Annotated in this window: 51 protein-coding genes, 1 pseudogene, 2 CRISPR repeat arrays and 1 other annotated feature (1 of these 55 running past the window's edge); of the genes and pseudogenes, 19 read left to right on the forward strand and 33 right to left on the reverse strand. The window is 64.6% G+C overall.

Annotation, left to right across the window (positions count from 1 at the left end; all coding sequences use genetic code 11):
* Positions 1–323 precede the first annotated feature (323 nt).
* Positions 324–1552, forward strand: a protein-coding gene (locus IP65_RS13010) for an IS3 family transposase (RefSeq protein ID WP_156306599.1) whose coding sequence is annotated in 2 segments (ribosomal slippage) — positions 324–612 and positions 612–1552 — 1230 coding nt in all. Because the reading frame shifts where the segments join, the coding sequence is not laid out codon by codon here.
* Positions 605–719 (forward strand) — a sequence feature (AL1L pseudoknot). Its footprint overlaps the gene before it by 115 nt.
* Positions 1553–2357: 805 nt before the next feature.
* On the opposite strand, the gene IP65_RS21360 is transcribed toward IP65_RS13010, so the two are convergent.
* Positions 2358–3053 carry a hypothetical protein gene (locus IP65_RS21360; RefSeq protein ID WP_156306601.1) on the reverse strand — a complete coding sequence of 232 codons (696 nt, stop codon included), beginning with the start codon at positions 3051–3053 and terminating at the stop codon, positions 2358–2360.
* A gap of 340 nt (positions 3054–3393) precedes the next feature.
* On the opposite strand from IP65_RS21360, the gene IP65_RS13015 reads away from it, so the two are divergent.
* The 3 genes from IP65_RS13015 to IP65_RS13025 all read left to right on the forward strand — a co-directional run bounded on the left by IP65_RS13015 (position 3394) and on the right by IP65_RS13025 (position 5921).
* Positions 3394–3837, forward strand: a complete 444-nt coding sequence (locus IP65_RS13015) for a transposase (protein ID WP_231627707.1) — start codon at positions 3394–3396, stop codon at positions 3835–3837.
* Positions 3834–4187: an IS66 family insertion sequence element accessory protein TnpB gene (gene tnpB / locus IP65_RS13020; RefSeq protein WP_054132008.1), complete on the forward strand. Its 354-nt coding sequence runs from the start codon at positions 3834–3836 to the stop codon at positions 4185–4187. The genes IP65_RS13015 and tnpB overlap by 4 nt, the downstream gene beginning before the upstream one ends.
* 66 nt (positions 4188–4253) lie before the next feature.
* Positions 4254–5921, forward strand: coding sequence for an IS66 family transposase (locus IP65_RS13025; RefSeq protein WP_082350135.1), 1668 nt, complete (start codon positions 4254–4256; stop codon positions 5919–5921).
* On the opposite strand, the gene IP65_RS13030 is transcribed toward IP65_RS13025, so the two are convergent.
* Entirely contained in the window at positions 5918–6325 is a 408-nt protein-coding gene (locus tag IP65_RS13030) for a hypothetical protein (RefSeq protein ID WP_054132009.1), read from the reverse strand. The genes IP65_RS13025 and IP65_RS13030 overlap by 4 nt on opposite strands.
* A 225-nt stretch (positions 6326–6550) precedes the next feature.
* On the opposite strand from IP65_RS13030, the gene IP65_RS13035 reads away from it, so the two are divergent.
* Positions 6551–6784 carry a hypothetical protein gene (locus IP65_RS13035; RefSeq protein WP_054132010.1) on the forward strand — a complete coding sequence of 78 codons (234 nt, stop codon included), beginning with the start codon at positions 6551–6553 and terminating at the stop codon, positions 6782–6784.
* A gap of 36 nt (positions 6785–6820) precedes the next feature.
* Here IP65_RS13035 and IP65_RS21365 read toward each other — a convergent pair.
* Positions 6821–6900, reverse strand: a pseudogene (locus IP65_RS21365).
* Positions 6901–7296: 396 nt separating this feature from the next.
* Between IP65_RS21365 and IP65_RS13040 the strand changes: the two are divergent.
* Positions 7297–8205, forward strand: coding sequence for a restriction endonuclease (locus IP65_RS13040; RefSeq protein WP_054132011.1), 909 nt, complete (start codon positions 7297–7299; stop codon positions 8203–8205).
* A gap of 184 nt (positions 8206–8389) precedes the next feature.
* On the opposite strand, the gene IP65_RS13045 is transcribed toward IP65_RS13040, so the two are convergent.
* The 4 genes from IP65_RS13045 to IP65_RS13060 form a co-directional block, all read right to left on the reverse strand.
* Positions 8390–10531: an AAA family ATPase gene (locus tag IP65_RS13045; RefSeq protein ID WP_054132012.1), complete on the reverse strand. Its 2142-nt coding sequence runs from the start codon at positions 10529–10531 to the stop codon at positions 8390–8392.
* Positions 10528–11085, reverse strand: coding sequence for a hypothetical protein (locus IP65_RS13050; RefSeq protein ID WP_054132013.1), 558 nt, complete (start codon positions 11083–11085; stop codon positions 10528–10530). Before IP65_RS13050 ends, IP65_RS13045 begins: the two co-directional genes overlap by 4 nt.
* Positions 11086–11110: 25 nt before the next feature.
* Positions 11111–12502, reverse strand: coding sequence for an SIR2 family protein (locus IP65_RS13055; protein ID WP_054132014.1), 1392 nt, complete (start codon positions 12500–12502; stop codon positions 11111–11113).
* Positions 12503–12601: 99 nt separating this feature from the next.
* A complete protein-coding gene (locus IP65_RS13060; RefSeq protein ID WP_054132015.1) occupies positions 12602–13429 on the reverse strand; it encodes a hypothetical protein in 828 nt (275 codons plus the stop codon).
* 802 nt (positions 13430–14231) lie between these two features.
* Here IP65_RS13060 and IP65_RS21370 point away from each other — a divergent pair.
* The gene (locus IP65_RS21370; protein WP_156306604.1) at positions 14232–14528 is read left to right on the forward strand and encodes an Arm DNA-binding domain-containing protein; all 297 of its coding nucleotides are present in this window, start codon (positions 14232–14234) and stop codon (positions 14526–14528) included.
* 33 nt (positions 14529–14561) lie between these two features.
* On the opposite strand, the gene IP65_RS13065 is transcribed toward IP65_RS21370, so the two are convergent.
* The 14 genes from IP65_RS13065 to IP65_RS13125 all read right to left on the reverse strand — a co-directional run bounded on the left by IP65_RS13065 (position 14562) and on the right by IP65_RS13125 (position 28120).
* The gene (locus IP65_RS13065) at positions 14562–14792 is read right to left on the reverse strand and encodes a nucleotidyltransferase family protein (RefSeq protein ID WP_156306606.1); all 231 of its coding nucleotides are present in this window, start codon (positions 14790–14792) and stop codon (positions 14562–14564) included.
* Positions 14793–14867: 75 nt separating this feature from the next.
* Entirely contained in the window at positions 14868–15302 is a 435-nt protein-coding gene (locus tag IP65_RS13070; RefSeq protein ID WP_054132016.1) for an HI0074 family nucleotidyltransferase substrate-binding subunit, read from the reverse strand.
* A gap of 88 nt (positions 15303–15390) precedes the next feature.
* Positions 15391–15658: a CRISPR direct-repeat array (repeat unit 22 nt; unit sequence TCCCCGCGTGTGCGGGGGAGAC).
* Positions 15659–15699: 41 nt separating this feature from the next.
* On the reverse strand, positions 15700–16017 hold the full coding sequence (gene cas2e / locus IP65_RS13075) for a type I-E CRISPR-associated endoribonuclease Cas2e (protein ID WP_054132017.1): 318 nt from the start codon (positions 16015–16017) through the stop codon (positions 15700–15702).
* Positions 16017–16886 carry a type I-E CRISPR-associated endonuclease Cas1e gene (gene cas1e / locus IP65_RS13080; protein ID WP_054132018.1) on the reverse strand — a complete coding sequence of 290 codons (870 nt, stop codon included), beginning with the start codon at positions 16884–16886 and terminating at the stop codon, positions 16017–16019. The genes cas2e and cas1e overlap by 1 nt, the downstream gene beginning before the upstream one ends.
* A gap of 5 nt (positions 16887–16891) precedes the next feature.
* Entirely contained in the window at positions 16892–17662 is a 771-nt protein-coding gene (locus tag IP65_RS13085) for a type I-E CRISPR-associated protein Cas6/Cse3/CasE (protein WP_054132019.1), read from the reverse strand.
* Positions 17659–18426, reverse strand: a complete 768-nt coding sequence (cas5e, locus tag IP65_RS13090; protein WP_054132116.1) for a type I-E CRISPR-associated protein Cas5/CasD — start codon at positions 18424–18426, stop codon at positions 17659–17661. Before cas5e ends, IP65_RS13085 begins: the two co-directional genes overlap by 4 nt.
* Complete coding sequence (gene cas7e / locus IP65_RS13095) at positions 18426–19613, reverse strand: type I-E CRISPR-associated protein Cas7/Cse4/CasC (RefSeq protein ID WP_054132020.1); 1188 nt, start codon at positions 19611–19613, stop codon at positions 18426–18428. Before cas7e ends, cas5e begins: the two co-directional genes overlap by 1 nt.
* A complete protein-coding gene (gene casB, locus IP65_RS13100) occupies positions 19610–20149 on the reverse strand; it encodes a type I-E CRISPR-associated protein Cse2/CasB (protein WP_054132021.1) in 540 nt (179 codons plus the stop codon). The genes cas7e and casB overlap by 4 nt, the downstream gene beginning before the upstream one ends.
* Positions 20139–21644 (reverse strand): hypothetical protein, encoded by a 1506-nt coding sequence (locus IP65_RS13105; protein ID WP_054132022.1) that lies wholly within the window; start codon positions 21642–21644, stop codon positions 20139–20141. The genes casB and IP65_RS13105 overlap by 11 nt, the downstream gene beginning before the upstream one ends.
* A gap of 133 nt (positions 21645–21777) precedes the next feature.
* A complete protein-coding gene (locus IP65_RS13110; RefSeq protein WP_082350137.1) occupies positions 21778–24369 on the reverse strand; it encodes a CRISPR-associated helicase/endonuclease Cas3 in 2592 nt (863 codons plus the stop codon).
* Positions 24370–24487: 118 nt separating this feature from the next.
* Positions 24488–24946: direct repeats of the CRISPR family, unit length 30 nt; unit sequence GGTTTCCCCCGCACGCGCGGGGATAGTCCC.
* Positions 24947–25042: 96 nt separating this feature from the next.
* Positions 25043–25171: a hypothetical protein gene (locus IP65_RS22130; protein WP_255352207.1), complete on the reverse strand. Its 129-nt coding sequence runs from the start codon at positions 25169–25171 to the stop codon at positions 25043–25045.
* Between the two features lie 189 nt (positions 25172–25360).
* A complete protein-coding gene (locus tag IP65_RS13115) occupies positions 25361–25699 on the reverse strand; it encodes a hypothetical protein (protein ID WP_054132024.1) in 339 nt (112 codons plus the stop codon).
* Between the two features lie 142 nt (positions 25700–25841).
* Positions 25842–26858 carry an RNA 3'-terminal phosphate cyclase gene (gene rtcA / locus IP65_RS13120; protein ID WP_054132025.1) on the reverse strand — a complete coding sequence of 339 codons (1017 nt, stop codon included), beginning with the start codon at positions 26856–26858 and terminating at the stop codon, positions 25842–25844.
* A gap of 35 nt (positions 26859–26893) precedes the next feature.
* Positions 26894–28120, reverse strand: a complete 1227-nt coding sequence (locus IP65_RS13125; RefSeq protein ID WP_054132117.1) for an RtcB family protein — start codon at positions 28118–28120, stop codon at positions 26894–26896.
* 330 nt (positions 28121–28450) lie between these two features.
* On the opposite strand from IP65_RS13125, the gene rtcR reads away from it, so the two are divergent.
* Positions 28451–30052 carry an RNA repair transcriptional activator RtcR gene (gene rtcR, locus IP65_RS13130; RefSeq protein WP_054132026.1) on the forward strand — a complete coding sequence of 534 codons (1602 nt, stop codon included), beginning with the start codon at positions 28451–28453 and terminating at the stop codon, positions 30050–30052.
* On the opposite strand, the gene IP65_RS13135 is transcribed toward rtcR, so the two are convergent.
* Genes IP65_RS13135 through IP65_RS22135 form a run of 5 tightly spaced genes read right to left on the reverse strand, consistent with a single transcriptional unit; the run spans position 30049 to position 33172 of the window.
* The gene (locus IP65_RS13135; RefSeq protein WP_369801291.1) at positions 30049–30735 is read right to left on the reverse strand and encodes a phytanoyl-CoA dioxygenase family protein; all 687 of its coding nucleotides are present in this window, start codon (positions 30733–30735) and stop codon (positions 30049–30051) included. The genes rtcR and IP65_RS13135 overlap by 4 nt on opposite strands.
* Positions 30723–31265 (reverse strand): HD domain-containing protein, encoded by a 543-nt coding sequence (locus IP65_RS13140; RefSeq protein WP_197279250.1) that lies wholly within the window; start codon positions 31263–31265, stop codon positions 30723–30725. The genes IP65_RS13135 and IP65_RS13140 overlap by 13 nt, the downstream gene beginning before the upstream one ends.
* A gap of 55 nt (positions 31266–31320) precedes the next feature.
* Positions 31321–31944, reverse strand: a complete 624-nt coding sequence (gene prfH / locus IP65_RS13145) for a peptide chain release factor H (RefSeq protein ID WP_054132027.1) — start codon at positions 31942–31944, stop codon at positions 31321–31323.
* Entirely contained in the window at positions 31941–33041 is a 1101-nt protein-coding gene (locus tag IP65_RS13150) for an RNA ligase RtcB family protein (protein ID WP_054132028.1), read from the reverse strand. Before IP65_RS13150 ends, prfH begins: the two co-directional genes overlap by 4 nt.
* Entirely contained in the window at positions 33038–33172 is a 135-nt protein-coding gene (locus IP65_RS22135) for a hypothetical protein (protein ID WP_255352208.1), read from the reverse strand. Before IP65_RS22135 ends, IP65_RS13150 begins: the two co-directional genes overlap by 4 nt.
* Before the next feature lie 185 nt (positions 33173–33357).
* On the opposite strand from IP65_RS22135, the gene IP65_RS13155 reads away from it, so the two are divergent.
* On the forward strand, positions 33358–33687 hold the full coding sequence (locus tag IP65_RS13155) for a low molecular weight protein tyrosine phosphatase family protein (protein ID WP_022676330.1): 330 nt from the start codon (positions 33358–33360) through the stop codon (positions 33685–33687).
* Between the two features lie 86 nt (positions 33688–33773).
* Here IP65_RS13155 and IP65_RS13160 read toward each other — a convergent pair whose 3' ends face one another.
* A complete protein-coding gene (locus IP65_RS13160) occupies positions 33774–35789 on the reverse strand; it encodes a DUF4153 domain-containing protein (RefSeq protein ID WP_082350140.1) in 2016 nt (671 codons plus the stop codon).
* 544 nt (positions 35790–36333) lie between these two features.
* Here IP65_RS13160 and IP65_RS13165 point away from each other — a divergent pair.
* Together IP65_RS13165 and IP65_RS13170 are read left to right on the forward strand one after the other, a co-directional pair.
* Positions 36334–36780, forward strand: a complete 447-nt coding sequence (locus IP65_RS13165; RefSeq protein ID WP_169041879.1) for a MarR family winged helix-turn-helix transcriptional regulator — start codon at positions 36334–36336, stop codon at positions 36778–36780.
* Complete coding sequence (locus IP65_RS13170; RefSeq protein WP_054132031.1) at positions 36777–38069, forward strand: MFS transporter; 1293 nt, start codon at positions 36777–36779, stop codon at positions 38067–38069. The genes IP65_RS13165 and IP65_RS13170 overlap by 4 nt, the downstream gene beginning before the upstream one ends.
* A gap of 39 nt (positions 38070–38108) precedes the next feature.
* Here the strand turns inward: IP65_RS13170 and IP65_RS13175 are convergent, their stop codons facing one another.
* Entirely contained in the window at positions 38109–39191 is a 1083-nt protein-coding gene (locus IP65_RS13175; RefSeq protein WP_054132032.1) for an NmrA family NAD(P)-binding protein, read from the reverse strand.
* A gap of 98 nt (positions 39192–39289) precedes the next feature.
* Here IP65_RS13175 and IP65_RS13180 point away from each other — a divergent pair, with 98 nt between their 5' ends.
* Positions 39290–39832: a helix-turn-helix domain-containing protein gene (locus tag IP65_RS13180; RefSeq protein ID WP_054132033.1), complete on the forward strand. Its 543-nt coding sequence runs from the start codon at positions 39290–39292 to the stop codon at positions 39830–39832.
* A 47-nt stretch (positions 39833–39879) separates the two neighbouring features.
* Here the strand turns inward: IP65_RS13180 and IP65_RS13185 are convergent, their stop codons facing one another.
* Positions 39880–40632 (reverse strand): FadR/GntR family transcriptional regulator, encoded by a 753-nt coding sequence (locus IP65_RS13185; protein ID WP_054132034.1) that lies wholly within the window; start codon positions 40630–40632, stop codon positions 39880–39882.
* A gap of 103 nt (positions 40633–40735) precedes the next feature.
* On the opposite strand from IP65_RS13185, the gene manD reads away from it, so the two are divergent.
* The 4 genes from manD to IP65_RS13205 all read left to right on the forward strand — a co-directional run bounded on the left by manD (position 40736) and on the right by IP65_RS13205 (position 46858).
* Positions 40736–41944 carry a mannonate dehydratase gene (manD, locus tag IP65_RS13190; RefSeq protein ID WP_022675658.1) on the forward strand — a complete coding sequence of 403 codons (1209 nt, stop codon included), beginning with the start codon at positions 40736–40738 and terminating at the stop codon, positions 41942–41944.
* A 91-nt stretch (positions 41945–42035) separates the two neighbouring features.
* Complete coding sequence (locus IP65_RS13195) at positions 42036–44675, forward strand: glycoside hydrolase family 2 TIM barrel-domain containing protein (RefSeq protein WP_231627721.1); 2640 nt, start codon at positions 42036–42038, stop codon at positions 44673–44675.
* A 3-nt stretch (positions 44676–44678) separates the two neighbouring features.
* On the forward strand, positions 44679–45611 hold the full coding sequence (locus IP65_RS13200; protein ID WP_054132035.1) for a sugar kinase: 933 nt from the start codon (positions 44679–44681) through the stop codon (positions 45609–45611).
* Between the two features lie 17 nt (positions 45612–45628).
* Positions 45629–46858: an MFS transporter gene (locus IP65_RS13205; protein WP_054132036.1), complete on the forward strand. Its 1230-nt coding sequence runs from the start codon at positions 45629–45631 to the stop codon at positions 46856–46858.
* A 64-nt stretch (positions 46859–46922) separates the two neighbouring features.
* Here IP65_RS13205 and IP65_RS13210 read toward each other — a convergent pair whose 3' ends face one another.
* Together IP65_RS13210 and glpD are read right to left on the reverse strand one after the other, a co-directional pair.
* Entirely contained in the window at positions 46923–47690 is a 768-nt protein-coding gene (locus tag IP65_RS13210) for a DeoR/GlpR family DNA-binding transcription regulator (protein ID WP_231627708.1), read from the reverse strand.
* A gap of 53 nt (positions 47691–47743) precedes the next feature.
* Positions 47744–49270: a glycerol-3-phosphate dehydrogenase gene (glpD, locus tag IP65_RS13215; protein ID WP_054132037.1), complete on the reverse strand. Its 1527-nt coding sequence runs from the start codon at positions 49268–49270 to the stop codon at positions 47744–47746.
* A gap of 376 nt (positions 49271–49646) precedes the next feature.
* Here glpD and IP65_RS13220 point away from each other — a divergent pair, with 376 nt between their 5' ends.
* The 3 genes from IP65_RS13220 to IP65_RS13230 all read left to right on the forward strand — a co-directional run bounded on the left by IP65_RS13220 (position 49647) and on the right by IP65_RS13230 (position 55501).
* Positions 49647–50435: an MIP/aquaporin family protein gene (locus IP65_RS13220; RefSeq protein WP_054132038.1), complete on the forward strand. Its 789-nt coding sequence runs from the start codon at positions 49647–49649 to the stop codon at positions 50433–50435.
* A 44-nt stretch (positions 50436–50479) separates the two neighbouring features.
* Positions 50480–51988 carry a glycerol kinase GlpK gene (gene glpK, locus IP65_RS13225; protein WP_054132039.1) on the forward strand — a complete coding sequence of 503 codons (1509 nt, stop codon included), beginning with the start codon at positions 50480–50482 and terminating at the stop codon, positions 51986–51988.
* A 111-nt stretch (positions 51989–52099) separates the two neighbouring features.
* Positions 52100–55501: a S41 family peptidase gene (locus tag IP65_RS13230; protein ID WP_054132040.1), complete on the forward strand. Its 3402-nt coding sequence runs from the start codon at positions 52100–52102 to the stop codon at positions 55499–55501.
* Positions 55502–55569: 68 nt separating this feature from the next.
* On the opposite strand, the gene IP65_RS13235 is transcribed toward IP65_RS13230, so the two are convergent.
* Positions 55570–56529, reverse strand: coding sequence for an NAD(P)/FAD-dependent oxidoreductase (locus IP65_RS13235; protein ID WP_054132041.1), 960 nt, complete (start codon positions 56527–56529; stop codon positions 55570–55572).
* A gap of 18 nt (positions 56530–56547) precedes the next feature.
* Positions 56548–56885 carry the end of a GTP cyclohydrolase I FolE gene (gene folE, locus IP65_RS13240; RefSeq protein ID WP_231627709.1) on the reverse strand. 349 nt of this gene lie beyond the right edge of the window, so the window shows 338 of its 687 coding nt (coding positions 350–687); the start codon falls outside the window, past its right edge; its stop codon occupies positions 56548–56550.

Below are 56885 nucleotides of genomic sequence, written 5' to 3' on the forward strand. Positions count from 1 at the left end.
CCATTCCTGGGACCCGCGACATAGATAAACAAACGGCCGCTTTCGGCGTACGAACTCAGGCGCCGGAACGTCGTCTTTGAGGGCGGCATCGCGCACCACATCGCGGCGCCGTGCCCAAATCGCCGGCTCGCGCCCACTTGCGGACATGCGGCTATGCCCTACAATCTAAGCATGAGCAGATCGCTGTGTATCGTTGGCTTAATGATCACGTGCTCTGCTTGTTCACCGACTTCGCCACCTTTGCCACCGCTTCTGCAAGATGCCACGACCTGAAGCGTCCCGGGTTTTCCGGAGGCTCCGAACTGTGAGAAGGAGCATCCGGTATGAGCAAGATGGGGAACAGATTTTCGCCTGAGGTCCGTGACCGAGCGGTGCGAATGGTTGGCGAGCACCGTGCGGATTACGGCTCGGAATGGGAGGCGATGAGTTCGATCGCCTCCAAGATCGGCTGCACGGCCGAGACGCTGCGCCGCTGGTGCCGCACGGAGGCGGGCCGACGGGCGGCACCAGCGGCGCAGGGCGTCGATGATAAGGCCCGGCTCAAGCTGCTGGAGCGCGAGGTCAAGGAGCTCCGTCGAGCCAACGAGATCCTTCGCAAGGCGTCGGCATATTTTGCGATGGCGGAGCTCGGCCGCCGCGAGAGATGATGATGTCGTTCATCGACGTCCATCGCGAGGACCTGGGTATCGAGCCGATCTGCCGCGAACTGGCGATCGCCCCGTCCTCCTATCACGAACACGCGACCCGCCTTGCCGATCCGGCGAAGCGTTCCGCCCGTGCGCGCCGGGATGACGACATGTGCAAGCAGATCCGGCGCGTTCACGAGGCCAGCTTCGGACTCTACGGCTCGCGCAAGGTCTGGCATCAGTTGCGGCGCGAGGGCCTTGATGTCGCCAAGTGCACGGTCGAGCGACTGATGCGTAGCATGCGGCTGGCCGGCATTCGCCGAGGGAAGAAGACGATCACGACCGTCAGCAATCCCAAGGCGCCATGCCCGCTCGACAAGGTGAACCGGGAATTCCGTGTGGATCGGCCGAACGCCCTGTGGGTGGTCGATTTCACCTACGTCCACACTTGGGCAGGGTTCGTCTACGTGGCCTTCGTGATCGATGCCTATGCCCGCCGGATCGTGGGCTGGAAGGTCAGCACTTCAGCCACGGCCGGGTTCGTTCTGGATGCCTTGGAGCAGGCGATCCATGCACGCAGACCCGGCCCGGATGACGGCTTGATCCACCACAGCGACAGGGGCGTTCAATACCTTGCCATGAACTACACCCAGCGCCTGGCGGAGGCCAACCTCGTGCCCTCGGTCGGCAGCGTCGGCGACAGTTACGACAATGCTTTGGCCGAGACGATCAATGGCCTTTACAAGGCCGAGGTCATCTGGCGCCAGCGGTCCTGGCCGAGCGCATCGGCGGTGGAAATGGCGACGCTGAACTGGGTAGACTGGTACAACAACCATCGCCTCTTCGGCCCGCTCGGCTACATCCCGCCCGCTGAGGCAGAAGCAAACTACTATGCGGCTATCGAAACCCTCGATATGGCTGCATGAGTCAAAGTGCATAGCCTCCAGAAAATCCGGGACGCTTCAACCACTGGCGGAACTACCGACCTTTGCGAGCCAATCACACTTGAACGAGGCAGTCAGGGGACGACCCCCGAGACCGTTTCACACTCTCCGGAAATTGTGGCGCGATTGAACAGGGACTTCCCGCGCGGCTCTCAAAGCAACCGCTTGAAAACCTCACTCCTTGAGATGGGTTTCAAAATGATCCCATGCCCTGGGAGCCTTGCCGCACGCTTCGATCAAAGCGGCGGGAATGGCATTACTTCAATGCAAGCTAGCGCCGTTATCATCTGGCGCGCCGACGGAGACGGGCGGATTGTCTGGACTACCGGTGACATCGCGTACACCGGGCTGTAGTGTCCGCTTCCCACCAAATCAGGCCATTCCTGGGGGCAGCGAAATCGATAAACAAACGACCACTTCCGGCGTACGAACTCAGTTGCTTGAACGGCCGTTGCTGGGGCGGAAACGCTCGTCATCCAACACCGGCAGAATTCGACCAAGTATCGCCATTCTCCTTTGGTGACGCGAAGGGACGGCTCCGACGGAACCCGCTGTTCGTGCGCCTTTGCTCTCCGAAAGGCAGCCGCTCCACATCGCCGTTAAGCGATCACCATGGGCTTTTTAGATCGGCTACTTCAGGATCGCAGACAACCCCGTTTCTCCATCCTAGATGGGCGATTTTGGGAAAGCCCAGCCGGTTATCATCGTGCCTTTGAGCTGTCACGGGGCGTCCTGCAGAAGGTTCGTTTCTGGGAAGAGCCCCTGCGACCGGCTTGTTGGTCAACGTTCAGTAACCAACCTCGAGGGTTACCACCGTCAAGCGATCCCCAACCCGGCCCACCAATGTGATATTCCCTCCGGGATAGTCTGGACCGTTCATGGCCATGATAGCGCTGGTGGACATCTGCGCGGTAAAAAGGGGCTGGAAAGTCTTGGCATGAGGTGCGGTGACGAGCGTGGTTCCACCCCGATCATCCGCCCAGGCGCCATAGCCCCAAGCGCTTCCAACAAACCTCAGAGGGCTGCCGGGCGGCGGCGAGGATGGAGCCTGCTCATCGGTTTGTCGATGATCGCAGCCGACCTTGCTCAATCTACCGTTTGAAAGCGTGCCGCCCCTATAATCAGCTTGAAGCGAGTAACACTGTCCGTCGTTGAACGAGAGTGTGACGGGCAGAAATCCCGAAGACCATGCGGCGGCGACATGTCGCTTCTGCGTTTCGACAATCTCGAAAGCGCCGACGACCTTGACGTGGCCCGTCGAGGCACCGCGCTTGTAGTCGGGATCGACATGGAACAGAGGTGATAAAGTGATATCGGGAATGCGGGTCATAATCGGTGCGGCTGGGTCAGTCGGTACGGTAACACCGGGCTGCGCTCCGTTGCCGCTGTGTCCTGCAGGAGGAACAAATTGAGCGTGCGCGGCAACGGCCGGAGGCGCCGACAGGACTGCCATGCTCATTCCAAGAACCGTGATCTTACTCATGATGCGTTTCCTTCCTCTTGGGAGGACATAGCCGGTTACGGTGAGGGCGGCGAGCCAACTGGTCAGGAGAGCGGTGTTCCCGTTTCACCATCCTCTTCGGGACGCTTGCGAATGGCGGTTTTCAGCTGAATCCTCCGTTCGGCGAGCTCGCTGCAGATGGCAGCAATTTCCCAAGCCAAGCCTTTCGACAGCATTGCAGCCGGCGTTAATGTATGGCCGGTTTCGTTGTCCTGACCCTATGCGCGTAAGCGTCCGGCCTCGGTCGTGTTGCCAGGTTGACGTGCCATCGTGATGAGCGCGCCTTATGCAGTGTCCATTCGCACTGCGTAAGGAGAGTGCGTTGAACAGGATTGAGATCATCACCGGGGTGGAGCGCCGGCGCCGATATTCGGATGAGGAGCGCGCGGCGGTTTTGGCGATGTGCGATGAGCCCAAGGCGACGATTGTGGGCGTGGCCAAGCGATTAGGGATGTCGCCGGGGTTGATCCATGGCTGGCGGCGGATGCGCCGGGAGGCGGAGAAGCTTTCCAGCGAACCGCTGCAATTCATTGCCTATGGCTCGGTGGCTGAACCGGCAGGCCAAGCGCTTGCTCCCACGCCGATGGCTCCACCGCCAGCGCCTGCCCAGCACACCGTCGCCGAGGAACTGACCCGCCCGCATCCTGGCGCTCGCCCCGGCGCGATTGACATCGATTTGCCCAGCGGCATCCGCCTATCGGTGGACAGCTACGTCAACGAGAAAGCACTGGCTCGGGTACTGCGCGCCTTGCGAGATGTGGCATGATCTCGCTGGCGCCGGGCACCAAGGTCTATCTGGCGAGCAAGCCGGTCAGCATGCGGCTTGGCTTTGATGGGCTTGCCGCGCTGGTGCGCCCCTTGTTCGCGGTCGAGCCCTATGGTGGCCATGTCTTCCTGTTTCGCAGCAAGAGTGGCAATTACCTGAAGGCATTGCACTGGGATGGCAGCGGGCTTTGCCTGTTCGCCAAGCGTCTGGAGCGTAGCCGTTTCGTATGGCCACCCTTGATCGAGGGCGGCGTTGTGCTGACCCCGGCCCAGTTCGCCTTGCTGATCGAGGCGATGGATTGGCGGCGCACGGTGGCACCCGAACCACCCCGCACACCTGCTCAACTATGACTTTGTAATTGCCACAATTCCGGGCTTTTTGCTTGGGTGAAGGGGCGGATTCTGCTAGCGGGAAGCGTGCCTTCCGACGAACTCGAACTGCCTGCTGACCCCGCAGAACTGCGCGCTTTTGCGGCCGCCATGCTGGCGCGCGCGATGGCGTCGGAGCAAGCACTGGCCGCCGAGCGGACCGCGCATAACGACACCCGTGAGAAGCTGGAGGTGGCGCAAAACTCGATTAAGCTGACAGCCCTGCAGATCGAGAAGTTCAAGGTGCAACTGGCTCGGCTTCGGCGCATGAAGTTCGGCCAGTCCTCCGAACGCCTTGCCGCCCAGGCCAATCAGCTTGAACTCACGCTGGAAGATCTTGAGGCCGAGCATGCCCATGCAGAGTGCGTGGTCGAAGGCCGCGTGCCCGATGACGCGCCGACCAAGGTTGGCCCTCGCAAGCCCCGCCGTGCACCGCTGCCCGACCATCTCCCCCGTGATGATGTCATGCACGCCGCGCCGGATGCCGACGACTGCTCGGCCTGCGGCGGCACCATGGGCAAGCTGGGTGAGGACGTGACCGAGGTGTTGGAATATGTGCCAGGTCGTTTCCGCGTCACCCGCCATATCCGGCCCAAGCTTTCCTGCAATCGCTGCGATGCTATCAGTCAGGCACCGGCCCCGGGTCTTCCCGTGCCGCGTGGCCGCGCTGGCCCCGGCTTGCTTGCGCATGCCATCGTCTCGAAGTTTGCCGATCACCTTCCGCTCTACCGCCAGTCACAGATTTACGCCCGCGAAGGCGTGGAGGTCAGCCGCTCGACGATGGCGGATTGGCTGGGACAGGCAAGCTGGCTGCTGCAACCGCTGGTCGACAAGATTGCCGATCACGTCATGGCTAGCGTCAAACTACACGCCGATGACACGCCCGTTCCGGTGCTCGCGCCGGGGACCGGGAATACCGCTACCGGCAGGTTGTGGGTCTATCTGCGCGACAACCGACGATGGGATGCATCGGACAAGCCCGCAGCATTGTTCCGCTACAGCCCCGACCGCAAGGGCGAGCGGCCACGCGAACACCTAAAGACATTCGCGGGCTTCCTGCAGGCCGATGCCTATGCCGGTTTTGAGCGTCTCTACGTGCCTGACCGCGAGCCGGGGCGGATCACGCCCGTCGCCTGCTGGGCACATGCACGGCGAAAGCTGCATGATGTGTTTAAGGCGGACGAGCATTCGGTGGCCAGCCAAGGGCTGGACATGATCCGCGACCTTTACGCCATCGAGCGCCAGATCGACGATGTGTCGGCGGAGGAACGGCGGCACACCCGCGCGGCATCCAAAGCCAAGGCGCTGGAGTTCTTCGCATGGGCTGGCGATGTGCTGTCCAAGGCATCGGCCCGTTCACCGCTGGCTGAGGCGCTGCGTTATGCCGTGAAGCTCAAGCCCCAACTGCTGACCTATACCGAGGACGGCAGGCTGGAGATCGACAACAACCCGGCGGAGAATGCGCTGAGGGGGATATGCCTCGGCCGCAAAAATTGGCTGTTTGCCGGTGCTGATTGCGGCGGTGAGCGCGCCGCCGCCATGTATTCGCTGTTGGAGACGGCCAAGCTCAATGGCGTCAATCCGCAGGAATGGCTGGCCAATGTGCTCGACCGCATCGGCAAGGGGCATCCCATCAACCGGATCGACGAACTGCTGCCGTGGCAGTGGGCTACGGCAGGTGAACACGGCTCCCCAAAAATGTGCAAGGCCGCTTAGGCGGGCATTCCTGCTACTACATCCTGCGCTCGGCGAAGATCCGGGCCTGAGACGAATACCCTCAGCAGCTTTTCATACGGGACGTCGTTGCGCTGATAAGGCACCTTTGCCGCTTGAAGCGCAGCTTCCAACACGCTCACTTTATCATCATCTTTGAAGGTTTTGAGATGATAAATCTCGGCTGAAACCGTTCGAAGGAAGCTCTGCACGGCATCGCTTTCATCAGCGGTGTCGATTACGGTCTGTGTAAGCTGGCCGCGCTCAAAAAATCCCACTCGCCAACCCGTTGCAGAGCGTTCGATAACCCAATCCAGCACGGCTACGCGATTGGCCTCATCATTCGTGAGGAATGACGAATAGCCATTACCCCTGAGATATTGCCTAAGCTGTTCGATATTTTCCATGCCCAACTCATACCGCGCCTGGCGCCAATGTCACAAGACACTGGCGGTGCTGACCGGACGCTTACCTATGCGCTGAATGTCCGGTGTGGCGGCGATCGCGGCGCGATGCGCAGATGGGCGGCTCGCCTCCATTTTCGCCGTTCTCGGCCCCTTCGCGATCGGATGACGGCTCCCGCCCCAATTTCGGTCGTTCACGAGGGACACTGTTTGCGATAAACAGACGCCATGCACCTGAACGACGCTGCCAATCTAATGACGCCAGCCTATTTGACGATACTGGCGAAAGGCTTCTCCGTGCGCAGCAGCGGAGACCTCCTGATTGCCGAGCGAGGCGACGACCAGTTTGCCGCAGAGGGCCCTGTCGCTCTCCTCGGCGTTATCTCACTTGCGGAGGCGCGAGGCGAAAGATGGCAGGCCACAGCTGAGGAGATTACCGACTTCGTAGAACAATTCGGTTAGCTACAGAACGGCAGCTTCCCGCCCACTTGCGGTCATTGCCAGCGGAAGGGATCGAACCCGCACCTCGTTGCCGAGGATCGCTGTAGCGACACGTCTACCAATTCCGTCACGCTGGCAGGAGCGACATAGCACGTCAGCTCGATTAAGTGGAACGCTGGCTTGCCACCAACCCAGGCTGTTCATGGGGCCAGCGACGTTGATGAACAAACGACGGCTTTCGGCGTACGGGCTCAGGCGCCTGAACGGCCGCTATCGCGGCGATCGTGGCGCAATGCCCAAATCGGCGGCTCGCGCGGCGGTGGCGGAGGACCGGGAGATGGCCAGATCGGCAGCTCGCGACCAAAAGTCCGCCGTGCGCCAACGGGATTTGAAAGGCGGCTTCCATGCTGGAACCTGCCCCAGCGTAACGGGAGGCCGTCCTGTCGCACGCGCCGTAATTGAGATTACGTGTCAAAATTCTTGAACCTTCCGGCGTGCGCTCACATGTTCCAAGCAAGAGGGAAAGGGCGAGCATGACCAGCGAGAGCTTCAGTGCAAGAGACTTGATGCGCGAGGCTCGGTCGAATACCCGGCGTTCGCTCAACCTCGACAACGAGGCCTTGAATCAGCTCGAAAACATTGCGCTGCGGCTAGGTGTCTCGAAAAGTGAAGCTATGCGCGCAGCCCTTAGGGCGCTTGGCGACGCCGAGCGCGGCAACGAATCCGACGGGCTCTTGCGTCAGCTTGACCTAAATCCCAAGGTCTCTGGTATCAGCGAGCACAACCGCTCCCCCCGGAATGAGCAATCGCACCAATTGCGAGAGGCGAGGAACGAAGCCACTCCGAAGACGTGGCTCTCGGACCGCGCAGAGGCTCTGGTTATTGCCGGCAAGCAGAAACTGATCACGCCGGACGAGCGCCGCCAGCTCGAGAATCTGTCGCTGCTCACTAAGGCGCTAGTCATTCCACAGCGCCACGTGAAGCAGGGGGCGCTGATCAAAGCGAATACGGTGATGTGGCACGCGATCGTCGATGTGCTGAAACGAGACTGGACAGAGGCGTACCGGATGCCGCCACATAAATTCGAGGAACTGATTGCCGGCGCCTTCGAGCGCGACGGCTATTCCAATGTCGTGCTGACCCCCCGCTCGGGCGATGATGGTCGCGACGTGATTGCGACCACGTCTGGCCCTGGCTGCGTAAAGGTTATCGCCTCGGTCAAACGCTATGCAGCGCACCATGACGTCAGGTATGACGACGTGCGCGCGTTGCTCGGTGTTATGATGGGTGAGCCTGACGCTTCAAAGGGGATGATCATCACAACATCGCGCTTCCCGAAGGATTTGCCGGAGAAAGAGCAGTTCAAGCCGTTCATTCCGACACGGCTCGAACTGATGGACGGTAAAGGCACGCTTGACTGGCTATCGCGCCTCAGCCGCTAGTCTGTCATTGACCAGAGCCGGTCGTTTGATGCCGTGTCTGTGAACGTCGGGTCCTTACGGAAACTGCTGAACGTATAGGAACTGGATCGGTGGAGGCTTAGCGCAGGACGGGCGCTGCGTGTCCTGCTTCCTTGAGCTGCATCGGCCTTGAGTGCCCGCATCCAGCGCCATTGGACAGCCACTATTATGCGGCGATGATCTGGCTCTCGGCCGGCCCGCCATCGACACCGACCAGTCGATAGGTCGGCCCGTCGCGCGACCAGCTTTCGAACGTGATCGTCACGAGGCGTTCGCCCTCCCCGACAGGACGCAGCTTGCGCTGAAGCAGGCCCAGCAAGCGCTCCTCGTGCGTCGACAATATAATTTGCCTGTGTGCGCCAAAACGCCGAAGCACATCGACGAGACCGAGTAGATTGATCGAATCCAGGCTCTGCAGCGGATCGTCGAGGATGGTAACGCCCAGCTTCAAGGTGGGGAGGGCTAGATTCATTGCAAGAAACAGCGACACGGCGAACGAATTGAGTTGCGAGCTGCTTAGGAGGGGGCTCGCATTGTGGGACTTCCGGTCACCGTCGGGATCCGAAACGCCGACGTCGAGCCGTCCCTTTCCGCGTTCCATGATTGCCACGATCTGGGTCAATCGAAATGTGGGGTGCGGATCGATGCGGTTGTAAATGCGCTGGAACAGCGGCGCGATCTGTCCGATTTGGCGCTCGGTGACGGAGAGCGAAGCGCCCCGCAGACCATCGATTATCCGTCCGGCCAGCGCGTGGGTCTGGTCTTCGCTTTCCGCACGTAGCTCAGCCCTTCGCAATTTCGAAATTAGCTGAGCACGCTCCGCCTCAAGTGCGCCGCGTTGCTGTTGCTCGCCGAGGCGTAGAACCGCCAGCGACAGCTGATCCGCGTCAGCAATAAGACGATCAAGAGCTGTCAGCGATGCCCGGGCGCGCTCATCGCGTTCCCGCAGCTGGTCGCGCAGATCGCCATCTGTGGCAAGGCCCAAGTCACCCAGACGAGCTTCGAAGAGCTTGCGCCGGGCGTCGCGGTCGCGCTGACGATCCTGCATAGTACGAAGGGCGGCGCGCGCCTGCTCAAGCTCACGTCGCAGTTCAGATCGAGTTTGGTTGAGCTTGCCGAGATCGTCGCTGGCCGGTTCTGCAGGCGGCGGTGATGACGCTGCCTTTATCAGTGCGTGGAGATGACGAATCGTGGCCTCGACGTCATGTTGCTGCCGGCACACCGGACATGTCGCTCCGAGATTTTGTAGAGCCAATCGGGCCAGCGTCGCTGCACGATCTGCTCCGTCGGCCTCGGCGACCGCGAGCGCTCGTTGGCGTGAGAGCCGTGCCATCTCCTCTTCGACCCTGGCATCAGCCGCTTCTACCTGACGCAGGAGACTGTCTTCCATCTCGGCCAATGTGCGCGCTTCATCGTCCAAGGGTGACGTTAGCTCAGCGATCTCTGTGATCTGCTCGAATAGCCCCATCGCCATGGTGGCTTCCCGTGAAAGCCGCTCACGCTCGGAACGCAGCGCCTTCAGAAAGCGATCGAGGCGGGCTGGGGTGAGCGGCGGTTCGTCAAGGCCCAGACGGGTTTGTCCAATGAGGGCGACCGACCGATTGAAAATCTCAACCGCTGCGCCCCGCGCATCGGCACTCTCCACTATTACCCCGTCGGACAGGCGCGACAAATGGTCCTGAAGTTGCGCGAGGCGAGCCCGGGCAGGCTCGATTTCATCCTTCCGGAAGCTATTCGTGCTCAGTGCCCAAGCGCGGCGACTTCTTTCCAGCGCTGCCTGGAGTTCGAGCACGGCGCCGGCGCCAATCACCTCGCTGACAAAGGCAAAGCGATCGACAGCGGAGTCTTCTTCGATGAACTGCCGCACGAGATCCTGCTGCAAGTATACACCGCGGGTCAGGATCTTGCCGAGGGCCTCGCGGGCTCCGGTACGATCCTTCAGATGGGGTAGCAGAATATGAGCCAAGGTCTGCTCAGCGCTCGCGCCATCTAGAACCTCCTGGCGGGTCGCGACGCGCAGGCCTGTCTCGTCGCCCAAGGCGGATCGCGTGATCGTCAGATCATGTCCGTTGTGCGAGAGCACCAGCTCACACCGAGCCTGACCCTCGCGCGCATAGAGGGAAATTGGGGAGCCGCGATCACCGAAGCGGGCAATCTCGCCTGCGAGCGTCCAGAGGATGGCGTCCAGCAGCGATGTCTTTCCGACGCCGTTTGGGCCGTGCAGGAGGATGACATCGGCGTCTAGATCGAAAGTAGCTTGCCGTCCGAACGCTCTGAAGCCCTCAATGGTGATGGACTTTAGTCTCATGGCACAGCCCGTCGCGCATGAAGCCGTTCGAGCGGCGGCTCCATCGTGCGAAACGCTTCTATGACGGTCCGAAGATCCGCAGGGTCGATCAATCCCCTCATATGATCGGGGAGTGTATCGAGTACGTCTTCTACCGCCAAAAGCGTATCTGGAAGCTTTAGCGGCAACAGCAAATCCAATACCTGCTCAACATCGCCGGCCGTCTGTAGCGTGCTACCAGTGGCGATAATCTTGCGAACGCGCGTGGTGTCTCGCTCGATCCTCATCGCCGCATGCGGATCGAGCGGATCACTGACGCTTAGCAGCACCAGATAGCCGTCCCAAGCCTTGGGCGCGGCACGGGCAAGGCGACGAGACAAGAGGTCCACCAGATCGGCCTGCGCTTCGAGCCACTCGGTCTCGAGTTGCTGCCAGGTCTCGAACGCTACCAGCGACACAACGCTGAAGGCGTCCTCGGCGACGAGGCTGCCTTCACCCAGGCGCGTCATCTCGGTGAGATCGCGCGCAACACGATATCCGCTGGCCGACAATATCTCGCTCGCAAGCGCCAGCATGGTCGATGTATCAAGGGCAGCTCTCTCAGGCGGCATGGAGAAGGCGTCCAATGCGAACTAGATAGTCGGGATCGTTAGCGGAGATGATCGGCGCGGCACTTGGTCCGCCTATGATATCAGCCGGATCCTCGTCGGCGACCAGATCGACATGCGCCAGAGGCGCCGCCTCGGGCGCGACCGCACCGATTAGGACGAAATCAGCCGGGATCACGGCATGTTCATTTATCCGCTCGCAGATTGCCCTAGCGCGGGGTTCGAGCGCAGACAGCCTCCTCACGCCGCCTCCTGTTGCGAGAAGAAGGTGCCCAACAAGGCGCCCATCGGATTTGAGTATCCAGGTGCCGCCAGGCGAAGGTAGGGCGGTCCACCCGAAATGCTCCGCGAGTTGGGCAAGCTTTAGCATGGGTTCGGCAAGGAGTTCATCCGAGCGTGGCGTATGCGGCCGGTAGAGAGCAACACCGTCCAACTCCCCATATGCGCGGAATTTGCCCATCGCGAGCAATACCTGGTTGCGCAAGCTTTCCGCGAGTGCTGCAAATCTGTCGCGGTCGGCAGCGTCGACGCCGTTCTCGGCGAGAAGCGCAACACCGTTCGATCGCAAAGCATCAACCTGAGCAGCGGCAATCCGCTCGGCCAGCTTCGAAACGACGCCCCCCCAAGTCCCACGGATATAGCGATCTGCGGAGATGTTCAGCTGTTGAGCGAACACGTTGGCGTTAAAGGGCGCGACATCGGCCTGATAGAGCTGTTTTCCGCCGGCGAGAGCGTTCTGGATCATGGCGATCGTCGTTGATAGAACCGGCGCAGCCGAGCCAAGCCCGGCAAAGAGGATCGATGGCGCTGCAAGAATTTGCTGGGCGACCAATTGATGCCACTGTCCGATCCAGCCCTCGTCGAGAACTTCCGTCCGCAGAACCAAGGCCTCAGGAGCGCTATCCGCATTGCCATGCAATTGGACCAGAGCCGCGCGGATAGGCACGCCGACTCCGGTCTCGGCGACGACAGCGATCTGGATACCCAGTTCCGCAGCCGCATTTTGAACGGCTTTGTCGAAGTTGAGCGAGAGGACGTGAGTGATGGCGCCCTCCGCCATCAGAGCGACAAGTAGCTTGTAGCCAAGGTTGGGCTTGGCGAGGCGCATCTGCTCGATTGGGAAGCATCGAACGAGGGCGGCCTGCTCGCCGGTGAGCTGGAAGACCAGGGTTGCCAACTCGGCGAGATCACGTGGGTTCTGGCACTGGTTCGGCTGCAATATACCGTCGAGAATAAGCGCACGTTCGCCCGCCTCGGCCAGATCACCTGCTAGTGGAATTGCGGTCGGCTGCTCGACAGAGCAACCTGCACCGATGACCAACGCCACCTGACCGCCTCCGTTCGCCGCGATCGCTTGCAGCAAGTCCGGTGGAATGATCGTCAAGCTCAGCCCCTAAAAATTCCTTGGATCATGGCATAGCGGACTGGCGTTCAAAGTTGAAGGGTTTCAAACGGTCCATGATGCGCGCCGGAACGGCCGGCCTCAAGTCTCAGACCCGACTGACTTATCCAGTGCTATGACTAATTGAATTCCCAGTGTCCAAAGCTCGATGCCGATTGCTGCCGCCAGGGCGTCGTCCGGCGATTTTGCGCGATCACTCAATCTTGCTAAACGTTCGTTGCGTTGAAAGCGGGCAAAATCGCCGGCCGCTCTTTCCCCTAGGCCATCCTCTTGGTTGACAAACTTCGGTTCATCACGAGCTTGGTCGCGCCGGCGAACCGATGCGCGATCCTCAAAACCTTTATAGATTCTCTTGAGAACGATGCTGACTGGCTGCCCCTTTTCCTTGATGCGGCCTGCCAGCTTCGCCATGGCTTCCTCGCCATCTACCTCTGGGATGCGTCGTGGTGTCGAGCACACGTGGACCGAGAAGCGGTCGTAGACAATGCGGTGGAAACCGTCCGTTGCGCCTTGATCATCTAGGCACTGACGAATGGCAGAGGGGCGCACGAGCACCGAGTTATCGAGAACTTGGCCCTGTTCGAAAAAGGAAGCATAGTGAGGCCAATCGGTGAAGCGTGGCGCCGCATAATAGACCTCCGCTCCATCCTGCTCAGCCTTCAACAGCGTTTCGAACTGTCCATCGGGCTCCGCCGTGTCGACGGCGAAGCGCCAGAATGGCCGCACGAGGTTCGGCGGCGGGACGCTCTTGTTTGGACGGTGGAAGCGGGTAAGGGATTGTCCGAGCTTGAACTGCAACATCAACGCGGTGCCAGAGCGATTGAACGCCACGTCGAAGCCGACGTTTTTTTCTTGGATAAGGCTGGGCATGAAGGGAACGGTTTGGATGCCGCATTGCGCCAGCAGCAATTCTGCCTCTCGTGTGACCCCGTATCCGTACGAAAACTCAGACAATCGTTCATGTAGTTCGATCACAGTTCATGCCCCCGCCTATTCCGCGACGATATCGTCAGCCTGATTATAAAAGAAAGTCCGGCCCTACACGCGACTGCGACGATCTGTATGGTGAAGCGATGTGGCACGAAGCGCTTTATGTAAACCGATAAGCTCCTCCCCGGTCCGCATGTCCGCTTCGGCATGGCTCCGATCTGAAAGCTGCCTAGCCGAGACAGGCCCAGTTTCGGTCGCGCTGCAATGCCGGCAGAGCCAAAACCGTATGTCAGCTCGCGACAAAATCTGACGTTCAATCCACAGTTCGGGAAGAGCAGCGAAATCCCAGATTGTGTCAAGGCGAACGAAATTTGGCGTAACTGGAGCCTTGGTGACTCTCTGGTTGGGCGGCACCAACTGGAGCGTTGCCCAACATTGCGCTTGTCGATGACGTGTACCTCATGTGGCAATCTTTTTAACTGCACTGTGGTCTGCGTGATGAAGCCTCGGCTGTGCAGCAAATTGCAGGGTGTTTAGGACGGGGGACTGGAAGGGGGACTAAACTTTCGATATTGAAAAATAATCATTTAAAATAAATGCTTTAAACACATCTTCGAGTCTTCTCGACCGCACCAGCACCCCTCCCAGGGCTGCTCAGGAAATCGCCAAATGGCTGAAAACAGCCATTTCTTGCCTCACCGCAACCCATCCTGTATCCTCCCAGCCCACGCAAGATGGGGGACTGAAGCCACCCCTTTTCTCCCCGCTGAGGAAAGGATCGGTGAAGCAACACATCCTCTCGCACATCGCCGCGCGCAATGCGCCACCCGGCCGCTATGGTGACGGTGCGGGCCTGTGGCTGCACAAGCGTGAACGAGCCCGGGGCAAGTGGGTGCTACGCTATTTCCTCAAGGGCCGGCGCCGCGAAATGGGCCTGGGGCCCTGGCCCGATGTTTCCATCGCCGATGCCAGGGCCGCCGCGCGGAAACACGCAACATACCCGGACAGTGGGTGCAATTGGGGGTGTATTTGTCAAATTGGCGCTATTTGCAGCGCGTTTGCCCGCCTGCGTGATTGATCGCGGCAACAACCGCCGCCGGCCGTCTGCTGCTTACCCCAGTGCCACCTTTTGCGCGTCCACAATGGCGGCAAAGGCGGGGGCCAGCCCGGTGCGGTCCACCAAGTCCACTTTCCAGGGCAGGTCGCTCTCGTCAAAGGCTTCGGCCAGGCGGGCGAGGGCGGGCAGGGGCAGGGGCGTGGGCCCTTCGATCACCAGGTCGAGATCGGACCAGGGCTTGGCTTTCCCGTCCGCGCGCGCGGCTGCCGAATGCGCTGGCGGCAAAGCCCGCCGGCAGATGCGCGGCCAGGATTGTGCGGACGGTTGCCCGTTCCGCTTCGGTCAGGGCCAGGGTGGCACTCATGCGGCGCGTGCGGCCTCTGGCCGGGCCAGCAGATCTTGCGCCTGGGCGAGGAACGCCGGGATTGCCTGTGCCAGCTGCCGTGCCTTGCCTTCGTCATAGGTGCGCGAGGTGATGTTGCGCATCTCACGCCAAGTGCGCCAATCGGTCCAGTCCGCCCCGGTTAGCCCCTGTTCGGCCGCGGTGCGGATCAGAGTGGGAAAGGTCATGCGGTCCACCTCTTCGGGATTGGCGGCCCCCGCCTCGATCACCCGGCGCAGCATCTTGTGCGAAAGGTCATAGGTGAATTCAAAGCGCTGGATCAGCCCGTCGCGGATCTGCGTATCGCCTTCATCGGTGGCAAAGCGCACCAGCCCCTCGCGCAAGCCGGTAACCGCGTGGGCCAACGGCGTGAAATCGAGCGCGGAAAAGATCTGCAGGCATGCCCGCCTCATGCCACCGCTGCGGGGCAGCGGGCAAGGGGGAGTGGGGCAACGCGCAGGGCGCGCCGTATGCTGGATACTGTACGATGCGCGAATGTTTTCCCCGCTGGTGCGGGGGAGACCCAACCACCACGGTGTCCCAATAGCCGTGGAGGGGACTATCTCCCCGCGTGTGCGGGGGAGACCCACTTCGCTGGCTGGCTGGCCGTCGTGGTCGGGGACTATCCCCGCGTGTGCGGGGGAGACGAACGACGCGAAAGCCTACCTAGGCACAAAGCGGGACTATCCCCGCGTGTGCGGGGGAGACATCAACCGCACCGGCACGCGGTGGCAGGCGCAGGGACTATCCCCGCGTGTGCGGGGGAGACCCTGCTATACAACATATTGTTTATAATGAGAAAGAGCAAATTCACCGGGATTCAGACGGTTCCGGTAATGGCCGGCGCACCAGCAACATCGCGTCGTGGGCCACCACGTCCTTGGGCGGCGTGCCGAACGTGCGCAGGCCAAGGCCACCGTTGGCTGCGGTTTCGGCCCAGCACATCACGATGCTGCCTCGGCCCAGATGGCCGTGCCAGTCTGCCAGCACATCGGCCAGGCGCTGGCGCACGCGGGCCGACATGCGAGGCTGGGCATAGACGCACGGTGCCAGTTCCAGCATCATCGAGCCGAGGTAGCCGCGATAGCGGTCTTCCACGTCGCGGGTGATTACCACGACCAGCGGCATCAGGGCCTGGCCTCGTCCGCCTGGGCCAGCAGGCTCTTGATCTGGTCGATCATCGTGGGAATGATTCCACGCTGGCGGAATAGGCGCGCGGCGCGCTGGCGCACCACCCGTTCGATCGGCTGCCCGCGCGCTTCGGCCACGGCGCCAAAGGCGATGTCGAGCAGGGCATCGTGGCGGTGCAGGTCGGCAATATCGAGCACGAAGGACTGGCCGCTGTCTTCGTGCACGAACCCCAACTGCGGAATGGCGCCCACGGCGGCCACGGCCACGCTGGCGGCAGCAGTCATCGCCGCGCCGGCATGGTTGATCGACTGGTTGGGTAGATCGCCACCTTCCGGATCAGCGCGATCGTAATGGCGCCCGGCCCAGCGCACGCCGAAGCGGTCGGCCGCCAGGGCATAGGCGCGCTTGATCCGCGCCCCTTCCTGGCCGCGCAGCGCCTCGATATCTCGCGTCCGCACGATTTCGCCAAAGCGCAGCGCATACATGGCGCGGGCCACGGCCATGCGCTGTGCCGGATCGGCCCAGGCACGGGCCTGGGCGCGGGCGAGGGCGGAACTGTCGGGCATGAGCGGCGGCGCGGTGTAGAACCGCACCGCGCCTTCGCCGATGGCCGCCAGCGCGCAACCGTGCCGCGCGAGCAGGCGCAAGGCATCGTGCGTCACGCTCGATCCTGGCCCGAGCAGCACGATCGAAACCGCCTGGTGCGGAATCTGGTAATCCCCTGCCGCCAGGGCGCCGCCGCCGGCGGTGATGAAGCGCAGGCATCCGGCCTCAACTTCCAGGCGCCCGCGATCGAGCCACACCAGACCATGCCGATCGACATGGGGAATATGCGCCTTTTCCAGTCCGAGCCGCCCGGCCAGCACCGCGCCTATCCCCCCTGCGGCGCCGGCCCCGGTGGGGCGAGCGTGAGCATGCCAAAGCCGAAGGCGGCGTGCCGGCCCACCCCGCCGGCCAGGAGCGCGGCAAACCGGGCCGGGTCTTGTACCACCAGCGTTCCGGCAAATACCGCCTCGGGCGTTTCGCTGGCATGAAGCCCGCGCCCGCCATGCCGCGCCCGCACGGTGTTGATCCGGCGCATCTGGCGCAATGCCACGTGCTCGAGTGCGCAGGCCCCATCAAGCCGCTGGACAAGCCATTGGGAATAGACCGCTTCCCGATCGAGCGGCGCTTCACCTTGGGCCTTTTCGCAGGCGGCCACGAAGGCGTCTATTTCCCCGGCGCGGGCCTGCCATGCCCGCCGGTCGGCCGCGCGCGCGGCGCGGCGGCGGGCGCCGAAACGCACCACGGGCCGCACCCGCACTTCAAAGCGATAGCGCGCGCCGCTGCGCCATTCCTCGGGCATGGCGCGCACTTGCGGATCTCCGGCAAAGACCGCCTCGACCATCGGGTCGGCGGGCGGCAGGGCCAGCGCCGCGTGCAGCGCGGCGGGATCGCGGGCATAGCCGATCAGGTGCGCGGCCTGCGCGGCGCCTGGCCCTTGCACCATGCGGAACGGCTGCGGCCCCGCCTCGCCAAAGCGGATGCGCAGCGCGACATGCAGGGCATAGCCATAGTCATCGTCGGATGCGCCCCGCGCAATGGCGAAGGCGGCAAGGGCCGCCTGGTCGATGCCCTGGCGCACCAGGTATAGCCCGCTCATGCGCCGATCCCCCCAGTATCCGGCCCCTTGCTCTGCGCCTCCGCTTGCACGGCAGGTAGCGGCGCCAGGCGCCCGAGCACGACGCGGCGCAAACCGGCGTGAACGCCGCCCGGCCAGTGGCGCTCGTCGGTCCATTCCGCCACGCGATCGTGGGCCACGCGCCCTTCGCCCAGCGGCCATTGCGCGCGCACCGGTGCGGCCTGCTGCGGGCAGACCAGCGCCAGGGCGGCACGCAGGGCATCGGGGACCGTGGCCGCCTCTATCCGCCCGGCCAAGAGCGGGCCGGCAGGCAGGAACGGCTTGCGCCCCAGGAACAAGGGCCGCGCCGGCCGTTCCAGCGCCTGCGCCACCTGATCCAGCGTGGGTTCCTGTTCGGCGGGATCGAGCCGCAGTGCCACCACGACCAGGGCATCGGCATCGGCATCGCGATAGCGGATATGCGGGCTGTCATAGGTGCTCGCACCGCCCGCGCGGCCTTCGGGCGCGCCGCGCGTGGTCCAGCCCTGGTCGGCTGCCTCCAGCTTGGCGGTCTGGAAATCGCGGATGCGCTGCCCCTCGCGCGCCCGCGCCGCGCCCATGATCAGCCGCGCCTGCAACGCCTGGTGCGCGTCGCCATCGGCGCGGTCCCAGCCGAGGGCATTGGCGACAAGGCCGGCAATCATCGACCGCGCCGGAAAATCGCGGACCACGCCATAGGCATCGACCATGTCGCCGCCAAAGCTCATCAACGGCGCATCGAGCGCCAGGACGAGATGCGCCGCCATCACGCTTGCGCGGCGCGCACCAGGCCGCCCGCCCATTGCGCCAGGGTGGCCAGCGGCAGGCGGTCCACCCCGGGCAGGGCGAGATCGGGCAAGGCCAGATGCCGGCGCACTTCGCCCGTGGCATAGGTTTCATCGAGCGCGGCGAGATGCGCGGCGAGGGCATCGGCGCTGCGCCGGCCCAGGCTTTCGTTGTGATGCGGGGCCAGCGATACGGGCTGGCGAAACGCATTGGCCAGCGAGCGGGGCTGGCGTTCGCCCGCCTCGACCAGCACCAGCTCGGCGCGGCTATAGGGCGCGGTGGAACCCTTCTTGGCGCCCGGCGAGATTTCCGCGATCAGCCACACCAGGTTTTCCACCACCTGCGCGGCGAGCGTGCGATCCTGGTCACCGGCCCAATTGGCCATGGCGCACCCGGTCAGGTTTTTCACGAGCAGCGGCACGTCCACCACCACGTAACCGTAATAAAGGCCTGACGTCAGTTCGGTATCGAACACCCCCGCCGCCCCGGAATCGCCATCGTCCTCGCGGTTGCGCAAGTCGTCCACCACGGTGAAGTAATCCAGTTCGGGCTGTTCGTCGTGGACGGTAAAGGCGTGGGCGACGTGGATCGCGGCATCGGTATTGGCCTTGACGTCGGACGTGACCATGCGCCCGAACAGCGCCGCTTCCAGCCCGGCGGCCAGAGCCACGCTTTTGCCAAAGGCGGCCAGATTAGCCTTTTCTTCCTTGAAAAACGCAGCGGCCCCCGCCTCGGCGCTTTTACTGTCGGGGGCGTCTTTCAGGATGGCTTCGGCATTGCCGCGCATCCAGGCGATTTCCGCCTCGCCAAACAGCAGGGCCTGGCGCTGCTTGGGGTCTTTGGCGTTCTTGCCATAGAACTTGGTCAGGAACGCTTCCTGCACCGCGTCCACCGCCTCTTGCGGATAGCGGGCGCGCAAGGGCTCGATCACCAGGCGCTCGATCGCCAGCTTGGTACGCAGGCTGGCCACGCCTTCCTGTGCGGCCAATTGGTGCAGTGCGCGTGGATCGTCGGCCATGCGCCAGTGCCGCTTGAGGCATTGCGAGGAAACCCGGGTGCGCACGGCGGGGCCGAACGGCAGCCGCTTGGCCAGGCCGGCATCGTCGCGGTTGAGCAGCACGCCGGGCCAGGCGCTCAGGAAGTGGATCTGGATGAAGCGCGGGGTCATTGGCTGTCCCTCCCTTGGGCATATTCGGCGGCAAAGTAATCGCGGGCGATGTCGATCCGGGCGCGTTCGGCGCGGTCGGGATCGTCGCCGATCAGGGCGCGAATGGGGCGCAGGTCCACCGGCGCCTGCCCCGCCTGCGCCAGATAGCGCGCGGCGCGCACCACCTGGTCGATCAGCGCTGGCCCGCGCGCCGTGGTCAGGCGCATCAGCCGGTTGACGGAATAGCCGGCGGCATGCAGCGCGCGGCCCAGGCGCTGGCCCGGCGCATGGGGGTTGATCGCCGCCGTGCCCGATAGCGTGGCCGCCACATGGGCGAGCAGGCGCCAGCGCTGCAAGGCCGCGGGCGAGCGCCAGGCCGCATCGGGCAGGGCTGCGCGGTGGAGCAGCCCGATCAGCACGCCTTGCGCCTGGGCCGAATTGGTCAGGAACGTGCGCCGCAGCGCGGCCCGCTCGCCGGTGGACAGCAGTGGCATCTGCCCGCCGATGGAGGCCACCGGGTCTTTCTCGGCAGGCGGCGTCGCTTCATCAGGTTGCATCGCGGGCTTCCTTTACATAGGCGGCCAGGGTGGCTTCCAGCATGTTGCGCGCCACGGCGAGTGCGCGCACGCGGCGGGTATCGGTGCGCGGGGCCTGCGCGGCGGCCAAGGCAAACACATCGCGGGCGATCGCGCGCAGCGTTTCGCGCCAGGCCAGGCGATGGTTTTCCGGCTTGCCGTCGAATTCGGCCCAGAACGGCGCGTCGAAAAACACCCGGTCCACGGCCAGGTCGAAATGGCCGATCCACGGATCGAGCTTGGCTTCTGCGGCCTTATCATCAAGCCGCACCTGGGCCGGCCCGCCCTGCACCAGGGCAAAGCAGGCCAGGCGCAGCCGCTGCCGCACGGCGCCAGCTTCCTGTGCGCGGCCTTGCGCCACTTGCCCCATGCGATCGAGGTATTCGGTCTCGAACACATCGTTTTCGCGCGTGCCCGACAGCGGCACTTCGCGGCGGTGCAGCCCCTCGGTCTTGCCCTGCCCGCGCACCAGCGCCTGGGCCACCAGCACCATCCCCTGCGGCCGATCGTCGGCGGCATGGCGGGCCAGCAACGGGCGCTGCACCTTGGCCGGGTCGAGCAGCTCGACAAATTTGCGATAGCCGAACGTGGCCGGCGAGGCGGTCAGGCTGGCATTGTCGCGCAGGCGGATCGGCGCCCAGGGGTCTTCGCTCTTGCCCGTTTCCACCCCGGCGACGCGCGCCGATTTCGATCCGGCGGCCAGGGCCGTGATTGCGCCGTTGGCATCGCGCTGCAACCGCACGCGGCGGCACACATCCACATAGAGCGTGTCGAGCCGGGTGAACGCCAGCGATGCGGCACCATCCCACGGGATGGTCCACAACAGCCCAGGCCCGTGCCGCCAGTGCGCGCCGGTGTGCGGATCGCCGCTGGCCTGCACCAGGCAGTGCACATCGCGGACAAAGGCGTGGGAAAGATTGCCCGACGGGCGCAGGCCCAGGCCCATCCTGCTGGCAAAGCCGCCGTTCATCCGGCTGATGCCGTAATTCCCCGCGCCCAGGAACCCCTCCATGGTTTGCAAGGTGACCAGCGCAAACAGCCAGTCATCCTGCGCCCCGCCCAGCATCCGCGCCGCTTTCACATCGTGGTTGCGCGAGGTTACCAGCATGTCGAGCTGATCAGGCGTGGCTAGCGCCTTTTTGTAGTCGGCGCGATGGGCAGGCGAAACCAGCGGTGGTTGCAACAGGGCGGGCTTTTGCCAGTCCTCCTCCACCAGCGCCCAGGCCTCGCCATCGGGCCATTCCGGCGTCAGGCCGAGCAGCAGCGCGCGCCAATCCGCTGCCGCCGTGGGCAAGTCTGCCCCGCCAGCGGCAATCAGCGCCATCGCCGCCACCTGCACCGCAAAGCAATGCCACGCCTGCTGCTGGTGCGGCCGCAGCGCGGGGAAAGACATGATCTCCCCCCGCGCCATCGCCGCCAAGATGCCGAACAGATCGTCGGCCTGAAGCGCGCCGTCTTCTCCCTGCCAGCGAATCATGATGCCCCCACCATACTCCAGCCAGAATGGCTCTTGCGTTCTGGCTTGAATGGCCCCGTACAGGTTCAAGAAAACAATATTTTACGAATAGTGTCGAGCGATGCACGGTATTTGTTCGCTCAGTTTCGCACCATTATGGCGCGATGCCGCGTGTGGCCTGCAACCCCCACCGATCATAGACAAACCGCCGCGCTCCCAGGGTGAACGCCAGCGCGGGTGTGTCTGCGACGATCACCGCCTCTTCCTCGGCCGCGACGCCCGGCGCCATCCACGCCGGCACGGTCAAGTGCCCCACGGCCTGGCCAAACGGGCCGGGCGGCGCCGGGTCGAGCCGCACCAGGCGGTCTTTGGTGCCAAGGCGCGTGGCCAGCGCTTCGTTGCCTTCGGGGAACAGCAAGTGCGTAAACGGCTGCGCCACATCGAAAGTCCAGTCCCGCGCAGTGCCGCGCTCGGCATAGGCGGTGCCCAGCAGGGTCGCTTCGTGGTTGGCCCAGGCGGTGCCCAGTTCGGCCACCAGCGCCTCCGTCTGCTGCGGGTGCAGCGCCTGCTCCACCAGGCGGCGGTTGTCGGCGGGAATGGTAATCTCGGCTTGCCGCTCGATCAGGCGCCAGGTGGCCTCCAGCACCAACAGGTCGGGATAGACCCCCTGCGCGTCCTTGATCGGGCCCAAGCCATGCCGCTCGCGCAGGCGGCGCGCCATGAACCGCGCCAGATCGCGCTCTGCCGGCACCAGGATGCGCGCCTGCGCCCGCGCAAACGCGCCGCGGTCGGCGCGGTCGTGCCGGTGCAGGCGGCCGATGCGCTGCAACAGCACGTCAATCGGGGCCAGGTCGGTCAGCAGCAGGTCGGCATCGATATCCAGGCTCTGTTCCAGCGTCTGGGTGCCGCACAGGATCTGCCCACGGCTCGCCCGGCCCTTGCCGAAGGCCGCCTCTACGGCGCGATCCAGCAGCCGGCGATCGTCGGGGGCAAACCGCCCGTGGTGCAGCGTGGCCACGCCATCGATGGCAAAGGCCAGATCGGGTGCGGCCGTCGCCACCGCCTGGGCCACGGCCACGGCGCCGGCCACGCTGTTGCGGATAACCAGCACACTGGCGCCTGCGCGCGCCGCAGCGATGGCCTGTGCGGCAATGGCGGCGGCATCGGTGATGATCGGCTGTGCGGTCCAGGCCACCACTTTGGCCCGCGCGTCTGCCTGGCGCACCGGGCGGGGTGCGGCCGCCATGCCCGACAGCGCGGGATAGGGCGCGGCTTGCGCCTCTGCCAGATCGGGCAGCGGCGGCGTGGGCGAAAACGGATCAAGCAGCCGCCCGCGCATTTCGGCCGAAAGCGTGGCAGACAGCAACAGGGCGTGCCCGCCCAGCGCCAGATGGTTGCGCAGCACCGCGCGCAAGGTTTCGCCCATGAAGTGGTCTGAGGCATGCACTTCGTCCACCACCAGCAGGCTGCGCGCCAGCATGGCCGCCCGAAAATGGGCGTGGCGCAGTTGCAACCCGGCCATCAACGCCTGGTCGATCGTGCCCACGGCCACGCGCGCGGCCAGATAGCGTTTGGGCTGTTCGGCCGCCCAGCGCGCCTCGCTGGCGCCGTCATCGGGCCAGGTCACGGCAAAGCCCGGCAGCAAGCCCGCTTCGTCGGCCCCGCGCCGCCCATCCTGCATTCCGGCGCGGATATAGCCGGGCACTGCCAGCACTGCTTCCACCGTGCCGCCGGTCAGCCGTTGCAGCATGGCATTGACGCGGCCATGCAATTGCACCGCCGCCGATCGGGTCGGCAGTGCGAAATAGAGCCCATCTACCGCCCCCGCCGCGCGCAGGGCCAGCCAGCGCCACAGTGCCGCCTCGGTCTTGCCCGAACCGGTTTCCGCCTCGATCAGGGCAATCGCACCCAGGTCTGCCGCATCGCTTTCGCTCTGTGCGCCGCGCGGGGGATAGCCGAACAGCGCCTCGAACGTGGCAGCGGGCATTGCGCAATCGCCCAACCCGCGCGTTTCAATGGCCCGCGGACCATGATCGCGGCGCAACGCTTCGCGCGCGGCATCATGCGGGCCGGCCACGGGAAACAGCGCGGTGTCTGATCCCAGCCAATCGGCCAGGGTTACCAATCCGCCCAGCAGCGCGACAAAGGCCGGTGCCGGCGGCAGCGGCGGTCCCGGCGCAAAGGCCAGCGGAAAGCGCGCCGCCACATCACCGAGCAACGCGGCCAGTTGCGCCAGCGGATCATAGCCGTCGTGCGCGGCCCATTCGCTCCGCATCCGGGCAATGATCGGCTGCTCTACCGCCAGGGCGCCTTCGCGTTTCGAATAGGCATTCAGGGGCGTGCCATGGTGCGCCATCACGGCGGCAAAGTGTTCGCCACAGCCCCAGTCGCGCAGCATGGCAACCAACGGCGCCACTTCGGGCCTTTGCCGCAAGTCGGTGCGCAGCAAGGGCGCTGTTTCGCGGGTGTGCCCAACCAGGCGCGCGCCGGGAAACTGCCGCAACCAGAAACCCCGGTTGGCCTTGCCCAGATCGTGCAGATAGGCCAGCACGCACAGCCGCGCCACATCTTGCGCGCCCAGTTCCCGCTCCGCCGCGCGGTTCAGCAAGCGTTGCCAATGCCCTTGCGCCACCAGTTGGGCAAACACTGCCGCCACATCGCCGCCGTGATCCGTCAGCGGCAGGGCTGACCGATGCGCCAGCTCATCAGCCAACTTGGCCCAGGCGCGTGGAATGGGGCTAGACATGCCCCCCACTTTGCCGCGAAACAACGCTACCCGCCACCCGCTTTTGCACAAGGGTCGACGGCACCGCTTGCACGACGCGTCGGCTCTTTCCCTTTGTGAACAGAATGTTGTATAGCAGGGTTTCCCCCGCACGCGCGGGGATAGTCCCAAGTCGGACGAGATTTGGGAGGCGCGCCATTGGTTTCCCCCGCACGCGCGGGGATAGTCCCAGTTCCTGGTAGGCGGCGTCCGGCGTGTTCAGGTTTCCCCCGCACGCGCGGGGATAGTCCCCCAAATCGCCGCCATCATAGCCCAGGTCATCGGTTTCCCCCGCACGCGCGGGGATAGTCCCTGGGGTAAGGGGCGAAAGAAACCGCTTGTCGAGTTTGCCCCGCACGCGCGGGGGATAGTCCCTGATGCTGGCGCCCTTGGAACAACGCCATGGGGTTTCCCCCGCACGCGCGGGGATAGTCCCCTTTTCGACCCACTGAAGGCCACCGATGGTGGGTTTCCCCCGCACGCGCGGGGATAGTCCCCCGCCGCAAGATCGAACTCGCCCGCATCACGGCGTTTCCCCCGCATGCGCGGGGATTTCCCTCAGACCTTGCTAAATAGAACGGCTCCGTTCAATTAAGATTGTTCGGCGTCGCGGCACCGCGCGGCTCGGGCAGATCGCGCGCGATTTCGAGGGCGGTTAGCAGCCGTTCAGCGCGCGGATGCGGACGATATAGGCGCGCCCATCGCACACCCTGCTACCCGTGGCATAGTGATAGCGCACGCTCCAGGTATCGTTGCCCAGCGGTGCCACCCCGCGCAAGTCCACCGGCTCGCGCAGCGAACCATAGAATGCGCTGGGCGCCGCACCCGGAAACCCCTGAGGCGGCCAGCCAGCAATGGCGTTCCGTCGCCGACCAGATGCGTCCGAGGCTCCCAAGACTGGCGACTTTGATGGACGATGCCGAACCCGATGTCCTGGCATACATGGCCACCTGTTTAGAGTTGGATATCCCTCTTACCGGCTGTCCAGTCGATCCAGCCAAGCTTGCGCCTGCTTGGGCTCGCCTACCGCATCCGACTTGACAGGCCCACGAGATGCCAGGAATTCCTGTTGAAGCGCGAAAGGCGGCATGCCGAGCTGCTCTCTCATTTGGTCGATCGCCTGACCGATTTCAGCCAAATTTTCGATGATCGGGGCTACAGCCTTGCGCGACCAGCGGTCTGCGTTGTGATCAAAAAGGCCCCATTTGCCTGAAGCCGTAACGCGCAAGGCATCAATCAGCGCTGCCATATATTCCGTTTCAAGTTCTGTACGACGAACGTCGAGGCGTTCCAACCTATCAGCCTTTGCCATCCTTTGATTGGTACATAGTCACGCAGCTGTCCGCAACGTTGGCGGCTGCCCCCATTCGTTGGCGCCGCGTTGAGGGATGAACCAACGACCGGTTCTGTTGCCGCGATCAGTGCTCATTAAATGGCGGGTAATAGGGCAATAGTCACTCAACTCCGACGCGATGACAGCCGCCTTCTTGCTGTTCGAGCCTGACGGTCCGGCCGGTGAAGCGCTGCGCAATGTCGATGGCGGTGACCAGATGCTGGCTGGGCTTGACCGTCGTGAACGTGCCGCCGCCTGCCAAGACGAATGGCAGGATGAGCTGATCGGCAAGATAGGGCCCGGCAAAGGCATCGCTTTCCAGATAGCCGCGCATCCGCGCCGCAGCGGTCTTGCCCAATCGCTCTGCCGTCACGCCCAATTGGCCAAAGCCGCTGACGATTTCGGTCACTTCTTGATAGCGGGCCTCCAGCATCAGGATCACGCCGGGGCCTTGATCGTCGGGCAGTTTGCGAATGGCAAAGTCCTCTGCATTCCAGCCGGGCAGATCCTTGCGGGCCCGATCGAGCATGCGCTGCGGGATTTCGCCGGCGAGACCGCAATAGGCCGCCTGCGCCCCCACGCAGAGCAAATCCCCGCGCCGGGTGCAGTCGACGGGCACCAGCGGCGCCGGCGCAATCTCCACCTCGATCCGCCCGCCGCCGCGCGGGTAAAAGCCATGGCGCATCAGGCGCGCGGAGACGCGCGGCCCCATGCGGTTGATGATGGGAAGAAAGCAGCGCTCGATAAAATCGAACGGCGGGGCCAACATGTTGTGCGTGCCCCCTTCAAGTACCAGCCGCGACGGGCCGTCGGCCAGAAGCAGCGGCATCAGCACCGTCTGCAGCACCAGCCCGGTGCTGCCCGCAGTTCCAACGGCAAAGCGATAGTCTCCGGCTCGCGCGGTGCCGGGACGGAACGTGAGGTCGGACGAGCCCACCGTCAGGCCGCTGCATTCGCTGCCAGAAATGGCCGCCGCAGCCTCTACCGCGGTCACATGCTGGCGCATCAGCCCCGGCTTGGAGCGCTTGGCGCGAATGTTGGTGATGCGGAAAGGCTGGCCAGTGACCAGCGACAGCGCGCACGAATTGCGCACCATCTGGCCACCGCCTTCGCCTTCGGATCCATCGATCGTAATCATCTGCTCTTCTCGATTGGGCGCTGTGCGAAGGGGAGTTACCCCTTCACGCAGACCACCTGCTTCAATGTGTGGACGATCTCGACCAGATCGGCCTGCGCCGCCATCACGGCCTCAATCGGCTTGTAGGCGCGGGGCGTTTCATCGATCACGCCGACATCCTTGCGGCATTCGACGCCCGCGGTATCGGCGATATGGTCGGCCAGGCTGACCAAGCGCTTGGCCGCTGTGCGGCTCATCACGCGGCCTGCGCCATGCGAACAACTGTCAAAGCTCTCCGCATTGCCGAGGCCGCGCACGATGAAGCTTTTCGCCCCCATCGAACCGGGGATGATGCCCAGCACACCCTTGGCCGCCCGCACCGCGCCCTTGCGGGTGACCAGCACGTTCTCGCCGAAGTGGTTTTCGCGCGTCACATAGTTGTGGTGACAGTTCACCGCTTCCAGCTCGGCGTCGAACGGCTTGGCGATTTGGCCCCGCAGAGCGGATATCACATTGGCCATCATCATCCGCCGGTTGAGCGCCGCGAAATCCTGTGCCCAGCCCACCGCTTCGACATAGTCGTCGAAATGGTCGGTCCCTTCCGGAAAATAGGCAAGATTCTCGTCGGGCAGGTTGATGTGCCACTTGCGCATGTCCTGCTTGGCCAGTTCGATGAAAAAGCTGCCAATCGCATTGCCCACCCCGCGTGAGCCGGAATGGAGCATCACCCACACCCGTGCGTCCTGGTCGAGGCACAGTTCGATGAAGTGATTGCCGGTGCCCAGCGTACCCAGGTGCGTGAGGTTGTTGGTGTTCTTCAGCCGGGGATACTTGTCGCAGATCCGCGCAAAGCGTACCGCCAGGCCGGCCCAGGCCTCGACAATCGCGGCCGGCGGGTTGCCCCATGAACCGTGATCGCGCTGGCCACGCCCCACGCTGCGCCCATGCGGCACGGCCTGTTCGATGGCGCTGCGGATGCCTTCCAGATTGTCGGGCAGGTCATGTGCCATCAGTGAGGTACGCGCTGCCATCATGCCACAGCCGATGTCCACCCCCACCGCTGCCGGGATTACCGCGCCGCGCGTGGGGATGACCGAACCGACCGTGGCACCGATGCCGACGTGCACGTCGGGCATGGCGGCGACATGCTTGAACAGGAACGGCATCTTGGCCGCGCGCGTCAATTGCGCGCGCGCTTCGTCTTCCACCGGCACGCCGCGTGTCCACATCTTGATCGGCACGCCGCCTGCGACATTCTGCACTTCATACGTAGTTTCAGCCATACCGGCCTCCCGCATTGTCATCGTGGTGCCGGCGGTGCGGCTCTGGCAAGTCGCAAGCCGTCCATGGCAAATTTCCTGTCAGGGGCGATCCGGGGGCGGCCGGCCCATTCCGACCGCCCCTGTTGCCGCTTACCTGTCGGGCTGTTCGACTGACCCGACGCCATCCACGTTGCAGATGGCGTGCCAATTTTGGGGGCGGCGTTGCCAAAGTCGTTCAAGGCACTGATTATATTATCAATTAAAATAGGGATGCCGTTCGGGAGCGAAACCGATCATCCGATATACTCACCAATTTGTATCCTGACATATAAGCTGATATAAAATTCGCGCATGAGGCCCACCACCGTCATCAGCTTCCTCGGCTCCACGCTGGACGCTGCCAAATTCGGTCCATCGCGCTGGACGAAGTGGCGGCCGTCGGTAGGCCTGTGCATGCACGAGGATCTGCGCGTGGATCGCTTCGTGATGATCCACGGCACTTTGCACGGCCGCCTTGCGGACTATGTGACGCAGGACATTGCCTCGGTTTCGCCCGAGACGCGGGTGGAACGGCATGTTCTCGATTTCCAGGACGCCTGGGATTTCGAGGAGGTCTACGGCAAGCTGCTTGACCTTGCGCGCGAGCTGGCCCTGGACCCGGACGCTGAGGACGTGCTGGTGCATATCACCACTGGCACCCATGTCGCGCAGATCTGCCTGTTCCTGCTGACTGAGGCGCATTATCTGCCCGGGCGCCTGCTCCAGACTCAGCCCCGGCGCGGCGCGCCCGATGCGGCAGGTACGTGGAGCGTGATTGATCTCGATCTCTCGCGCTACGACAGCATCGCCACGCGCTTTGCCAGCGAGAGCGCTGAGCATTCGTCGTTCCTCAAATCGGGGATCGAGACGCGCAATCCTGCCTTCAATGCCATGATCGACGAGATCGAGCAGGTGGCCGGCCGCACGCGCGCGCCGATCCTGCTGATGGGACCAACCGGCGCGGGCAAAAGCCAGCTTGCCCGCCGCATCTTCGAACTCAAGAAGCTCAAGCGCCAGATGACCGGCAGCTTTGTCGAGATGAATTGCGCCACTCTGCGTGGGGACAGCGCCATGTCGGCCCTATTTGGCCACAAGAAGGGCGCGTTTACCGGCGCGGCGGCCGATCGTGCCGGACTTTTGCGGAGTGCTGATGGCGGGATGCTGTTCCTCGATGAAATCGGCGAACTGGGTCTCGACGAGCAGGCGATGATCCTGCGCGCGATCGAGGACAAGCGGTTCCTGCCCGTGGGCGCCGACAAGGAGGCGCAGAGCGAATTCCAGTTGATCGTCGGGACCAACCGCGATCTGGCGTCGTGCGTGGCGGCAGGCACTTTCCGCGAAGACCTCTACGCCCGCCTCAACCTCTGGACATTCGCGCTTCCCGGCCTGGCCGAACGGCGCGAGGATATCGCCCCCAACCTTGACTATGAACTCGACCGTCATGCCGAGCGCGAAGGCGAGCGGGTGACGTTCAACAAGGAAGCGCGCGCCGATTACCTTGCCTTCGCGCTGTCTCCCGCCGCGCGCTGGTCAGCCAATTTTCGCGATCTGGCCGCCAGCGTGACGCGCATGGCGACCTTTTCGCCCAAGGGACGGATCGATGTTGCGGCGGTGACCAAGGAAATCGAGCGGCTCAAGCGTCTTTGGGGCGATGGGGCCGCAGATGGCGATGGGCTGGAACGCTGGCTATCGCCATCTGCGTTGGCCGATCTCGACCCGTTTGACCGGGTGCAACTGGCGTATGTCGTGGCGACTTGCGCATCTGCCCGCTCCCTGTCCGAAGCCGGGCGGACACTCTTCGCCGCCTCGCGCGAGAAGCGGGCCAGCACCAATGACGCCGACCGGTTGCGCAAATATCTCGCGCGGTTCGGGCTGGGGTGGGACGATTTCAGGGATGGCAGGCAAGCCCACTAGACGCCCAGCCATTCCAGACCGTGCGGCAAGGCGTCCGCGCTGAAATCCACCTGGAGCACGCGGCGATGCGCGGGCTGGCTGGCCGCGTCAGAAGCATGAAGGATCGGCGTGGAATAAGCCCAGACGTCTCCCGCCCGGGCAAGGCACGCGACGATGCCACACGCGGCAACCACTTGAGCCACCGAACTTTCCGGCACGCGCCCGCAGCGGTGCGATCCCGGAGCAATCAACAGCGGGGCATTGCTTGCGGGCACATCGTCGAAATGAACGCGCAGTGTTACCATGCGTGACAGCAACTCCATGGGCGGCGCAACGTGATGCAAACCCGCTTTGACCGACCAGGGCCCGAAGCCTGCGACCTCGATCTTCTCCCGGACGCAGATGGTGCGGTCCTGGTGCCAGCCCAGCGACCAATTGGTGCTTGCGCTCTTGTCGAACAAAATGGCCCGCACAGGCGTGGCCGCAGCGCCAATGGCCTTGCATGCAATGGCGCCGATGGAGCTGTTCGGCGCCAAAAGTTGACGCAAGGCGGGCACACCATGAATGCGCACGCCAGCCTGATCAGGCGGCAGCCCAGCCATCGCCGCCGTCAAATCCTGCAAAATTGCCAAGGCTGCTTCTGGAAAGAGCTGCGCGCCGTGGTCGGTCAGACGCAGACGATCGAGCTTGTTCAAGTCAGCCACTTGGCCGTGCCCCGTTCCACTTCCGCCTGCGCCAGCCGCAACAGCGCCGGATCGCCTTCGGTCAGCACCTCCAGCAGGCTGGAAATCTCGCGCAGATAGACTCGCGCAAAGCCATCGCCGTGCTCCACGATCGAGCGCGTGTTGGAAATCACATCGGCCAGCTTGACGGTCTTCATCTCGGCAGGGGCCCGGGCCAGGTGCGCGCGGTCGATCGCCTTGCGGATCGCGCGATTACCGTCTTCTGGGCGGCTGGCGTCGGTAAGCCATGCCACCCCTTGCGCGATGTCCTCGCCAAATGCGGCGCGGACATCCTCGATGGTTGCCTCGGTATCCTCGATCACATCGTGAAGCAGGGCCGCCACAATCATTGTGGGCGTTCCACCAACGTCCGCCACCGTTCGTGCCACTTCCAGGCAATGCAGCACATAGGGCTCGCCGGTGTATTTGCGCTGCTGCTTGCCGTGCATGCGCGTGGCGAAAGCGCAGGCATCGAGAACCAGCGGCAATGCGGCAAGGTCTTGGGACAACAATCCGATATCTCCGGAAGATCGGTGGGTGAACGCGAGCCCACCCACCGATGCGAATTCAAGCCGATTTTAGCTGAAACCGTTCACCGGCATAGACCCGAACCGCATTGCCACGTTCAAGCTCCTGATGAACTTGCCATTGCACTCGGCGCCCCTCTTCTGTGGCCTGCTGGTGTCGCGCTTGCAGCATGATTGCCAGTTTCAGCCGCGCCAGCTTGCGGTTGGCGTGCTGCGAGCGCTGCTCCTGCGCCATGGCGACAAGGCCGGTTGGCCGGTGCGTTGCCCGCACGGCACTGTCGGTCTTGTTGACATGCTGGCCGCCCGGCCCACTGGCGCGCATCACCTGATAATCGATATCCTCCTCTTCCAGATCGATCATCTCTTCAGGCGTAGGTGCCAAGGATACGCCAACGAACCAGTTGCGCCGCTTGTGGGTAGGACGAAAGGGACTGTTGCCGATCCACTGGTTGGTACCGATACGCTGGGCGGCAAAGACCGCCGATCCCTCGCCAGCGATGCGCAGCAGGACGGACGCGGGCAACGCCTCCGCCCCATCCAGCAATGCGCATTCCAGCCCCGCCGCCTTGGCCTCCCGCGTAAAGGCGCGGGCCAGTCCTGCCACCACCCAGCAGCATTCCTGTGGGCCCTTGCCCGCCGTGATATGCAGGATCACCTCGTTCATGCTGCCCTCGTCTTGTAGCTGAGCAAGGGGCGCAGCTTGGCAATCACGCGGATCAACCCAACTTGTTCCAGATCGGCGATGACCATGCCGATATCCTTGTAGGCGTCGGGCGCTTCTTCGAAGATCAGGCGGCGATCCTCGCAGATCACCTGGCTGCCAAGCGCGGTGCGTTGCAGATCAGCCACCTTGAAGCGGCGCGATAGGCGCGCGTGGGCATCCTTTCGGCTCCACTTGCGCCCCGCGCCATGGGCCAGCGAATGAAGCGCATGATCGGCTGCTTCCGCGATGGGTTCGACCAGATAGCTGAAATCGCCACGCGAGCCCGGGATGGTCACCAGCCCGCGATCGGCCGGCGCCGCCCCTTTGCGGTGCAGCCATCCGCCCCGATGCGGCGTCACACTGTTGTGGCAGATATCCAATACGCGCCAGCCACCAAACCCCAGGCTCTCGCAAAAGCGCCGGGCGATGATCTGGCGGTTGAGAATGGCCCATGCCAGCGCGCCATCATGCTCCGCCAGATAGGCCTTCGCCTTGGCATGCCCAGCAGGAATGCCTTGGCGCGCGTCTGCTTGGCGATGCGCCTGCAGGATGGCTTGTCCCAACCCGCGCGAGCCACTGTGAACCATCATCCACACACGATCATGACGCAGGCCCAGGTCGGCAAAGCGTGCCTCATCGGCAATGGCTTCGATGCGCTGGAATTCGACGAAGTGGTTGCCACCACCAATCGTGCCCAGCGCCGGACTGGCGACATGCGGCGGGAGTCCAACCTCGGCCAGAGACTCCGCATGATCGCCTGCCCAAGGCGCGTCGAGCCCGTGCAACTTGCGTTCGATCGCACTGAGGCGAAACTTGCGCACGAGGCAGTCGGTTTCCCACAAGGCCATGCCGCAGCCGATGTCGCTACCGACGAGATGCGGCCAGACGTGGCTTGGCGACCAGAAGGCCGCGCCCACGGCAATGCCATTGCCAGCATGCAGATCGGGCAGGCCGACAATGCGCGCCATTCCGTCATAACGCGCGCACGCTTCGAGTTGATCTAGCGCCACGGGATCGAAACGCGCTGGATCCGTGGCAATCAGGGTTATGGCGCTCATTGCGCACCACCCCGGCCACGGTTTTGGCCAAAGCGAAAAGCAACAAGGATAACGATGTCGGTAAAATCAGCGGCGCGATGGCCGCGAAAAGCCATCAGGCGAAACGGTTCGCCTGCGATGGAGTTGCCCATGCAATCTGTTCCTGAACACAGGGAAATAAGAAGTGATGTGTGGTGCGGGCGAATGCTGCGCGCATGGTCTTCTCCTTTCCTTGTTCAAAAACAGGCCGGTCTTGGCTGGCAGCGGCGATAGTTCGGATTGACCTGCTGGGCAAGTGATTCAACAATGGGCTGTCGATTTTTGTGCGGGGCGTTGCTTGAAAACCATTCTGTTCGTTTGCAGCCAGAACCGTCTCCGCAGCCCGACGGCAGAGCAAGTGTTCGCCCATTACCCTGGGTTGGAAGTGTCTTCTGCCGGCACCAATCATGATGCGGAAAACCCGCTGACCGCTGAACTGGTATCATGGGCCGATGTGATCGTCGTGATGGAAAAGCAGCACCGCGCCAAGCTGCAGCGGCGATTCCGCGGGGCTTTGCGCGGGCAGCGCGTGATCTGCCTGGATATTCCGGACGAATATGCCTTCATGCAGTCGGAGCTGGTGGAATTGCTCAAGGCCCGTATGGCGCGGCATCTGCCGCCCGCATGATCGTGAATGCATGGCTGCTTCCGGCGCAAGTTATTGGGCTTGCCAAGGTCGGCTTTGTCAGCATTCCTTCACCAAATTTGCTGTTCTTACAGTCCGCCCGGTTTACCAAAAGCCGGGCCCATACCACTGGGCGCCGATGCATCGACGGGAGCGGCGGCGGTCGGCGTTGCGCGTGGCTGGGAGGCGGGCGGGCAAACGACTGTGTTCTCGACAGTGAAGGTCAAATGCTGACCACCGGCGATGATATCATCGTGCAAGGGCCTTGATGGAACAGCCTCCCCACGGCGCAACGCTTCACGCACCCCTGCACAGCCCACGGAGCTGAGCGCGCCAATTTTCGCCCATTTGCCATTGGCGTCTAGGCCGTACACTGGCGAGGAGCCGCCATACGTGTTCGCTGCTGCTTGGATGACGACTTGGGGCACGTCTCGTTTGGCGGTAGCCGGCTGGTCGGATGGCGCTGGCCCGTCGATGACCAGCAGCAACGGCGCACCAGAATCCTTGCCCGGCAGCACGATGACATCGCATGGTGCACCGTTTTTCATGCAATCCGGTCCGGCAAAATAATCTGACGAATCCGCCCATTTGGTCTTGCGGAAACCATCAGGTAGTCGGGCGCCCTTGGGATAGACCGAGGCATGGGTGAAGGCAGGCTCGGTCTGGGCGGGGTCGGGGGCGTCGCCGCCGTCGCTGTACGAAAAATGCTGGAGGACTTGCGCCTGTCTGGCACGCATCGCGATTTCCGGCGTACTGCTGCCCGCCAGCGCGGCAAGCGCATTCGTGCCATAGCCCCCAGAATTGAAGCGCAGGAACTGATAATCGAACTTCGCCGCCGCCAGCTTGCCCGAGGTCAATCGTGCAACCTGACTGTTGACCGAAATCCGCGCCGGATCAGCGATGGGGGTCAGTTTCAGCACCAGAACGGCCACAATCCCGAGGCTTGCGGCGATATTGACAGGTTCGATGCCCTTGAGCCACGGCCCCTTCAGCACCGCCGCGCGGGTGTAACCCGCCGCGTAAATCAACCCGATGGTCGCCGCCATCGCGGAGCGTAGCCGCATCGGCGTCCAGCCATATTGGCCCACCCGCTGGGCAATGGCATAGGTGGCGAGCAGCGTCATCAATAGCATCATCGGCGGCGCGACGCGTCCTGCCCAACGGATCACCGCCGGGGTAGGCTGGTCGCCATCCTTGTAAGCCGCATTCAGCAGGACCAGCGTGACAACCACTGCCCACAGCAGGATCGATGCCGCAAACCGCGTGCCCCACAAGGGGGTGAGGCCGGTGAACACCAGCCCCAGCAGGAACCCCCAGCCCAGCACCACCACCAGCGGTAACAACCACGCCAGCAGCGTCAGCCCCAAATTGCGCATCCCGTGCAACAAGGCCGGGCGTACGTCGGTGATGTGCACCGAGGCGGCGAAAGCGAGCGCGAGTAACGGACACCGGAACCAGTTATGCTCGATCATATGCCCGAACCAGTCGAGATGGATGAGCCCGAACAGTGCCCGCCCCAGTTCGATGACGCCCCATACCAGCGCCGTAAAAATCAGCGACAGCAAGAACTGGAAGGCGCGCATCCAACTGTCTTCGAAATGGTCGGCATAGCGGGACCACAGGCTGGCACCGCGCGCCTTGTGCTCCAGCAACTGATTGACGATGAAAGTGCCGATCCCAGCGCAGAACATCAGCGTGAACGAGGGCCAAATGCGGTTGGTGGCGGCGCCCCAACCATTCTCGACAGGATCACGCCAGATATCGTAGCCCGCCAAGCTGGCCAACACCGCGCACGCAACTGCCAGATAGATGGCCAGGGGCCGTTTGGCCATGCGCCCGACTTCTGCCAGTGCGATCACCGGCAGGATTGCCACGATGAGGCAAAGCGCGGCAAACACGCCGGGATGCCGATAGGGCCACCATTGCATGACATCGGGCTGTTTGGTGTACCCTGAGGCCTTGGGCAAAAGTTCCAGCAATGCCCAAGCGCAGATGCCCTGCGCAAAACCGATGACCAGGCGCAGATTGAACAAAGAGAACAGTGACACTTGCGACGGTGGGCCTTCTTGCTCCTGCGCTTCACCGTTCATCTCGAAGCCTCTCATCCATTGCCCGAGGCATGGTGTAGCAAGTTACTTGGCACAGGCAATGTATGGTCACGCCTTCGCTGTGGCGCATCGAAGTGAGATTTGATCAGAGTGCAGGCTCATGGCATTGCCCGGTGAACTGGTACTTGGCATATGGACGAACGGTCGGTTTCGGCGGCAGGGTCAGAGGCTCTGAACGACCGCAATTAGGGCGATTACACCATGGATCGCGACACAAGTGCCGCCGAAAACATCTGCTTGTCGGCACTCGTGTAGCCGGGGCAGAGCAGTTAGCCACGCGAGCGGTTTTCAGGGCTGCTCAAGAAATCGCCAAATGGCTGAAAACAGCCATTTCTTGCCTCATCGAACATCACTGTTATTGTCGGTGGCAAGCAGCGGTCGATGATGCCGCGCGCTGTTTGCCTGTGATGACGATGCTTTTGCGGCCAAGATGGCGGCACGGCGGCAGAATATTTGCGATTACATATTGTTGTTGGTCAGTGGTCAAGCCCCAGGCGGCTCGATCGTTGACCGAAATGCGATCGACGACTAAATGATGCATATGCATCATGATTCGCTTTCGATCGATGGCGTGGCTTGCGCCTGCAACGCGCTGCGCAAGGCTTCGCGCGCCGTGACCCGCTTCTATGACGAGGTCATGGAAGGGTCTGCCCTGTCGCTCACCCAGTTTGCGGTCTTGCGGAATATCGCGCGGCACGAGCCGGTGCCGCTGATGGACCTGGCGCACGTGCTGGTGATGGACCGGACCACGCTGTATCGCACGCTCAAGCCGCTGGAGCGGGAAGGGTGGATCGCTGTTGCCGAGGGCAAGGGGCGCGCCAAGCAGGCGCGCTTGACGGCGCAGGGACGCGACGCGGTGGCCAATTCGCAAGGCGCCTGGGAAGAGGCGCAGCGGCGCATGATCGGCGCGTTTGGTCCAGAGCGCTGGGCCGGCGTGGAAGTGGCGCTGGGTGACCTTGTCACGCTGGCGCAGGAAAGCCAAGCATGAGCCGCCTGCTGCACAAGACCGGGCTGGTGCCCGCGCGCCTTCACCTGATCCTGATCGTTGCGGCGACATTCCTCGCGCTTTTGGTCTCGGCCGGGCTGCGCGCCACGCCCGGCGTGCTGATGGTGCCTTTGCAGGTCAACTTCGGCTGGGACCGGGCAACGATCTCGTTCGCCGCCGCGATCGGCATCTTTCTCTATGGCCTTGTCGGCCCCTTTGCCGCGGCACTGATGGTTTCGTTCGGCATCCGCCGCACCATGCTGGCCGGGCTCACGCTAATGTCGCTCGCCACCTTTGCCAGTCTGTGGATGCGGCTGCCGTGGCACTATGTGCTGACCTGGGGGGTATTGTCGGGCATCGGCAGCGGCGCGGTTGCCTCGGTGCTGGGAGCGGCCGTGGTCAATCGCTGGTTCGCGACGCGGCAGGGGCTGGTCATGGGCCTGCTGAGTGCCAGCACAGCCACGGGTGCGCTGATTTTCCTGCCGCTGCTGGCCTGGCTTTCGCGCGACGGCGCGTGGCGGCCGGTTGTTCTGGCGGTCAGCCTGGTCTGCCTGGCGCTGGTGCCGCTCGTGGCCCTGGTCGTGCCCGAACATCCCGCCGACATCGGCACGCGCCGCTTTGGCGAAGGGCCCGACAGCCCGCCGCCGCCTGCGCCGCGCCAGGCCCGCACCGCCGGCCTGGCGCTCAGCGTGTTGTGGCGCGCGGCGCGGCAGCCGATGTTCTGGCTGCTGTTCGGCACGTTCTTTGTCTGTGGCCTGACCACCAATGGCCTGGTCGGCACGCACATGATCGCGTTCTGCGGGGACCATGGCATTGCCCCGGTGGCCGCAGCCGGGCTGTTGTCCACCATGGGTTTCTTCGACCTGTTCGGCACCACCGCGTCTGGCTGGCTGACCGATCGCTATAATCCGCGCGTGTTGCTGATCGTCTATTACGGGCTGCGCGGCCTCTCGCTGCTGGCGCTGCCGTTCCTCAGCTTCGATACCACCAGTCTGGCGGTCTTCGCCGTGTTCTATGGCCTGGATTGGATCGCCACGGTGCCGCCGACGGTGAAGCTCGCCAACGAGGCCTTTGGCGAACAGGAAGCGCCGATCGTATTTGGCTGGATCCAGACCGGGCACCAATTGGGCGCCGCTTTCGCCGCGTTTGGCGCCGGGGTGATCCGTCAGCAGAGCGGCAGCTATGCCCTGGCCTTCGTGGTCGCTGGCATCATGGGCGTGGTCGCCGCCTTGGTGCTGCTCGGCACCTTGCGCCGCGCGCACGCAGCGGCGGGCGCGCCGGTCCCCGCGTGAGGCCGGGGCGGCCCGAAACCTTCGGGCCGCCCGCAAGGCTCAGAGGATGCCGCGCCGGTGGTCTTCGCTCAGCTTGAGGATCGGGCGGCCAGGCAGGGTATCAGGCTGCACCCGCTGCCACAGACTTTCCCCGCCTGACGCTGCCGCCTGCTGCTCATGGCGGCAAATCCAGTCTTGCGCGCTTTTGATCCGGCCGGGGTGGATTTCATCGAGCAGGGCATAGTCGCGCGTGATGATCTCGTGCTTCCACGTGTTCCAGAAGCCGGTGAAGTTGTCGCGAAAGCTCATCGTGCTCTTGTCTTTGGGATCGGCGTTGTAGCCGGCGGGAAGCGCGGCGATCCCGCCGAAGCGCGCGAAATAGCTGTCCAGGTCCGTATCGACGTAGCGGGCCGGATGGCCGGTCACCTGCGTGAACGCGGCAGCCAGATCGGCATAGCGCACCGGCTCGATGCCGACGGCCAGGTCCATGCCGTTGGCCCGGTCGCGATGGTCGAACAGCCAGCGCACGTAGTGTCCGCAGTCTTCCAGCGCGACGTGGACAACGGCGCCCTGGCCCAGTGGCACGCGCCAGGTCAGCACGCCCTCTTCCACAGCCGGGGTCATCGGCGTCTGCGCCGAGAATGCCATTTCCATGTAGGGGCCGGTGGTGAACAGCGCGCTGCCCATGCGCCCGGCGTTGTCGCGGGTCTGCGCCAGGATCCATTCGCCCATGCGGCCTTTGCCGTCATAGTGGCCGGTGCGGAACATCGAGCGGTAGCCCGCCTGCTTGAGCGTGTAATCGAGATTGCCATAGACGAAGAAGCGCACACCTTCCTCGATTGCGATTTCGTAGGCGCGGATCGCCCAATAAGTCTCGGTCTTTTCGCCGGTGTTGAAGCCATCGATGTTGAGGAACACGCCCTGGCAAGCGCGCATCCCGGCGCGCAGCACGGCCTCATCGGCAAACGTGCCTTCCAGAAAATCGACTTGGTCCCATTGCGCCAACGCGCGCGCCCGGGCCGAGTTCTTGTCACGAGTCAGCGCCAGAACCCTGTAGCGACCATCCTGTACCAGTCCGCGGACCACCGGAAGGCCCTGGGCGCCGGTGGCACCGACGACGAATATGCGGGAAATTTCATCCATGCGTGACTCCTGGGTTGCAAGGTAGAAAGCCGACTCTCATGATGAGAGTCTATTAACTCCAATAATAAGAGTCACGGAATTTTGGAAAGGCGCCGACGATGCGATCCAAGAGTTTTGACGGCATGGCCTGCTCGATTGCCGAAGTCATGGGCGCGGTGGGAGATCGCTGGGGCCTGCTGATCATGCGCGATGTGCTGCTGGGGCTGACCCGCTATGACGATCTACGCCGCTCAACCGGGGCAACCAACGCTACCTTGTCGGACCGGCTCAAAAGCCTGGAAGAAGCCGGGCTGATCGAGAAGAGGCTCTACCAGGCGCGCCCGCCCCGCCATGACTATGTGCCCACGCTGCGCGGGCAGGATCTGGCCTTGCTGCTCCAGGCGATGGTGCAGATCGGGGATACGTGGCGGCGCCGTGCCGGGCAGGAAGCGCCGCTGCGGATCGAGCAGGCCACGTCAGGGCGGCCCGTGCAACTGGTGCTTGCCGATGCCGAAACCGGGATGCCGACCGGCGCAACGCCGTTGCGCGTGGCGCCGGGACCCGCTGCTGACGAGGCCATGCAATGGCGTCTGGCCATGGGCGCCGAGGCGCGGACCATGCGGGTGGCTCCGGAAGGCCAAGCAGGCGGTGATTTGCTGTGAGGGGGCTCCCAATCTGAACCGCGGTCGCTACCCTAGAGCAGAGCAGTTTATGCCGTTGCCCGCGTGTACCGCTCCCGCTTGGCCTGCGTGGCCCGGCGTGCCTGGGCAAGGGCTTGCTCTTCGGTGGCAAACAGCAGACCGTCGAGCACGGCGGCGAGGTGGGCACGCATGGCGGCGCGGGCCGCGTTAGCATCGCGGCTGCGCAAGGCATCGAGCACCGCGCAATGCTCTTCCACCACGGGCTTTACATTGGCGGTGCGTGCCTTGCTGTGCAGCAGGGCAGCTTCGGGCGAGGTCTGGCGCAAGTCCCACAGTTGCTCGATCGCATTGTAGATGGCCGAGTTGCGGGTCGCGCGGGCGATGGCCAGGTGGAATTCGCGATCGGCGCGCTCCGTTCCGGCGGGATCGTTGTTTTCCTGCGCAATATCATCGACCAGGCGCGCAACCTCGGTCAGCTCTTCATCGGTGATCTGGGTGGCGGCCAGGGCGGCCGCTTCGCCTTCGAACAGCAGGCGCGCCTCGGTCAGCTCGAACGCCGAGACATCGAAACCCGGGCGATCGCCCTCGTTGGGCAGGCGCAGGACATAGGCCCCCGAACCCAGCCTGACTTCCACGAAGCCCTGCACTTCCAGCGCGATCATCGCCTCGCGCACGGTGGGCCGGCTTACGTCGAAGCGCAGCGCCAGTTCACGCTCTGCCGGAAGCCGGGTGCCCACCGGAAAGCGCCCGGCGGCCAGTTCCTCGACCAGCGATCGTGCCACGTCCTGATAGAGTCGTTCGCTGGTTTTGCCGTTCGTCATGCAGGCCCTTTTTGGTAATGCCAATTTTCAAAACTTGACAGACCGAAATCGGTCGATCAATCGGTCTTACCACAATTGAATCGCTTTGTGAGGCCCAACGAACATGAAGATCACCGGTGCGCGCGTCATCGTCACCTGCCCGGGACGCAACTTCGTGACGCTCAGGATCGAAACCGATCAGGGCGTCTATGGCATCGGTGATGGCACGCTCAACGGACGCGAGCTTTCGGTGGTGGCCTATCTGGAAGAGCACGTCATTCCCTGCCTGATCGGCATGGACCCGCGCCGCATCGAGGATATCTGGCAGTATCTCTACCGTGGCGCCTATTGGCGGCGCGGCCCGGTGACGATGCGGGCAATCGCGGCGGTCGACATGGCGCTGTGGGATATCAAGGGCAAGATGGCCGGCATGCCGGTTTACCAATTGCTCGGCGGGCGCAGCCGCGACGGGATCATGGTTTATGGTCATGCCAATGGCAGCGACATTGCCGAAACGGTCGAGGCGGTCGGCCACTATATCGACCTGGGCTACAAGGCGATCCGCGCCCAGACCGGGGTTCCCGGCATCAAGGATGCCTATGGCGTGGGCCGGGGCAAGCTCTATTACGAGCCGGCCGATGCTGCGCTGCCCTCGGTGACCGGGTGGGATACGCGCAAGGCGCTGAACTATGTGCCCAAGCTGTTCGAGGAACTGCGCAAGACCTACGGCTTTGACCACCACCTGCTGCACGATGGCCACCACCGCTACACGCCGCAGGAGGCGGCCAACCTTGGCAAGATGCTCGAGCCATACCAGCTGTTCTGGCTGGAGGATTGCACGCCTGCGGAAAACCAGGAGGCTTTCAAGCTGGTGCGCCAGCATACGGTGACTCCGCTTGCCGTGGGTGAAATCTTCAACACGATCTGGGACGCGAAGGACCTGATCCAGAACCAGTTGATCGATTACATCCGCGCGACCGTGGTCGGCGCCGGCGGCCTGACCCACCTGCGCCGCATTGCCGATCTTGCCAGCCTCTACCAGGTGCGCACCGGCTGCCATGGCGCCACCGACCTGTCGCCGGTGACGATGGGCTGCGCGCTGCACTTCGATACCTGGGTGCCCAACTTCGGCATCCAGGAATACATGCGACACACGCCCGAGACCGACGCGGTCTTCCCGCATGACTACCACTTCGAGCACGGCGAATTGTTCTGCGGCGAAACCCCGGGGCACGGCGTCGATATCGATGAAAAGCTGGCGGCCAAGTATCCCTACAAGCCCGCCTATCTTCCGGTCGCCCGCCTCGAAGACGGCACGATGTGGAACTGGTGACGGCCTGAAGCACCGCCGATAACAACGAACGAGAGGGTCTACCGTGAAGGCAAACTGGCTTGCAGGACTGGCAATTGGCGCGTTGCTTGCGGTGACGGCGCAGGCCAGGGACGGGGGTGCTGCGGCCGCGGCAACGCAGGCTGGCGCTGAGGCGCGCACCGCCGTTGTCCTTGCCGATGGTTGGCGCTTTATCCAGGGTGACCCGGCCGGCGCGGCGCAACCGGCGTTTGACGATGCCGCGTGGCAGCCCGTGCGGGTGCCGCATACCTGGAACCGGATCGGCTATTACGAGCCCCGGGTCGGGGTGGGGCCCAACACGGCGGGCACGGTTGCCAAGTATCAGGGCGTGGGCTGGTATCGCCTTCGTTTTCCCTCGCCCGCACGGGCCAGCGGCGAGAAGGTGTGGCTGGAGTTCGATGCCGCAAGCCGCATTGCCGAAGTCTGGGTGAACGGCGTCAGGCTCGGCTCCCACGCCGGTGGGTTCAGCCGTTTTCGCTTTGATGCCACGTCGGCCCTACGCCCGGGCGCCAGCAATATCGTGGCGGTGCGCGTGGACAACAGCGCGCCCGTCGCCGGCAGCGCCACGGCCGACGTTTTGCCCTTGAGCGGCGATTTCTTCGTGCGCGGCGGGCTCTATCGGCCGGTGCGCCTGATCGTCACCAATCCGCTGCATATCGACCTGCTCGACCACGGCGGGCCGGGTGTTTATGCCACGACGACCAGCATTTCGGCCGGCTTGGCGCAGGTCCGTGTCCGTACCCGCCTGGCCAACGACACCGGGCGCGTGGCCAATGGCGCCGTGGTGGCGCGCCTGGTCGATGCCCAGGGGCGCGTTGCGGCCCAGGGCCGCGCGGTCTTTCGCCTGCCGATGGCCCAGGTATCGGAACAGCAGCAGGACCTGGCGGTGGCCAGGCCGCATCTGTGGCAGGGCACCGCCGATCCCTACCTCTATCGCCTGATCGTCGACGTCGTCGATGGACGCGGCCATGTGGTCGACTCGGTCGCGCAACCTTTCGGGATCCGCCAGGTCAGCATCGATCCGCAACGCGGTTTCCTGCTCAACGGCAAGGTGCTGGCCCTGCACGGCGTGGGTTTGCACCAGGATACCGAAACGTCCGACTGGGCGATGAGCGAGGCGGATATCGCCAGGACGTTCGCTACGATCCGCGACATGGGGGCCAACACCATACGGCTTACCCATTACCAGCACGGCGAGACGATCCACACGCTGGCAGATCGCTATGGCCTGGTGCTGTGGGACGAGATTCCGCTGGTCACGCAATGGACCCAGGGTGAGGCGATCAACCCCACCACGGCACTGGTGGGCAATGCGCAGCAGCAGCTTGCGGAATTGATCCGCCAGAATTTCAATCATCCCGCGGTGGCGTTCTGGGGCGTGGCCAACGAGGTTGATTTCGGGCCCAATCGTCCCGATTTCCTGGGCAAGCCACCCGCGGCGGTTGCCGATCCCAAGGCGCTGGTCCGTCTTCTCGACCAGCAGGCACGCCAGGACGATCCTTCGCGACCGACGGTCATGGCGGCGTGCTGCCAGGGTGATCCGGCTGCCCCCGATGTCGTCGGCTTGACGCAAGCCTCGGCGGTAAACCGGTATTACGGCTGGTATTATGGCAAGCCCGCAGGGATCGGCCCCTATCTTGATGGCCTTCACGCCAAGTATCCCCATCAGCCGCTCGCCCTTTCCGAATATGGCGCCGGCGGCGCGCTGACCTACCAGACCGATGACACCGCCGGTGGCCCGGCCGACATAGCCGGGCCGCGCCAACCGGAAGGGTATCAGGCCTGGGTCCACGAGCAGACCTGGCCCTTGCTGCGTGATCGGCCATGGCTGTTTGGGACGTGGCTGTGGAACGCGTTCGATTTCGGCTCGACCGTCCGGCGCGAGGGGGACTCGGTCGACGTCAACACCAAGGGCCTGGTCACCTATGATGGCACGATCCACAAGGACGCGTTCTATTATTACCGGGCCAACTGGTCTGCCGCGCCCACCGTGCATATCACCGGGCGTCGCTACACCCAGCGCGCCTACCCGGTCACTGAGGTGCGGGTCTATAGCAATGCACCGCGCACCGAACTGGCGCTCAACGGGCGCAGCCTGGGGGGCAAGACCGATTGCCCGAACCGGGTCTGTGTCTGGTCAGGCGTGGCGCTCGCCGCGGGCGCCAATGTTCTGACGGCGACAGGGCAATTCGCGACGGGCGCGGTGGCGGATCGGATCGAATGGCAACTGGCCGGTGCCCAGGCTGGCGCATTCCGGATCGATGCGGGCGCCCTGGTCGCGGCGCATGCGCCCGACGCCGTGTTCGGATCGGATGCGTTCTTCAGCGGCGGAACGGCGCGGTCGGTGGATGTCTTCGCCCGTGGCCGCGCGCCCGTCCGCCCCGACATTGCCGGCACGCGCAACCGCGATCTGGCCGCAACGTTCCGCGCCGGAGCGTTCAGCTATCGCATTCCCACCGGCCCCGGCGCGTTCACCGTGTCGCTGACCTTTGTCGAGCCTGCCGAACAACCGGGCAGCCGCATCTTTGACGTCGCGGCCAATGGCCAGGCCGTGCTCAAGGGTTTTGACATTGCCGGCGCCGCAGGTGGGCCGCTGACCGAAGTGACGCGCTCGTTTCCGGTCACGGCGACAGACGGCGTGGTGACGATCGATTTCGTGCCGGTGAAGGGCGAGGCGGTCGTCTCTGCCATCACTGTCCTGCCGCGTCGCTGAACCATGGTGGAACCTGCCTTCGATGTGGTCTGCGTGGGTGAAGCCATGGTCGAACTTGCCGACACAGGGGCCGGGCGTGGCTTTGGCCAAGGCGGCGACGCGCTCAATACCGCGTTGCATCTGGCACGCAGCGGATGGCGCACCGGCTTCCTGACGGCGCTGGGCAACGATCCCTTCAGCCAGGATCTGCGCACGGGATGGGTGGCCGAAGGGCTCGATGTCTCGCTGGTGCTGGCCCATCCCACCCGTGCCGTGGGCCTCTACGCCATCCGCACCGATGGCGATGGCGAGCGTTCGTTCCACTACTGGCGCGATGCCAGTGCGGCGCGCGACATGTTTGCCCTGCCGGGCATGGCAGCGGCCGTTGCCCTGGCCGAAGCGGCCCGCGTCCTGGTGTTTTCGCTGATTTCGCTTGCCATCCTGCCGGTCGAGGGGCGCCGCGCCTTGCTCGACCTGGCAGCAAGAGTCAGGGCGCGGGGCGGCCTTGTCGCGTTTGACGGCAACTATCGCCCGCGGCTGTGGTCCAGTGCCGGCGAAGCGGCGTCCTGGCGCGATGCCGCGATCGCGCGGGCCGATATCGGCTTTCCCACGCTGCAGGACGAGGACGATATCTCGCCCACCACCCTGGAGGCGTGCGCCAGCCACTGGCAGCGTCTGGGGTGCCAGGAGGTGATCGTCAAGCTGGGCGCGCGGGGGTGCCGGCTGCCCGATGGCACGATCCTGCCGCCGCCCCAGGTGGTGCGGCCAGTGGACACCAGCGGGGCGGGCGACGCCTTCAACGCCGGTTACCTGGCGGCAAGGCTGCAAGGCCTGGCGCCGCGCGACTGCGGCCTGGCCGGCCATCGCCTGGCCGCCGCCGTGGTTCAGCAGGCCGGCGCCATTCCGCAGCTGGACCGGGCGGCCTACGCGCCGCTGGCCCCGGCAACCCGCGCCTGAACCAGGGATATCGACACATGGCAAAAGGTCAGTTGCGCTGGTGGATGATCGGCTTGGTCACGCTGGGCACGATCATGAACTATCTTGCCCGCTCGACGCTGTCGGTGGCGGCGCCGACGCTGAAAGACAGCTTCGGCATGACGACCGAGCAATACAGCTGGGTGGTCCTGGCGTTCCAGGCAAGCTATACCGTGATGCAGACCGTGGCGGGCACGGTGCTTGATGTGCTTGGCACACGGCTGGGGTTCTTCATCTTTGCGCTTGGCTGGGCGCTGGCCAATATGGGGCACGCTTTCGCCACCGGCTGGCCCAGCCTGGCCGTGTTTCGCGCGGCCCTCGGCGCCACCGAAGCGGCGGCCATTCCCGCCGGTGCCAAGGTGGTTTCAGAGTGGTTTCCGGCGCAAAAGCGCCCGCTTGCCACCAGCTGCTTTCAAATGGGCACGAGCGTTGGCAGCATGGTCGCGCCGGCCTTGGTGGCGTTCTGCATCCTGTGGTGGGGTTGGCAGTCTGCCTTCCTGGTTACCGGGGCGCTCAGCCTGGCGTGGGCGCTGTTGTGGTGGTTCACCTATCGATCGCCACGCCCCGAGGAGCGGCCGTTGCATGATCCCGGCGCGGACGTTGCCACCGAGATGGTGTCATCGCGGTTCGATATCCTCAAATCCCGATCGTTCTGGGCGATTGCCCTGCCGCGCTTTCTGGCCGAACCGGCGTGGCAGACCTTCAATTTCTTTATCCCGCTCTACCTCGTCTCGGTATGGAAGCTGGATCTCAAGGCGATTGCGCTGTGGGCCTGGCTGCCCTTCCTGGCTGCCGATTTCGGATCGCTGGGCGCGGGCATCCTGCCGGGCTACCTCATGCGGCGTGGTGCCGGCGTGGTGGCTTCGCGCAAAGTGACCATGGCCGTGGGCGCGCTGTGCATGATCGGCCCGGCCTGCATCGGCCTTGCCGGTTCGCCGGGGCTGGCCATTGCGCTGTTCTGCGTCGGTGGTTTCGCCCACCAGATGCTCAACGGCGCGCTGATCACGCTGTGCGCCGATTTGTTCAATTCCCGCACCGTTGGCACGGTAAGCGGAATGGCGGGATCGATCGCGTGGATCGGTGGCATGCTGTTCACGCTCGCCATTGGCAAAAGCGCCGATGTCTTTGGCTACAACCCGCTGTTCGTCGCGCTGTCGCTCATGGACATGATTGGCGCGGCGCTGCTGTGGGTGCTGCTCACCACCAAGCCAACGGTTTCAGCGGCATAGAGGCGCGCGGCTTATTTGGGCAACGTTGGTACGATCGCGATCGCGCTGGCGCCGCCCATTCCGCCTAAAGCGCGGTGACGATATCCACGTTGTGCCGCTGCACCAGGCGGGTGCGCTCGTCATCCGCGATCGTGTCGGTCACGAACAGGTCGATATCCGAGAGCGAGCCGATCCGCGCCGGGGCCTGGCGTTCGAACTTGGTTGCGTCGGCCACCAGCATGACCTTGCGCGCCTGGGCGATGATCGTCTGGCTGACGGTCACCTCGTTGATATCGAAATCCAGCAGATCGCCATCGGCATCGAGCGCGCTGGTGCCGATCACCGCATAATCGACCTTGAAGCCCTTGATGAAATCCACCGTCAGGCTGCCGATCACCGCGCGATCGTTGGCGCGCAGGCGGCCGCCGGCCACGATCACTTCGATCCGGCTGTTCTGGGCCAGGATATCGGCAACGTTGAGGTTGTTGGTCACCACCAGAAGATGCTCGTGATCGAGCAGGTTGCGCGCCACCGCCTCTGTCGTGGTGCCGATGTTGAGGAACAGCGAGGCATTGTTGGGCAGCAACTGCGCCGCCTTTTGCCCGATCGCGTCCTTGGCATGGGCAGCGATCGCCCGGCGGGTGGAATAGCCGATGTTGTCGAGCCGGGATTCAAGCATGGCCCCGCCGCGCACGCGGGTGAGCAGGCGCCGGCTGGCCAGCAGATCGAGATCCTTGCGCACGGTCTGCTGGGTCACGCCCAGAACCTGGGCGAGTTCCTCTACCCCGGCAAAGCGGGCGCCTTGCAGGTATTCGACAAGGCTGCGGTGCCTGATCGCGGCAAGATCGGCCAAAACTGCTCCTCCAGGCCAGCGCGCCGCACCGTGCGGCCCGCTCGGGCGTGATCCTACCCTTGGCGCGCTTGCCACCATTGGGCAAGCCAGGCATCGATCCGGGGCAGGGCGTCGGGCGACAGGCGCAGCAGCAGTTTGCTGCGCCGGGCGACGACATCCTCGGCCGTCATCGCCCATTCGTGCTGCGCCAGATAGGCCAGCTCGGCGGCATGGAGCCCGCCGCCGAAATCCTCGCCCAGGTCAGCCAGGGTCTGTGCCGAGGCAAAGATCTGCCGTGCCCGCGTGCCATAGGCCCGCGCCCAGCGGGTGAGCAGGGTGCGCGGCAGCGCGGGGCGTTCCTGGCAGAAGCGATCGACTAGATCGGCAAAGCCATCGGCCGGAAAATCGCCCCCGGGCAGGGTCGCGCCCGCCGTCCAGGCATCGCGCGCCTGGGGAAAGGCGGGGCCCAGCTTTTCCAGGGCATGCTCGGCCAGCTTGCGATAGGTGGTGATCTTGCCGCCGAACACGCTGAGCAGCGGCGCCTGGCCATCGCGGTGATCGAGATCGAGCACATAGTCACGCGTGACGGCCGAGGCATTGCTGGCCTTGTCGTCATAGAGCGGGCGGATGCCGGAATAGGTCCAGACGATATCGTCCACGCCCACCGGCCGCGTGAAGTGGCGGCGCACCACGTCGAGCAGATAGTCGCGTTCGGCCGGGCTGATCGTGGCGCGGCCCGGCGCCTGGTCCCACACTTCGTCGGTCGTGCCGATCAGCGTGAAATCCTGCTCATAGGGAATGGCGAAGACCACGCGCCGGTCGCTGTTCTGGAGCAGGAACGCGTGATCACCGTCATAGAGCCTGGGCACGACGATATGGCTGCCCTGGATCAGGCGCATGGCGCGATCCTGCGGCGCGCCGGCGATGCGGCCCAGCACTTCGGCCACCCAGGGCCCCGCCGCGTTGACCAGGCCGCGCGCCTGCACGCGGTGTTCCTGCCCATCGGCATCGCGGATCGTCGCCAGCCAGTGGCTGCCCTCGCGATGGGCGGCCAGCAGGCGGGTGCGGGTCAGCACGGTGGCGCCGCGGGCGCGGGCATCCATGGCGTTGAGCACCACCAGCCGGCTGTCTTCCACCCAGCAGTCGGAATAGACAAACGCGCGGCCCTTGACCGCATCGGTCAGACCGTTGCCGAGATGATCGCGCGCCAGATCGGCCGAGCGGGTTGCCGGCAGGCGCTTGCGGCCGCCGAGGTGATCATAGAGCCACAGCCCCAGCCGCACCATCCAGGCCGGGCGCACCGCGCCGCGCTGGGGTAGCACGAACGACAGCGGCCAGATGATGTGCGGCGCCATGGCCCACAGCCGCTCGCGCTCCATCAGCGCCTCGCGCACCAGGCGGAATTCGCCATATTCGAGATAGCGCAGCCCGCCATGCACCAGCTTGGTGCTGGCCGAAGAGGTGTGCGCGGCCAGGTCGTCCTGCTCCACCAGCATCACCGAAAGGCCGCGCCCGGCGGCGTCACGCGCAATGCCGGCGCCGTTGATGCCGCCGCCAACGATCAGCAGGTCATAGGTCGAAAGGGACGGGTCGTGCGTCATTGTTGTGCCTTTGTCGCCTGCGTTGCGCAGGCCTTCGAGCGTCTGCGTTTACTGCACTACGCATTCGGAAGCGAGAGGTTTCGCGTAACTTCGCGCTATTTCGCAAGCAAATCGCGCCATTTCGCGCTGCGGTGGCTGCGCCTAAGGATCGGGTGTGGCTAGTTGGTATTTATATAAATAACTGCAAAACATGAAATAATATAGAGTTTCACGAGGCGCTCCACCGTGCGCGATAAAGCAGGATTCTCGCGCTGCCCTGCTGCAAGCGCGAAAGCGAACTTTCCCATTGACGTGCCCGCCAAAGCCGGTACCACCCTGGATCGGTAACGACGGGCAAAGCCAACAACCGCCCGGTCACCCCGCACAGAGGATAGCCATGAGCCCGCGCAAACGCTTGATCGGAGAATTGTTGTCCGAATTCATCGCGGTGATGATCATCATCACGCTGGGCGATTCGGCGGCGGCGATGATCACGCTCTATGATCCCAGTCCCTATGCCACGGCCTATTGGGGGGTGTGCATCGCCTGGGGCCTGGCGGTCACGCTGGCGATCTATGTTACCGGTGCGGTTTCCGGCACCCATGCCAACCCGGCGGTGACGCTAGCCCTGGTGCTGTTTCGCGGGTTCGAGGCGCGCAAGGCGCCGCTTTATATCGTGGCGCAGATCGCGGGCGGGTTCGTCGGGGCGGCGCTGGTCTATCAACTGTTCCAGCCGGTGATCGATCACTACAACACCCTGCACGGGGTGACGCGCATGGACGGTGGCGCCGCTGGCGTGTTCTTCACCCATCCCGGCCAGTTCATCACCCCGATGCATGCCTTCTGGGACGAGGTGATCCTCACCGCGATCCTGCTGCTGGGCATCTTTGCCATCACCGACCAGGCCAATACCCAGGCGCCCATGGCCAATTCCGGCGCGCTGGCGATCGGTTTGCTGGTGGCCTGCATCGGCGCCTGTGGTGGCTTTCTCGAAGCCTGGCCGCTCAACCCGGCGCGTGACTTTGGCCCACGGCTGTTCTGCTTCTTTGCCGGATGGGGCCCGGCGGCCTTCCCGTCGCCCGACAACTATTGGTGGATTCCGATCGCCGCGCCGATCGTGGGCGGGATCGTGGGCGCTGGCCTCTATCAGGCCGCGATCCGCCCGTTCTTGCCGGCTTCGGCCTGACCCATTCCTTGCGCCGTGATGCGGCGCCACACAGGACAAGACCCATGACCCAACCCCGCCACATCCTTGCGATCGACCAGGGCACCACGTCCACCCGCTGCATTGTGTTCGATGCGCAGGCGCGGGCCTGCGCCACCAGCCAGCGTGAATTTGCCCAGCACTATCCCCAGGCCGGCTGGGTGGAGCACGATCCCGAAGACATCTGGCGCGATACGCTGGAAACCGCGCGCGAGGCGATTGCCCAAAGCGGGCTGGGCGCCGCTGCGATCGCCGGCATCGGCATCACCAACCAGCGTGAAACCGTGGTGATCTGGAACCGCGAAACCGGCCAGGCGATCCACAACGCGATTGTCTGGCAGGACCGCCGCACCGCCGCCGCCTGCCAGGCGCTCAAGGACCAGGGCGTGGAAGACATGGTGCGTAGCCGCACCGGCCTGCTGCTCGATCCCTATTTCTCGGGCACCAAAGTGGCGTGGCTGCTCGACAACGTGCCCGGCGCGCGCGCCGATGCCGAGGCGGGCCGCCTGGCCATGGGCACGATCGACTGCTTCCTGCTGTGGCGGTTGACCGGCGGCGCGGTGCACGCCACCGACATCACCAACGCCTCGCGCACGCTGCTGTTCGATATCCATCGCCAGCAGTGGGACGAGGAACTGTGCCAGTTGCTGCGCGTGCCGATGGCGATCCTGCCGCAGGTGACCGACAATAGCGGCATCTTTGGCCATACCGCGCCCGATCTGTTCGATGCGCAGATCCCGATTGCGGGCCTGGTGGGTGACCAGCAGGCGGCGCTGTTTGGCCAGGCCTGTTTCGAGCGGGGCATGGCCAAGTCTACCTATGGAACGGGCTGCTTCATGCTGCTCAACACGGGCGAGACGGCGCCGGTTTCGCGCAACCGCCTGCTCACCACGCCGGCCTATCGCCTCAACGGCAAGACCACGTATGCGCTGGAAGGCTCGATCTTTGTGGCGGGCGCTGCGATCAAGTGGCTGCGTGACGGGCTGGGCATCATCACCCACGCGCGTGAAACCAACGACATGGCCACGCAGGTGCCCGATAGCCACGGGGTCTATATGGTGCCGGCCTTCGTCGGCCTGGGCGCGCCGCACTGGGACCCGGACGCGCGCGGCGCGATCTATGGCCTGACGCTTGGCGCCACGCCCGCGCATCTGGCGCGCGCCGCGCTGGAGGCGGTGGCCTATCAATCATGGGATCTGCTCGAGGCGATGGCGCGCGATAGCGGCGCCGCGCCGGCGGCGATGCGCGTGGACGGCGGCATGACGGCCAACGACTGGCTGTGCCAGTTCCTGGCCGACATGCTGCAGGTGCCGGTGGAGCGTCCGGAAAACCTCGAAACGACCGCGCTGGGCGCGGCGTTCCATGCTGGCCTGGCCACCGGCGTGTGGAGCGGGCTCGACGATCTTTCCCGCACCTGGCGCGGCCGCGACGTGCAGCAACCGGCCATGCCGGCAGAGCGGCGTGAGCCGCTGATCGCCGGCTGGCGCGACGCCTTGCGCCGCACCTTGACGCATCCTGCGCCGGACGCGGCATGACGATGGCCTAATTCGGCATCAACCATGCGTTGCGCCGCGTTTCGCCAATTGTGAGGAATGTTTGCCTGCGCTAGCCTGTCCACCGGCCGCTTTCCGGCCCGTGGGGGAACCATGCGAGGCAAGCTTATCCTGCTGGCATCGGCGCTGCTGGCGTCGACCACTCTTGTCGTACCGGCCGCGCAGGCCGCCGCCGATCCGCTGCTGCTGCAACAGCCGACGCTCTCGGCCACGCAGATCGCGTTTGTCTATGGCGGCGAAATCTGGGTGGTGCCGCGCAGCGGTGGCCGGGCGACGCGGCTGGTCACCGGGCAAGGCGCCTTGTCGGGCCCGGTGTTCTCTCCCGATGGCAGCCAGATCGCGTTTACCGGCCGCTATGATGGCAATACCGATGTCTATGTCGTTCCGGCGCAAGGCGGTGAGCCGCGCCGGTTGACCTGGCATTCTGGCGCCGACGTGGCGCTGGGCTGGTCGGCCGATGGCAAGCAGGTGCTGTTCCGCTCCCCGCGCATGGCCGTGCGCGATGCGCACCAGATGTACCTGGTGCCCGCCAGTGGCGGGGCGCCCGCGCCGGTGCCCTTGCCCTCGGGGGAGGAAGGCGCGTTTTCGCCCGATGGCACGCGCATCGCCTATTCCCCGATCGAGCAGTGGCAGCCGGCGTGGAAGCAGTATCGCGGCGGGCAGACCGCGCGCATCTGGGTGGCGCGCCTGGCGGATTCGGCCGTCACGCCGATCCCGCGCCCCAACAGCAACGATCGCAACCCGCTGTGGATCGGGGACAAGGTTTATTTCCTGTCCGACCGCGATGGCCCGGTCACGCTCTACAGCTATGATCCGGCCAGCGGCGCGGTCGCGCGGCTGATCGACAATTCCGCCGGGTTCGACATGGCCGCGATCGGCGCTGGCCCCGGCGGGGTGGTGATCGATCATTTCGGCAAGCTGGAAATCTATGACATCGCCAGCGGCACGGTCAGTCCGGTGCCGGTCACCATCGATGCCGATCTGCCGCAGCGCCGCGCCCATTTCGAAGAGATCAAGGCCGACAGCGTCAGCCATGCGCTGTTGAGCGAAACCGGCAAGCGCGTGATCATGGAAGTGCGCGGCGAGGTGCTGTCTGCCCCGGCCGAAAAGGGCGACGTGCGCAACATCACGCGTTCGCCCGGCGTGGCCGATCGCGATCCCGCGCCATCGCCCGATGGCACCAAGATTGCGTGGTTTTCCGATGAATCCGGCGAATATGCGCTGCACATCGGCGCGGCTGATGGCCTGGGCACGGTGCGCAAGATCGCGCTGGGGACGCCGCCCTCGTTCTTCTACAACCCGCGCTGGTCGCCCGACAGCAAGAAGATCGTGTTCGAGGACAAGCGGCTGAACCTGTGGCTGATCGACCTTGCCGCCGGCGCGGCCGCAGCGCCGGTCAAGATCGATACCAACCTGTTCGATGCGCCCGGCAGCAGCTTTGACGCGGCGTGGTCGGCCGACAGCCAGTGGATCGTCTATACCCGCCAGCTGCCCAGCCATTTCCATGCCGCCTGGGTGCATTCGCTGGCCACCGGCAAGAACACGCAAGTGACTGACGGGTTGAGCGACGTGATCTCGCCCCGCTTCGACCACGGCGGCAAGTATCTCTACTTCGCCGCGACCACCGCCACGGGCCCGGCGGCCGGCTGGCTCGACATGTCGAGCATGGGCCGCGCGATCGATGGCGCGGCCTATGTCATGGTGCTGCGCAAGGACAGCGCATCGCCGATCGCGCCGGAAAGCGACGAGGAAAGCGCCGCCGATACCCTGCCGGGCCGCGACAAGCCAGGCAAGGCCAAGAAGACCGACGCTGGCGCCAGTGACGACAAGCCGGCCGATGCCAAGGACGAGGACAAGGATGGCGGCAGGGACGGGAAGGGCGGCAAGCCAACCCCGCCCGCCCCGGTGCGGATCGATTTCGAGGGGCTGGATCAGCGCATCCTGGCGCTGCCGATCCCGCGCGCCAATATCGTGGAACTGCAGGCCGGCAAGGATGGCGTGGTCTATACCCTGACCATCCCGCCCGCCGCGACCGATGCCGATTACCTGGAAGGCGACGAGGCCGGCCCGCCGCGCACGCTGTTCCGTTTCGACCTCAAGGAGCGCAAGAACAAGGAACTGGCGCAGGGTGTTGTTGCCAATACCTTCTCCCTTTCGGCAGACGGCAGCAAGATGCTGCTGCAGCGTGGCGGCACCTGGCTGGTGGCCGATGCCGACAAGGAAGTGAAGGACGGCGAAAGCGCCAAGCCGATCAAGTTCGACGACGTGCGCGTGTGGGTCGATCCCCAGGCGGAATGGAAGCAGATCTATCACGAGGTCTGGCGGATCGAGCGCGACTTCCTCTACGATCCCAACCACCACGGCCTCGATCTGGCGCGGGCCGAGGCGCTCTATGCCCGCTTCCTGCCCGGCCTTGCCGCGCGGCAGGATCTCAACGTGCTGCTGGAGGAAATGACCGGGCACATCTCGGTCGGCCACACTTTCATCAACGGCGGTGATCTGCCCGAACAGCAAACCGCGCGCGGCGGCCTGCTCGGCGCCGATTACGAGGCGGTCGATGGGCGCTGGCGCATTGCCCGCGTGCTGCCGGGCGAGAACTGGAATCCCAAGCTGGTCGCCCCGCTCAGCCAGCCCGGTGTTGACGTGCACGCCGGGGAGTTCATCCTGGCGGTCAACGGCCGCCCGGTCGATACCCAGACCGAGATCGATCGCGCGCTGGATGGCACGGCCGGCAAGCAGACCGTGCTGACCGTGGCGAGCACGGCGGCGGGCGCGGGATCGCGCCAGGTTACCGTGGTGCCGATCGGCAACGAAGGCGCGTTGCGCCTGCGCAGCTGGATGGAAGGCAACCGCCGCACGGTCGATCGCCTCTCGGGCGGCAAGCTGGCCTATGTCTATGTGCCCGATACGGCCGCTGGCGGCTTTGCCAACTTCAACCGCTATTACTATGCCCAGGTGGGCAAGCAGGGCGCGGTGATTGACGAGCGGTTCAACCATGGCGGCCAGATCGCCGACTATATCGTCGATCAGTTGAAGCGCACCCCGCAGATGATCAACCACACCCGCGAAGGGGCAGACCAGATCGAGCCGGCCGCGGCGATCTTTGGCCCCAAGGTGATGATCATCAACGAAATGTCAGGCTCGGGCGGCGATGCCTTGCCCTGGCTGTTCCACAAGGAAGGCGTGGGTCCGCTGGTGGGCAAGCGCACCTGGGGCGGGCTGGTCGGCATCGGTGGCTATCCGCAGTTGATCGACGGCGGCAGTGTCACCGCGCCGCGCTGGGCGATCTATGGCACCACCGGCCAGTGGGAAGTGGAAGGGATCGGCATTCCGCCCGATATCGAGGTGGAGCAGGACCCGGCGCTGATCCGGCAGGGCCATGATCCGCAGCTGGAACGCGCTGTGGCCGAGGCGATGGCCTTGCTCAAGGCCAATCCGCCGCAGCAGTTCCCCAAGCCGGCGCCGATCGTCAAGCATCCGGTGCTGCCGCAGTAAGCGGGGGGTATGGTTAAGAAGGCAAAAGGGGGGCGAGCCTGGCTCGCCCCCCTCTTTTTTGCGCCGGATCAGGCCGCCTTGCGCGCCAGGATGCGGCCCGCCAGCGCATCGCCCGAAAGCCAGGCGCCCTGCACGGTCGGTTCGGTCAGCCAGTCGCCGCAGGCGCCCAGGCGCAGCATATCGTCCCACAGCGCGGTGCTGCCCGCGCCCACCGGCCGGGCAAAGCGCCAGCGATGCGCGCGCGCCACCAGCGGCTCGGGCAGGGCCATGCCGGCCAGATCGACAAAGGCAGCAGCGATCTGGCCAATCACCTCTTCCGGCGTTTGTTCGAGATGCTGGCGCGACCAATCCGCGCTGGCCTGGATCACCCAGCAATCGGGTGCGCCCTGGGCCGGGCCAGGGCGGCCCGGCTTGGCCGAATTGCGCGCCACCCAGGCAAGCGGGCCATCGCCACGCCACACCGTCCAGTCCAGCAGCAAGGGTTCGGCCCAGGCCATCATCGCCGTCCAGCAGGCCTGGGATGCACTGCCGGCGGCGGCGCGGGCCATAGGAAAGGCATGGAGCGACAGCAGCGGCGCGGCCTGTTCGGCCGGCGTGGCCACGACCACCGCATCGAACGGGCCGCGTCGTTCGCCTTCGAGAACCAGCCACCAGTGCCGGCCATCATGGACCAAACCCTTGACCAGGCATTCGAACGTCACGTCGTGGCGCTGTGCCAGATCGGCCACCAGGGCATTCATCCCCGGCACGCCGACATAGGCATCGGGGCCTGCATCCGGCCAGTGCGCGGCCACGCCGCGCTCTGCCCATTCGGCCACCTGCTGGGCAAAGCCGGGCGTGGTGGCGGCGCAGAACTGCGCGCCATGATCGAACCGGGCCTGGCCCAGCGGCGTATCGATCCGCCGGGTGGACATGCGGCCGCCCGGCCCACGCCCTTTGTCAAACGCGCTGACCACGTGGCCGGCCCCCACCAGCCGGTCAGCGCAGGTCAGGCCAGCAAGCCCCGCCCCGATGATCCCGAAATGCAATGTCCCCTCCCGTCCGCGTCAGCCGCGGCCCATCAGCGACATCACCTCGCGGCGCGAGCTGGCGTCTTGCAGGAAGCAGCCGAGCATGCGGCTGGTGACCATGCCCACGCCCGGCGTGCACACGCCGCGCCCGGTCATGCAGCCATGCTGCGCCTCGATCACCACGGCCACGCCCTGGGGCTGCAAATGGTCCCAGATGCACTGCGCCACTTCGGCGGTCAGGCGCTCCTGCACCTGAAGGCGGCGGGCATAGCCGTGAAGCACGCGCGCCAGCTTGGAAATGCCGACGACGCGGTTGTTGGGCAGGTAGGCGATCGAGGCCTTGCCGGTGATCGGCGCCATGTGGTGCTCGCAGT

The sequence above is a fragment of the Novosphingobium sp. AAP1 genome, assembly GCF_001295765.1.
In the GTDB taxonomy this organism is placed as follows: Bacteria; Pseudomonadota; Alphaproteobacteria; order Sphingomonadales; family Sphingomonadaceae; genus Novosphingobium; species Novosphingobium capsulatum.

What these genes read in the sequence shown, in the direction of transcription:
- IP65_RS21360 (WP_156306601.1), bottom strand. Translation starts at nt 3,053, where the DNA reads ATGAGTAAGATCACGGTTCTTGGAATGAGCATGGCAGTCCTGTCGGCG.
- tnpB (WP_054132008.1), top strand. Translation starts at nt 3,834, where the DNA reads ATGATCTCGCTGGCGCCGGGCACCAAGGTCTATCTGGCGAGCAAGCCG.
- IP65_RS13030 (WP_054132009.1), bottom strand. Translation starts at nt 6,325, where the DNA reads ATGGAAAATATCGAACAGCTTAGGCAATATCTCAGGGGTAATGGCTAT.
- IP65_RS13035 (WP_054132010.1), top strand. Translation starts at nt 6,551, where the DNA reads ATGCACCTGAACGACGCTGCCAATCTAATGACGCCAGCCTATTTGACG.
- IP65_RS13040 (WP_054132011.1), top strand. Translation starts at nt 7,297, where the DNA reads ATGACCAGCGAGAGCTTCAGTGCAAGAGACTTGATGCGCGAGGCTCGG.
- IP65_RS13045 (WP_054132012.1), bottom strand. Translation starts at nt 10,531, where the DNA reads ATGAGACTAAAGTCCATCACCATTGAGGGCTTCAGAGCGTTCGGACGG.
- IP65_RS13050 (WP_054132013.1), bottom strand. Translation starts at nt 11,085, where the DNA reads ATGCTGGCGCTTGCGAGCGAGATATTGTCGGCCAGCGGATATCGTGTT.
- IP65_RS13070 (WP_054132016.1), bottom strand. Translation starts at nt 15,302, where the DNA reads ATGAGGCGGGCATGCCTGCAGATCTTTTCCGCGCTCGATTTCACGCCG.
- cas2e (WP_054132017.1), bottom strand. Translation starts at nt 16,017, where the DNA reads ATGCCGCTGGTCGTGGTAATCACCCGCGACGTGGAAGACCGCTATCGC.
- IP65_RS13085 (WP_054132019.1), bottom strand. Translation starts at nt 17,662, where the DNA reads ATGAGCGGGCTATACCTGGTGCGCCAGGGCATCGACCAGGCGGCCCTT.
- cas5e (WP_054132116.1), bottom strand. Translation starts at nt 18,426, where the DNA reads ATGGCGGCGCATCTCGTCCTGGCGCTCGATGCGCCGTTGATGAGCTTT.
- cas7e (WP_054132020.1), bottom strand. Translation starts at nt 19,613, where the DNA reads ATGACCCCGCGCTTCATCCAGATCCACTTCCTGAGCGCCTGGCCCGGC.
- casB (WP_054132021.1), bottom strand. Translation starts at nt 20,149, where the DNA reads ATGCAACCTGATGAAGCGACGCCGCCTGCCGAGAAAGACCCGGTGGCC.
- IP65_RS13105 (WP_054132022.1), bottom strand. Translation starts at nt 21,644, where the DNA reads ATGATTCGCTGGCAGGGAGAAGACGGCGCGCTTCAGGCCGACGATCTG.
- IP65_RS13110 (WP_082350137.1), bottom strand. Translation starts at nt 24,369, where the DNA reads ATGTCTAGCCCCATTCCACGCGCCTGGGCCAAGTTGGCTGATGAGCTG.
- IP65_RS13115 (WP_054132024.1), bottom strand. Translation starts at nt 25,699, where the DNA reads ATGGCAAAGGCTGATAGGTTGGAACGCCTCGACGTTCGTCGTACAGAA.
- rtcA (WP_054132025.1), bottom strand. Translation starts at nt 26,858, where the DNA reads ATGATTACGATCGATGGATCCGAAGGCGAAGGCGGTGGCCAGATGGTG.
- IP65_RS13125 (WP_054132117.1), bottom strand. Translation starts at nt 28,120, where the DNA reads ATGGCTGAAACTACGTATGAAGTGCAGAATGTCGCAGGCGGCGTGCCG.
- rtcR (WP_054132026.1), top strand. Translation starts at nt 28,451, where the DNA reads ATGAGGCCCACCACCGTCATCAGCTTCCTCGGCTCCACGCTGGACGCT.
- prfH (WP_054132027.1), bottom strand. Translation starts at nt 31,944, where the DNA reads ATGAACGAGGTGATCCTGCATATCACGGCGGGCAAGGGCCCACAGGAA.
- IP65_RS13150 (WP_054132028.1), bottom strand. Translation starts at nt 33,041, where the DNA reads ATGAGCGCCATAACCCTGATTGCCACGGATCCAGCGCGTTTCGATCCC.
- IP65_RS22135 (WP_255352208.1), bottom strand. Translation starts at nt 33,172, where the DNA reads ATGGGCAACTCCATCGCAGGCGAACCGTTTCGCCTGATGGCTTTTCGC.
- IP65_RS13160 (WP_082350140.1), bottom strand. Translation starts at nt 35,789, where the DNA reads ATGAGAGGCTTCGAGATGAACGGTGAAGCGCAGGAGCAAGAAGGCCCA.
- IP65_RS13165 (WP_169041879.1), top strand. Translation starts at nt 36,334, where the DNA reads ATGCATCATGATTCGCTTTCGATCGATGGCGTGGCTTGCGCCTGCAAC.
- IP65_RS13170 (WP_054132031.1), top strand. Translation starts at nt 36,777, where the DNA reads ATGAGCCGCCTGCTGCACAAGACCGGGCTGGTGCCCGCGCGCCTTCAC.
- IP65_RS13175 (WP_054132032.1), bottom strand. Translation starts at nt 39,191, where the DNA reads ATGGATGAAATTTCCCGCATATTCGTCGTCGGTGCCACCGGCGCCCAG.
- IP65_RS13180 (WP_054132033.1), top strand. Translation starts at nt 39,290, where the DNA reads ATGCGATCCAAGAGTTTTGACGGCATGGCCTGCTCGATTGCCGAAGTC.
- IP65_RS13185 (WP_054132034.1), bottom strand. Translation starts at nt 40,632, where the DNA reads ATGACGAACGGCAAAACCAGCGAACGACTCTATCAGGACGTGGCACGA.
- manD (WP_022675658.1), top strand. Translation starts at nt 40,736, where the DNA reads ATGAAGATCACCGGTGCGCGCGTCATCGTCACCTGCCCGGGACGCAAC.
- IP65_RS13200 (WP_054132035.1), top strand. Translation starts at nt 44,679, where the DNA reads ATGGTGGAACCTGCCTTCGATGTGGTCTGCGTGGGTGAAGCCATGGTC.
- IP65_RS13205 (WP_054132036.1), top strand. Translation starts at nt 45,629, where the DNA reads ATGGCAAAAGGTCAGTTGCGCTGGTGGATGATCGGCTTGGTCACGCTG.
- glpD (WP_054132037.1), bottom strand. Translation starts at nt 49,270, where the DNA reads ATGACGCACGACCCGTCCCTTTCGACCTATGACCTGCTGATCGTTGGC.
- IP65_RS13220 (WP_054132038.1), top strand. Translation starts at nt 49,647, where the DNA reads ATGAGCCCGCGCAAACGCTTGATCGGAGAATTGTTGTCCGAATTCATC.
- glpK (WP_054132039.1), top strand. Translation starts at nt 50,480, where the DNA reads ATGACCCAACCCCGCCACATCCTTGCGATCGACCAGGGCACCACGTCC.
- IP65_RS13230 (WP_054132040.1), top strand. Translation starts at nt 52,100, where the DNA reads ATGCGAGGCAAGCTTATCCTGCTGGCATCGGCGCTGCTGGCGTCGACC.